The organism is Porticoccus sp. GXU_MW_L64 (assembly GCF_052983295.1).
Window position 1 is genome coordinate 115,343 of record NZ_JBRKJK010000009.1, and the last position, 57,671, is coordinate 173,013.

At 54.5% G+C, this 57,671-nt stretch carries 43 protein-coding genes and 1 pseudogene (2 of these 44 running past the window's edge); 18 read left to right on the plus strand and 26 right to left on the minus strand.

The window, feature by feature from the left end; translation table 11 throughout:
• The 4 genes from ACVBEJ_RS09125 to cmoB form a co-directional block, all read left to right on the plus strand.
• Positions 1-2,423, plus strand: partial view of an insulinase family protein gene (locus ACVBEJ_RS09125; protein WP_447129321.1) — the 3' portion only. It extends 493 nt beyond the left edge of the window; the window shows 2,423 of its 2,916 coding nt (coding positions 494-2,916); its start codon lies beyond the left edge, outside the window; the stop codon is at positions 2,421-2,423.
• A 115-nt stretch (positions 2,424-2,538) separates the two neighbouring features.
• On the plus strand, positions 2,539-2,928 hold the full coding sequence (locus tag ACVBEJ_RS09130; protein ID WP_447129322.1) for an acyl-CoA thioesterase: 390 nt from the start codon (positions 2,539-2,541) through the stop codon (positions 2,926-2,928).
• Between the two features lie 94 nt (positions 2,929-3,022).
• Positions 3,023-3,757: a carboxy-S-adenosyl-L-methionine synthase CmoA gene (gene cmoA, locus ACVBEJ_RS09135; RefSeq protein ID WP_447129323.1), complete on the plus strand. Its 735-nt coding sequence runs from the start codon at positions 3,023-3,025 to the stop codon at positions 3,755-3,757.
• 113 nt (positions 3,758-3,870) lie between these two features.
• Positions 3,871-4,842, plus strand: a complete 972-nt coding sequence (cmoB, locus tag ACVBEJ_RS09140) for a tRNA 5-methoxyuridine(34)/uridine 5-oxyacetic acid(34) synthase CmoB (protein WP_447129324.1) — start codon at positions 3,871-3,873, stop codon at positions 4,840-4,842.
• 165 nt (positions 4,843-5,007) lie between these two features.
• Here cmoB and nudK read toward each other — a convergent pair whose 3' ends face one another.
• Positions 5,008-5,586, minus strand: coding sequence for a GDP-mannose pyrophosphatase NudK (nudK, locus tag ACVBEJ_RS09145; RefSeq protein ID WP_447129325.1), 579 nt, complete (start codon positions 5,584-5,586; stop codon positions 5,008-5,010).
• A 177-nt stretch (positions 5,587-5,763) separates the two neighbouring features.
• Here nudK and ACVBEJ_RS09150 point away from each other — a divergent pair, with 177 nt between their 5' ends.
• Entirely contained in the window at positions 5,764-7,266 is a 1,503-nt protein-coding gene (locus ACVBEJ_RS09150; protein ID WP_447129326.1) for an aminotransferase class III-fold pyridoxal phosphate-dependent enzyme, read from the plus strand.
• Positions 7,267-7,281: 15 nt separating this feature from the next.
• On the opposite strand, the gene ACVBEJ_RS09155 is transcribed toward ACVBEJ_RS09150, so the two are convergent.
• Entirely contained in the window at positions 7,282-8,901 is a 1,620-nt protein-coding gene (locus tag ACVBEJ_RS09155) for a solute:sodium symporter family transporter (protein WP_447129327.1), read from the minus strand.
• Between the two features lie 242 nt (positions 8,902-9,143).
• Between ACVBEJ_RS09155 and ACVBEJ_RS09160 the strand changes: the two genes are divergently transcribed.
• A complete protein-coding gene (locus ACVBEJ_RS09160) occupies positions 9,144-9,986 on the plus strand; it encodes a MurR/RpiR family transcriptional regulator (protein ID WP_447129328.1) in 843 nt (280 codons plus the stop codon).
• 1 nt (position 9,987) lies between these two features.
• Here the strand turns inward: ACVBEJ_RS09160 and iolB are convergent, their stop codons facing one another.
• Positions 9,988-10,791, minus strand: a complete 804-nt coding sequence (gene iolB, locus ACVBEJ_RS09165) for a 5-deoxy-glucuronate isomerase (protein WP_447129329.1) — start codon at positions 10,789-10,791, stop codon at positions 9,988-9,990.
• Positions 10,792-10,806: 15 nt separating this feature from the next.
• Positions 10,807-11,799 carry an inositol 2-dehydrogenase gene (gene iolG, locus ACVBEJ_RS09170; protein ID WP_447129330.1) on the minus strand — a complete coding sequence of 331 codons (993 nt, stop codon included), beginning with the start codon at positions 11,797-11,799 and terminating at the stop codon, positions 10,807-10,809.
• A gap of 132 nt (positions 11,800-11,931) precedes the next feature.
• On the opposite strand from iolG, the gene ACVBEJ_RS09175 reads away from it, so the two are divergent.
• From ACVBEJ_RS09175 to ACVBEJ_RS09210, 8 genes are all read left to right on the plus strand, one after another.
• Entirely contained in the window at positions 11,932-13,869 is a 1,938-nt protein-coding gene (locus ACVBEJ_RS09175) for a bifunctional 5-dehydro-2-deoxygluconokinase/5-dehydro-2-deoxyphosphogluconate aldolase (protein ID WP_447129331.1), read from the plus strand.
• On the plus strand, positions 13,866-15,719 hold the full coding sequence (gene iolD, locus ACVBEJ_RS09180; protein ID WP_447129332.1) for a 3D-(3,5/4)-trihydroxycyclohexane-1,2-dione acylhydrolase (decyclizing): 1,854 nt from the start codon (positions 13,866-13,868) through the stop codon (positions 15,717-15,719). The genes ACVBEJ_RS09175 and iolD overlap by 4 nt, the downstream gene beginning before the upstream one ends.
• 180 nt (positions 15,720-15,899) lie before the next feature.
• A complete protein-coding gene (gene iolE / locus ACVBEJ_RS09185) occupies positions 15,900-16,802 on the plus strand; it encodes a myo-inosose-2 dehydratase (RefSeq protein WP_447129333.1) in 903 nt (300 codons plus the stop codon).
• Positions 16,803-16,973: 171 nt separating this feature from the next.
• Positions 16,974-18,485 (plus strand): CoA-acylating methylmalonate-semialdehyde dehydrogenase, encoded by a 1,512-nt coding sequence (locus tag ACVBEJ_RS09190; RefSeq protein WP_447129334.1) that lies wholly within the window; start codon positions 16,974-16,976, stop codon positions 18,483-18,485.
• Positions 18,486-18,494: 9 nt separating this feature from the next.
• Entirely contained in the window at positions 18,495-19,883 is a 1,389-nt protein-coding gene (locus ACVBEJ_RS09195) for an MFS transporter (RefSeq protein ID WP_447129335.1), read from the plus strand.
• 1 nt (position 19,884) lies between these two features.
• Positions 19,885-20,373, plus strand: coding sequence for a hypothetical protein (locus tag ACVBEJ_RS09200; protein ID WP_447129336.1), 489 nt, complete (start codon positions 19,885-19,887; stop codon positions 20,371-20,373).
• Entirely contained in the window at positions 20,370-21,170 is an 801-nt protein-coding gene (locus tag ACVBEJ_RS09205) for an inositol monophosphatase family protein (RefSeq protein ID WP_447129337.1), read from the plus strand. Before ACVBEJ_RS09200 ends, ACVBEJ_RS09205 begins: the two co-directional genes overlap by 4 nt.
• Positions 21,171-21,223: 53 nt before the next feature.
• Entirely contained in the window at positions 21,224-21,688 is a 465-nt protein-coding gene (locus tag ACVBEJ_RS09210; protein ID WP_447129338.1) for a VOC family protein, read from the plus strand.
• Positions 21,689-21,910: 222 nt separating this feature from the next.
• Here ACVBEJ_RS09210 and ACVBEJ_RS09215 read toward each other — a convergent pair.
• The 17 genes and pseudogenes from ACVBEJ_RS09215 to ACVBEJ_RS09295 all read right to left on the minus strand — a co-directional run bounded on the left by ACVBEJ_RS09215 (position 21,911) and on the right by ACVBEJ_RS09295 (position 48,348).
• Positions 21,911-22,852 (minus strand): annotated as a pseudogene (locus ACVBEJ_RS09215) (ATP-binding protein).
• A gap of 247 nt (positions 22,853-23,099) precedes the next feature.
• Positions 23,100-25,049, minus strand: coding sequence for an alkaline phosphatase D family protein (locus ACVBEJ_RS09220; protein WP_447129339.1), 1,950 nt, complete (start codon positions 25,047-25,049; stop codon positions 23,100-23,102).
• Positions 25,050-25,123: 74 nt separating this feature from the next.
• The gene (locus tag ACVBEJ_RS09225) at positions 25,124-27,160 is read right to left on the minus strand and encodes a PhoX family protein (RefSeq protein WP_447129340.1); all 2,037 of its coding nucleotides are present in this window, start codon (positions 27,158-27,160) and stop codon (positions 25,124-25,126) included.
• A gap of 55 nt (positions 27,161-27,215) precedes the next feature.
• Positions 27,216-28,058 carry a histidinol-phosphatase gene (gene hisN, locus ACVBEJ_RS09230; RefSeq protein ID WP_447129341.1) on the minus strand — a complete coding sequence of 281 codons (843 nt, stop codon included), beginning with the start codon at positions 28,056-28,058 and terminating at the stop codon, positions 27,216-27,218.
• Between the two features lie 88 nt (positions 28,059-28,146).
• Complete coding sequence (locus ACVBEJ_RS09235; protein WP_447129342.1) at positions 28,147-29,598, minus strand: SLC5 family protein; 1,452 nt, start codon at positions 29,596-29,598, stop codon at positions 28,147-28,149.
• Positions 29,598-31,697 carry an alpha-galactosidase gene (locus ACVBEJ_RS09240; RefSeq protein WP_447129343.1) on the minus strand — a complete coding sequence of 700 codons (2,100 nt, stop codon included), beginning with the start codon at positions 31,695-31,697 and terminating at the stop codon, positions 29,598-29,600. Before ACVBEJ_RS09240 ends, ACVBEJ_RS09235 begins: the two co-directional genes overlap by 1 nt.
• A gap of 401 nt (positions 31,698-32,098) precedes the next feature.
• Complete coding sequence (locus ACVBEJ_RS09245) at positions 32,099-35,326, minus strand: TonB-dependent receptor (protein ID WP_447129344.1); 3,228 nt, start codon at positions 35,324-35,326, stop codon at positions 32,099-32,101.
• A 119-nt stretch (positions 35,327-35,445) separates the two neighbouring features.
• Positions 35,446-36,483, minus strand: coding sequence for a FecR family protein (locus ACVBEJ_RS09250; protein ID WP_447129345.1), 1,038 nt, complete (start codon positions 36,481-36,483; stop codon positions 35,446-35,448).
• Entirely contained in the window at positions 36,480-37,055 is a 576-nt protein-coding gene (locus tag ACVBEJ_RS09255) for an RNA polymerase sigma factor (protein WP_447129346.1), read from the minus strand. Before ACVBEJ_RS09255 ends, ACVBEJ_RS09250 begins: the two co-directional genes overlap by 4 nt.
• Positions 37,056-37,285: 230 nt before the next feature.
• Positions 37,286-38,434 (minus strand): Ca2+-dependent phosphoinositide-specific phospholipase C, encoded by a 1,149-nt coding sequence (locus ACVBEJ_RS09260; protein WP_447129347.1) that lies wholly within the window; start codon positions 38,432-38,434, stop codon positions 37,286-37,288.
• 33 nt (positions 38,435-38,467) lie between these two features.
• Complete coding sequence (locus tag ACVBEJ_RS09265; protein ID WP_447129348.1) at positions 38,468-39,181, minus strand: glutamine amidotransferase-related protein; 714 nt, start codon at positions 39,179-39,181, stop codon at positions 38,468-38,470.
• Entirely contained in the window at positions 39,181-40,341 is a 1,161-nt protein-coding gene (locus ACVBEJ_RS09270; RefSeq protein WP_447129349.1) for an iron-containing alcohol dehydrogenase, read from the minus strand. The genes ACVBEJ_RS09265 and ACVBEJ_RS09270 overlap by 1 nt, the downstream gene beginning before the upstream one ends.
• Positions 40,338-41,726: an aldehyde dehydrogenase family protein gene (locus tag ACVBEJ_RS09275; RefSeq protein ID WP_447129350.1), complete on the minus strand. Its 1,389-nt coding sequence runs from the start codon at positions 41,724-41,726 to the stop codon at positions 40,338-40,340. Before ACVBEJ_RS09275 ends, ACVBEJ_RS09270 begins: the two co-directional genes overlap by 4 nt.
• Positions 41,727-41,871: 145 nt before the next feature.
• Positions 41,872-43,260 (minus strand): glutamine synthetase family protein, encoded by a 1,389-nt coding sequence (locus ACVBEJ_RS09280; RefSeq protein ID WP_447129351.1) that lies wholly within the window; start codon positions 43,258-43,260, stop codon positions 41,872-41,874.
• Positions 43,261-43,270: 10 nt separating this feature from the next.
• A complete protein-coding gene (locus ACVBEJ_RS09285) occupies positions 43,271-44,572 on the minus strand; it encodes an MFS transporter (protein WP_447129352.1) in 1,302 nt (433 codons plus the stop codon).
• Between the two features lie 180 nt (positions 44,573-44,752).
• Positions 44,753-45,580: a histidinol-phosphatase gene (gene hisN, locus ACVBEJ_RS09290; RefSeq protein ID WP_447129353.1), complete on the minus strand. Its 828-nt coding sequence runs from the start codon at positions 45,578-45,580 to the stop codon at positions 44,753-44,755.
• 302 nt (positions 45,581-45,882) lie between these two features.
• Positions 45,883-48,348: a TonB-dependent receptor domain-containing protein gene (locus ACVBEJ_RS09295; RefSeq protein WP_447129354.1), complete on the minus strand. Its 2,466-nt coding sequence runs from the start codon at positions 48,346-48,348 to the stop codon at positions 45,883-45,885.
• A 296-nt stretch (positions 48,349-48,644) separates the two neighbouring features.
• On the opposite strand from ACVBEJ_RS09295, the gene ACVBEJ_RS09300 reads away from it, so the two are divergent.
• Positions 48,645-49,406 carry a DeoR/GlpR family DNA-binding transcription regulator gene (locus ACVBEJ_RS09300; protein ID WP_447129355.1) on the plus strand — a complete coding sequence of 254 codons (762 nt, stop codon included), beginning with the start codon at positions 48,645-48,647 and terminating at the stop codon, positions 49,404-49,406.
• A 42-nt stretch (positions 49,407-49,448) separates the two neighbouring features.
• A complete protein-coding gene (locus ACVBEJ_RS09305; RefSeq protein ID WP_447129356.1) occupies positions 49,449-51,125 on the plus strand; it encodes an alkaline phosphatase D family protein in 1,677 nt (558 codons plus the stop codon).
• 235 nt (positions 51,126-51,360) lie between these two features.
• On the opposite strand, the gene ACVBEJ_RS09310 is transcribed toward ACVBEJ_RS09305, so the two are convergent.
• Both ACVBEJ_RS09310 and grxD read right to left on the minus strand, forming a co-directional pair.
• The gene (locus tag ACVBEJ_RS09310; protein ID WP_447129357.1) at positions 51,361-51,963 is read right to left on the minus strand and encodes a peroxiredoxin C; all 603 of its coding nucleotides are present in this window, start codon (positions 51,961-51,963) and stop codon (positions 51,361-51,363) included.
• Positions 51,964-52,315: 352 nt separating this feature from the next.
• On the minus strand, positions 52,316-52,654 hold the full coding sequence (grxD, locus tag ACVBEJ_RS09315) for a Grx4 family monothiol glutaredoxin (RefSeq protein WP_447129358.1): 339 nt from the start codon (positions 52,652-52,654) through the stop codon (positions 52,316-52,318).
• Between the two features lie 255 nt (positions 52,655-52,909).
• On the opposite strand from grxD, the gene ACVBEJ_RS09320 reads away from it, so the two are divergent.
• Entirely contained in the window at positions 52,910-54,085 is a 1,176-nt protein-coding gene (locus ACVBEJ_RS09320) for an acetylornithine transaminase (RefSeq protein WP_447129359.1), read from the plus strand.
• On the plus strand, positions 54,082-55,017 hold the full coding sequence (gene argF / locus ACVBEJ_RS09325; RefSeq protein WP_447129360.1) for an ornithine carbamoyltransferase: 936 nt from the start codon (positions 54,082-54,084) through the stop codon (positions 55,015-55,017). The genes ACVBEJ_RS09320 and argF overlap by 4 nt, the downstream gene beginning before the upstream one ends.
• Before the next feature lie 4 nt (positions 55,018-55,021).
• Here the strand turns inward: argF and ACVBEJ_RS09330 are convergent, their stop codons facing one another.
• The 3 genes in view from ACVBEJ_RS09330 to ACVBEJ_RS09340 are tightly spaced (at most 14 nt apart) and all read right to left on the minus strand, a layout consistent with a single transcriptional unit that may run on beyond the window.
• Complete coding sequence (locus tag ACVBEJ_RS09330) at positions 55,022-55,810, minus strand: heme ABC transporter ATP-binding protein (RefSeq protein ID WP_447129361.1); 789 nt, start codon at positions 55,808-55,810, stop codon at positions 55,022-55,024.
• A gap of 14 nt (positions 55,811-55,824) precedes the next feature.
• A complete protein-coding gene (locus ACVBEJ_RS09335; RefSeq protein ID WP_447129362.1) occupies positions 55,825-56,859 on the minus strand; it encodes a FecCD family ABC transporter permease in 1,035 nt (344 codons plus the stop codon).
• Positions 56,852-57,671: the 3' portion of a heme/hemin ABC transporter substrate-binding protein gene (locus tag ACVBEJ_RS09340; RefSeq protein ID WP_447129363.1), read on the minus strand. The gene runs 47 nt beyond the window's last position; only the last 820 of its 867 coding nucleotides appear in the window; its start codon lies beyond the right edge, outside the window; it ends in the stop codon at positions 56,852-56,854. The genes ACVBEJ_RS09335 and ACVBEJ_RS09340 overlap by 8 nt, the downstream gene beginning before the upstream one ends.

Consider the following 57,671-nt stretch of genomic DNA (forward strand, 5'->3'; position numbering starts at 1 on the left):
TCAACGAAATGAAAGGCGCCATGAGTTCGGTGCCCTCTACCCTGTGGCACAGCCTGTGCAAATATCTGTACCCCACCACTACCTACCACCACAACAGTGGCGGCGAGCCGGAGTGCATTCCCGACCTGACCTACCAGCAGCTGAAAGACTTCTACAAAACCCACTATCACCCGTCCAACGCCATCTTTATGACCTTCGGCGACATTCCCGCGGCAGAGCACCAGCAAAAATTCCAGCAGCAGGCCCTGAGCCGCTTTGAAAAGCTGAACGAACAGATCGCGGTGCCCGACGAAAAACGCTATCAGCAACCCCTGCAAGTGGAGGAGGCCTACGCCCTCACCGAAGAAGGCGCCACCAACAACAAAACCCATGTGGTGCTGGGCTGGCTGCTGGGCAAGGCCACCGACCTGCAAGCCAGTATGGAGGCCAACCTGCTGTGCAGTGTGCTGCTGGACAACAGCGCTTCGCCACTGCAGAAAGCTCTGGAAACCTCCAGCCTGGGCACCGCTCCGTCTCCCCTCTGTGGGCTGGACGATTCCCAGCGGGAACTCTGCTTTGTGTGCGGGTTGGAAGGCAGCGACCCGGACAAACAAGATGCAGTGGAACAGATGATCCTCGAGGTGCTGCAAGACGTGGCGCAAAACGGCGTGCCTTACGAGCAGGTGTCTGCCTCACTGCATCAGCTGGAATTGCAACAGCGGGAAATTGGCGGCGACAGCTATCCCTACGGGCTGCAACTGATACTTACTGCGCTGACCAGCGCCACCCATCGCGGCGACCCCATTGCCCTGCTCAACCTGGATCCGGTACTCAATCACCTGCGCGATGCCATTAAAGACCCGGACTTTATCAAGAACCTGGCGCGCAACCTGCTGCTGGAAAATAGCCACCGGGTACGCCTGACCCTGCGCCCGGATCAAACTCTGGCAGAGCGCAAAGACGCCGCCGAAGCAGCCCGCCTGGAAGCCATCAAAAGCGGCCTCAGTGACGAGCAAAAACAACAGGTTATCGAACAGGCTAAAGCCCTGGTTGAGCGCCAACACCAGGTAGACGACCCGTCCATCCTGCCCAAAGTGGGCCGCGACGACATCCCCCAAGACATGGCCTACGTGGGCGCCGAGTACAGCGACCACGCCATCACCAGTTACGCCGCTGGCACCAACGGCCTGGTGTACCAGCAGATTGTGATGCCCCTGCCCCAGCTGAGCGACGAACAACTGGATTTGCTGCCCATCTACACCACCTGCCTTACCGAGCTGGGTTGTGGCGACCGGGATTACCTGCAAACCCAACTGCATCAATCCCAGGTGTGCGGCTCCATCAGCGCTTACGTGACCGCCCGTGGCACACCGGACGATGTTCAGCAATTAAACGGCTATCTGACCCTCAGTGCCAAAGGACTGGGTAGCAACCAGCAAGCCATTACCGAACTGATGAACACCACTCTTACCCAGGTGCGCTTCGACGAACTGCCGCGCATTCGCGAACTGGTGGCCCAAAGCCGTGCCCGCCGGGAAATGGGCGTAACCGGCAGCGGCCACCAACTGGCCATGACAGCCGCCAGCAGCGGCATTGGCCCCGGCGCATTACTGGCCCACCGCTGGGGCGGTATGCGCGGCATTCAGCTGATCAAACAACTGGACGACAAACTGAATTCCAAGAAAGAATTGCAGGCACTGGCGCAACAGCTGCAGGACATCCACCAGCAGATGCTCAGCGCCGAACGCAAGCTGCTGTTGGTGGCCGATAGCGACCAGCTGCCCGCCAGCCAGCGCCATTTTTCAGTGGCCTCCGCACTGCCGGAAAACCACGACTTCCTGCCCTTTGGCCAACCGGCCCTGCGGGAACAGCGGCGCCAGTGCTGGACCACCAGCACCCAGGTAAACTTTTGCGCCAAAGCTTACCCCACAGTGGCCATGGACCACCCGGACGCCCCCGCGCTGACGGTACTGGGGGGCTTTTTGCGCAACGGTTATCTGCACCGCGCCATTCGCGAACAGGGCGGCGCCTACGGCGGCGGTGCCGGACAGGACAATCACATCGGTGCGTTCCGCTTTTTCTCCTACCGCGACCCGCGCATTGAGGGCACCCTGAACGACTTCGATGGCTCCCTGGCCTGGCTGAGCAACGAACAACACAGTGACGAACAACTGGAAGAAGCTGTGCTGGGAGTGATCTCCGCCATCGACAAACCCGGTTCCCCCGCTGGCGAGGCCAAGCAAACCTACCACGCAGAGCTGTACGGTCGCAGCCGGGAAAAACGCGAGCAATTCCGCAACCGCATTTTGCAGGTCACCCTGGACGACCTGAAACGAGTAGCCGCCACTTACCTGGTGGAGGAACAATCCAGCGTGGCGGTGATTACCAGCCCGGATAAAGCCGCTCAGTTGCGCGAGTTGAATCTGGAGCAGATAGCATTGTAACCCCCGTCATTGCGAGGAGCGAAGCGACGCGGCAATCTCCATCAGTACACTGCCAATGTCACGAGATTGCCGCGTCGCTTCGCTCCTCGCAATGACGACACTTTTGAGAAAAACTATGGACACAACCACCATCACCCCCCGCTTTTCGGAAACCGACATGCTCGGTCATATTGGCAATACCGCACTGCCGATCTGGTTTGAAGGTGCCCGTGAAGGCTACTTCCGCCGCATTCACCCGGCCATGACCATCCACGACTGGCCGCTGATTCTGGCGCGCATCGAACTGGACATAAAAGCCCAACTGCACATTGGCGACGACGTTACCCTGAAAACCGGTGTAGAAAAAATCGGCTCCAAATCCATGACCGTTTACCAGGAAGCCTGGCAAAAAGACCAGCTCGCAGCTGTAGCGCGCACAGTCATGGTTTACTTTGACTACCGTGAACAATGCTCCAAAGTGATACCGGATGACGTGCGCGAACGGCTGGCGGATTTGATGATTTAACTTTTTTCTATGTCATCCTGAGCGCAGCGAAGGACCTCGATGTTTAACGCTACAAAGAGATCCTTCGCTGCGCTCAGGATGACAAAAACGCAATATGACCGACGCAAAAACAGACAACGTATTCGCCAACCCCCTGGCGGAAATCGCCGGCTTCACATTTGATGATCGGGTAGCCAGTGTCTTCCCCGATATGATCAAGCGCTCGGTACCCGGCTACGAATCCATTATCGCCATGATCGGCACGTTGGCAGAGCGCTATGTGCAAGCCAACAGCCGCTGCTACGACCTGGGCTGTTCACTGGGGGCCGCCACCCTGTCCATGCGCCAGCGTATCAGCCAACCGGGATGCGAAGTTATTGCCGTGGACAATTCCCGGGCCATGATCGAGCGCTGCCAGCAACGGATCGACCGCGACCACGGCAGTGTGCCGGTCACACTGCAGCTGGGCAATATTCAGGATACTGTTATTGAAAACGCATCCATGGCCGTGCTGAATTTCACCCTGCAATTTATCCCCCTGGCAGACCGGGAGGCCATGCTGAAAAATATTGCCGAGGGACTGAAACCGGGGGGCATATTAGTGCTGTCGGAAAAACTGGTGTTCGACGACAGGCCCCACGACGAACTGATGATCCAACTGCACCACAACTTTAAAAAAGGCAACGGCTACAGCGACCTGGAAGTAAGCCAAAAACGCACCGCCCTGGAAAACGTACTGCTGCCGGAAACCCTGCAAAGCCATCGGCAACGATTAAAAAAAGTGGGGTTTTCCAGTGTCGACGTGTGGTTCCAGTGTTTTAATTTTGCGTCGATAATTGCCATAAAGTGACGCCGTAAAACAACCACCCTGCCGTAGGGTGGATTAGCGCAGCGTAATCCACCACGTGCATGGTTTTCGGCGGATTACGCTGCGCTAATCCGCCCTACACACCACAGCAAACTATGATTGACTACTCTCTCCTTCTGAACGCGATATCCCAAAGCAAGCTCAAACCCTGGGCGGAACTGCTGCCGCAACAAATTGAGCAGGGTTTAAGTGCATCCCGCTGGGGAGATTTACCCCAGTGGCAGGCAGCACTGAAACAACTGCCCGATATTGACCCCAGCGCCATTGAGCTGAAAACCGGAGTCACCATCGGTAGCCCTGAAGACTGCGACACCAACACCCGGAAGCAACTGCGCAATGCATTGATGGAATTGCACCCCTGGCGCAAAGGTCCATTTGAATTATTCGGCGTTCACATCGACACCGAATGGCGCAGCGACTGGAAATGGGACCGGGTACTGCCTCACCTGTCACCTCTGAAAAACCGCACCATACTGGATGTGGGCTGCGGCAACGGCTACCACTGTCTGCGCATGCTCGGCGAAGGCGCACAGCGGGTGATTGGTATAGACCCATCCCCCCGTTTCGTGCTGCAATTTTACGCCCTGAAAAAATACCTTGGCCCGATAGCCGCAGATATCCTGCCAGTGGGCATTGAACAGGTACCCGGCAACCTGCGCGCCTTCGATACCCTGTTTTCCATGGGCGTGTTCTACCATCGCCGCTCTCCCATGGATCATTTGCGCGAGCTTAAAGCCTGCCTGCGTTCCGGCGGCGAACTGGTACTGGAAACCCTGGTGGTGGAAGGTCCGAATGGCTACGTATTGGTACCCGAAGGCCGCTACGCGAAAATGCCCAATGTCTGGTTTTTGCCATCGCCGGACACACTGGTCAGCTGGCTGGGCAAATGCGGTTTTAAAAATGTGCGAGTGGTTGACCAGTGCCCAACCACCACCGAAGAACAGCGGCCTAGCGAATGGATGCGCTTTGAATCGTTACAGGATTTTCTCGACCCTGATGACCCGCAAAAAACCGTAGAAGGCCACCCCGCTCCACTGCGAGCCCTGTTTGTAGCCGAGGCGCCCTAGTAGATCTTCAATGTAATTTTGTCGAGTATACTGGCGCAGTGCCCACAGGCCTTTTCAGACACGCTGTAAATACATCCTTGTACGCTCGGTGGCCGCTATCCCTGCGGCCAACGGTCTAAAAAGGCCTGCGGACACTGCACCCAGCCAAGTTAACCTGCAGCATTACTAGCAAAGCCGAGAAAGTTGCGCATATTGCAGCAGCATAATGGTTTTGGCGTCTTTGATATCTCCACAGGTCACCATTGCGAGCGCCTCGGAAAATGTGACTTCCAGCACCTCAATATTTTCCTGTTCTTCCGCCAGGCCACCGCCATCGGACACCTTCATGGAGCCATCATACTCACCCACAAAAAAGTGAATAATTTCTGTCACCGCACCTGGTGACATATAGGCTTCAAAAATCTTTTCTACTTTGCCAACCCTGTAACCGGTCTCCTCCTCGGCCTCTTTTTTAATGCACACTTCCGCACTGTCGCCATCCAGTAACCCGGCGCATGCCTCGATCATCATGCCGTCAGCATTGCCGTTGATATAGGTCGGCAAACGAAATTGCCGGGTCAAAATAACCGTACTCTTTTCTCTGTTGTACAGCAGAATGGTGGCACCATTGCCACGATCGTAGGCTTCCCGTTCCTGGCAACCCCATTCGCCTTCAAAATTTTGATACTCAAATGAGTATTTGTTTAACAAATACCAGTTGTCTGATAACAGAGTCTTCTCAATATTTCGGATTTTTTTGTTCACACCAGCCTCACTATTCAACCCGTAGTTTGGTTTTGTCTCACTGATCACCTTACATATCAACCAAATATACCGACATATTGACCATTTTTTATATCAATTTGATTAATATGCCAATTCGTAGTGCTATTCCCGGACACTAGAATAGATGAAACCCCAGCCGCACGCCCGGATAGCCTGATGACCATGATCGAATCGTTTCCCGCTATTGACCGCCTCGCCCCCCTGCGCTGTTTTGCGGGAAAACGCCTTACCAGCGGGCTCAGTGACCAGAAAATACAAGCCTTTGCAACCCGCGATCCCAAATTGTTGCAAGCCATCGATGCAGCAGTGATATACGCCAACACCATTGCCGGGCAATACCCACAGTTAGTGGATTTGGACGAACAACAACAAATTGAACAGATTCAGCAAGGCTACCTGAATTTTTACAACAGCGATGCGGTTAATCCCTATGTTGCTGCCGCCGCCGCTGGCCCCTGGATTGTCACCCTGAAAGGGGCAGTGCTGTATGACACCGGCGGCTACGGCATGCTGGGTTCGGGGCATGCACCAGACGCCATTCTCAAGGCCATGAACCAGCCTCATGTGATGGCCAATATTATGACCCCCAACATCAGCCAGATGAAGCTGATCACTGCCCTGCGCCGGGAAGTGGGCCGCAACCGCGATCACGGCTGCCCATTCCACAGTTTCTTGTGTATGAATTCCGGCAGTGAGTCGGTCTCTGTTGCCGCCCGTATTTCCGACATCAATGCCAAATTAATGACCGAAGCTGGCGCCAGGCATGAAGGCAAACCCATTGTGCGCCTGGCCCTGAAGGGTGCCTTTCACGGCCGTACCGACCGCCCGGCCCAGTACTCGGATTCCAGCATGGCCGCCTATAAAAAGCACCTGGCCAGCTTCCAGCAGGGCAACAATCTGCTGACCATCGCCGCCAATGATTGCACAGCCCTGCAAGCCGCCTTTGAACATGCCGACACGGAAAACCTGTTTATCGAATCCATGTTCTTTGAGCCGGTTATGGGAGAAGGCAACCCCGGCCTGTCTATCACAGCGGAATTTTACACACTGGCTCGGCAGCTGACAGAGCAGCACGGCGCCCTGCTGCTGGCGGACTCCATTCAGGCGGGATTGCGCACCACCGGCAACCTGTCCATCACCGACTACCCCGGTTTTGAAAACCTGCCGGCACCGGATATGGAAACCTGGTCCAAAGCCATTAACGGCGGCCAGTATCCACTGTCGGTGCTGGCCCTGAGCGAAAAAGCCCACCACCTTTACCAGAAGGGTTTGTACGGCAACACCATGACCACCAACCCCCGCGCCATGGATGTAGCGGTAGCGGTGCTGGACAGTATGGATAACGACCTACGCACGAATATTGTCTCCGCTGGCAAGCGTCTGATGTCGAAATTCAAAGAATTGCAGAAAGAACTGAACGGCGCCATTACCGCCGTACAAGGCACAGGCCTGTTAATGAGCGTGGCATTAAGCGACGACTACAAATGCTACGGCGCCAACAGCACCGAGGAATATATGCGCACCCGTGGCGTCAACGTCATTCACGGCGGCACCAACTCCCTGCGCTTTACTCCCTGGTTTGCAATCAGTGACGTGGAAATTGACCTGCTGATCGAGGTAACCCGCGATGCACTACTGAACGGGCCACGTCAATGCTAACAAGACATATTGGCACTACTGAGCCAGAGCCAGATAGCAACCAATAGCCCCCAGGGAAACCAACACTGCTGCCAGTTTGCGATGCCGCCATGGGGTTAGCTCTACACTGGAGCTGCGAGGGTTGTATTGTTTTTGCGCCGGCTTGAAGCAGCTAATAGTCACCATCACTGCTACAGTCAATAAAAATACCAGCGCCAGAAAGTGCAGGAAGTGAATATCTTGCTCGGTACCCAGCAGACCTTTCACCACCTGCTGTACCTCATCGCCAAACGCGAACACCAGAACGTAAAACAGCAGCGGGCCACCGATCAGACCAACCTTTGCAGCCAAAGCCGAGGTGTTGCGGGTCATAAAACCCAGCAAAATAACCGCCAGCATGGGGCCAAAGAAGGTGGCATTGATTTTTTGCAGGTACTGATAGAGGCTGCCGCCGGTATCAATCATCGGCGCAACCAGCATGGCGCCTGTGGCAAGTACGATACTGACAATGCGCCCCGTGCGCACCAGCTGCCGGCCACTGGCCTCTTTGTTAAACAGGGCTTTGTAGATGCCATCGCTGAACAGCGTTGCCGAGCTATTAAGCACGCTGTTAAAGGTACTGAGCACCGCGCCCACCATCACCGCCGCAAAAAATCCCACCAGTGCCGGTGGCAGCACGGTTTTCACCAGCTCCGGGTAGGCCTGTAAATAATCCTGCGGCCCCAGGGTATCCTTGAACATATGGAAGGCAATAACCCCGGGCAGCACAATAATAAAAGGCCCCAACAGTTTGAACCCGGCGGCAATCAACACGCCCTTTTGCCCTTCTGCCAGATTCTTCGCCCCCAGCGCCCGTTGAATAATGGACTGATTGGTACACCAGAAAAAAATCTGGTTGACAATCATGCCGGTGAACAGCACACCAAAAGGCAGGAAGGAGCCCGGCTCGTCACCGGTAATATCAAATTTCTCTGGCTGGCCTTCGTAGACCTCGGTAATACCCTGCAAAGGGTCACCACCACCGATCATCACCAGGGCCAGAATCGGCACCAGCAGGCCAGCAATTAAAAAGCCCACACCGTTCACCGTATCGGAAATGGCCACCGCTTTCAGGCCGCCAAAAATGGCGTACAGCGACCCGAGGGAGCCCACACCCCAAACAATCAGCCAGCGCGCCTGGGTTTCACTGATACCGAGATTTCTTGATACATCAAACAGGCTTTCAATACCGGCGGCGCCAAACAGCAACACCACCGGCAGAATGGCAATCACATAAGAGAATAGAAAGATCAGGGTGGCAATCACCCGGGTTTGCGAATCGTAGCGATCCGCCAAAAATTGCGGAATGGTCACAAAACCGCTTTTCAGGTAACGGGGCAGAAAGTACAACGCGGTCAGCACCATCGCCAGGGCTGCGGTTGTCTCCCAGGCCATCACCGCAATGGTGTGGTTAAAGGCATCGCCATTGAGCCCAATCAGGTGTTCCGTAGACAGATTGGTCAACATCAACGAGCCGGCGATCACCCAGCCAGTCAAACTGCGGCCACCGAGAAAATAGGCGTCGCTGTCGATCATTTTGTCGTTGCGGGTTTTCCAGTAGCTGATCCCTGCTACAAGCAGCGTAAAACCAATAAATGAAACCAGTGTTAATACCATCTGCTTACCCCGTCACCATGATCTGTAACCTGTTTGCTCAATACACAAAGCTCACACGCAATCTATCACAAACGAAATATAAAAAACATAACATAAATAATTGGAATAATTTTTACAAAAAAATTAACACTGATATGTAACAATACCCACTCGCTCTGGCCCAATTGAAATAAACAACAACCCTTAGAATATTTTTTCCAGCCAGACTACAATGGCAGAAAGCTCACTAATGAAGCAGCCCCATGCCCAACACCACCAAACCCGCAACGGATTTTGAAACCCTGCGCCAGGAAATCAATGAACGCCACCTGGAGCTGAGCAAGCGCCTGCGCCAAATCGCCCAGTTCGCCCTGGAACACCCCACGGATATGGCTCTGGAAACAATTGCCGTTATCTCCGAGCGCGCCCAGGTGCAACCCTCGGCATTAATCCGTTTTGCCAAAGCCTTTGGCTACAGTGGTTTCAGTGAAATGCAGCGGGCATTCCAGTCGCGGGTGGTTGAACGCTCCGCCAACTACCGGGAACGGGTGCGAGCGGTAAGCAACACGGAGCTTTCTGACACAGACAGCGTAGAACACGCCCTGCTCAACCAGTTCTGCAAAGCCAATATTGTCGCCCTGGAAGAACTGCTGACAGAAACACCATCCGATAACATCACCAAAGCGGTGGATTTACTCGACAGCGCCAAAACCATCTACATCATGGGCCAGCGCCGCTCCTTCCCGGTTGCGGCTTACTTGGCCTACGCGTTAAACCATGCGGGCTGCAAGGCCGACCTGCTTGACGGTGTGGGGGGGATGCTGTTGGAAAGTGCCCATATGACACCGGACGATGTATTACTGGCTATTTCCTTCGCCTCTTACTCCCAGGAAACCTCCAACCTGGTGGCCAAAGCCTCTCAGAACGCCACTCCGGTAATTGCCATTACCGACAGCACACTCAGCCCCATCGCCAATGCAGCCAGAGTGTGCCTGTTGGCCCACGATGCAGAAGTGCACTCGTTCCGCTCCCTGTCTTCAGCCATGACTCTGGCGCAAAGCCTGGCGACTTCAGTTGCTTTTCGCAGCAAAGACAACGAACGTTGAGTTATTTCGCCAGCATCCACTCATGGTCCGGGTCGTTGTGAAATATCCACTCCCGCTTGGGCCCGGCCATTACGTTCAGGTAATAAAGGTCATAACCGTGGGGAGCGCCCACTGGGTGATAGCCTTCCGGCACCATCACCAGATCGTGATTTTCCACGCTCATGGTTTCGTCCAGTGAGCGATCATCGGTGTAGACCCGCTGAAAAGCAAAGCCCTGGGGTGGATTCAGGCGGTGGTAATAGGTTTCTTCCAGCTGCGTTTCTTCCGGCGCATTGTCGCTGTCGTGCTTGTGTGGCGGGTAGCTGGACCAGTTGCCACCGGGGGTAAACACCTCCACCACCAGCAGGCTTTCCGCCGCCATATTGCCAAACAGAATATTGCAGATACGGCGGGTATTGGTGCCCTCGCCGCGCACTTCCTTATGGCAGGCGTCCGGGGTGATTAACCGGGCCGGGTATTCGCCTGTGGCGGGCGCACGGCATACCGCCAGCTCCAGTTCGGTTTCGGCGGCAACCCTAAAATGGTCGCCCGGTGGCACATAGGCCGCATAGGGTGCCTGATCGTCAAATGGACTGCTGCGCTTACCGATGCTGTCCCAGTGCTCTTTCCCTGTTGTAACCGTGGCTTTGCCCGCCACCAGCACCAGACAGACTTCGCAGCCCAGAGTGTCCTGTTCCAACACCTGCCCCGCAGTCAGCTTGAAGGCTTCAAAACCCACATGGTCCCAATTGGCGGATTCCGGTGTGACCTGTTGAATACGGCCCTGCTCATCCGGTGTGCGGGCTTTGGATAAAAGATGTGACATAAGAAATTCCCAAAATTAGAGTTTCACTGCTCGACCGCTCTCCAACGAGGCGAGTGCCGCTTCTGCTAATACCAGTGCCTGCAAACCATCATCGGCACCAGCTCGCGGCTGAGCCTGGTCGCGAATGCAAGCGACGAAGTTGTCCAGTTCAAGTCGATAGGCGTCGGCATAGCGTTCCAAAAAGAAGTGTTGTGGCTTTTCAGCCAATGAACCTTCAGCGCCTGTAACCACCAGATTGGATTCCAGATTGTTATTGGCCTGCACCATGCCCTCGGAACCAAAGGCTTCGATACGCTGATCGTAACCGTAAACCGCGCGACGACTGTTGCTGATCTGGCACAGTTGCCCCGCCGCGGTTTTCAATGTCACCACGGCGGTATCCACATCGCCCGCCTTGCCGATGGCCGGGTCTACCTGGCAGCTGGCGGCGGCAAATACCTCTACCGGTTCCTCTCCCAACAGCCAGCGGGCCATATCAAAATCGTGAATCATCATGTCTCTGAACAGACCACCGGATACGCCGATATAATCCAACGGCGGCGGCTCCGGATCACGGCTGGTAATGGCCAGCGTTTCCAGCTTGCCGATGGTGCCGTTTTCAATGGCTTCTTTTAGCTGCGCAAACTGCGGGTCAAAGCGGCGGTTAAAACCAATGGCGCAGAGCACCCCCGCTGCCTCAACGGTTGTCAGGCAGTCACGTACCCGTTGAATATCCAGGTCGATGGGCTTTTCACAGAAAATGGCCTTGCCAGCGCGGGCGGCGCGTTCGATCAAATCCGCATGGGTATCGGTGGAGCTGGCAATAATCACCCCGTGCACATCCGGGTCTGCCAATGCCTCATCCACTTCGCCAACCTGCGCGCCCAAGCGCTGTGCCAAGGCAGTTGCCGCCGGTTGATAAAGGTCCACCACATAGCGGATCGATACATCCGGGTGGCGCTCGGCACAACCGGCATGAATCTGGCCAATACGCCCGGCACCAAACAGGCAGAGGTTAATTGTCGTCATAAAGTTTGTCCTGGACACATCAATTTCAGAAAATTTTATTTTATATTTATAAAAAATGGAATATAATTTTCACTCAGATTACAAATATCCTTAATGCAAGGATAATATGCAGACAGGGGAACTGCGATCGTTATGGAACAAAAATCATTGGATCTTATCTGCCTTGGCCGGGTCGCCGTCGACCTCTACGGCCAGCAAATCGGCAGCCGCCTGGAAGATATGGGCAGCTTTGCCAAATACCTGGGCGGCTCCTCCGGCAATATCGCTGCGGGCACCGCTCGCCTGGGTCTGAAGTCCGCCATGTTGAGCCGGGTAGGTGACGAGCATATGGGGCGTTTCCTGCGCGAAGAACTGAATCGCGCCGGGGTGGATACCAGCCATCTGGTCACCGACCCGGAGCGCCTCACCGGCTTGGTGGTTCTGGGTATAAAGGACAGCGACACCTTCCCGCTGATTTTTTACCGCAATGACTGCGCAGACATGGCCATCAGCAGCGACGATTTTGACCCGTCCTTTATTGGCTCGGCCAAAGCACTGCTGATTACCGGCACCCACTTCTCCACCGAGCAGACCTACGAAACCAGTACCACCGCCATATCTTACGCCCGTGCCGCGGGCACAGAAGTGATTCTCGACATCGACTACCGGCCGGTACTCTGGGGTTTGACCGGCCTGGGTGAAGGGGAAAACCGCTTTGTTTCCTCTGAACAAGTCAGCAAACACATTCAGAGCATTTTGCCCCAGTGCGATCTGATTGTCGGCACCGAAGAAGAATTCCATATCGCCGGCGGCAGCACCGACACCATCACCGCACTGAAGCGCGTTCGCGAACTCACCAGCGCCACCCTGGTACTCAAACTCGGTGCCCTGGGCTGCACTGTGCTGGGGGGTGACATTCCCTCCAGCGCCGATCACTTTATTTGTCATCAAGGCGTGCGTGTGGATGTGCTCAACGTACTGGGCGCAGGCGATGCCTTTATGAGTGGTTTTTTGCGCGGCTGGCTGCGCGGCGAAAGCCACGAACAATGCTGCGCCTACGCCAACGCCTGCGGCGCACTGGTGGTATCCCGCCACGGCTGTTATCCGGCCATTCCCTCCGAGGAGGAACTGGACTACTACCTGGCCCACGCCCAGGATATTCCGCGCCCGGATCAGGACGTGCACCTCAATTACCTGCACCGGGTCACCACCCGCAGCCAGCGGGACTGGAACGACCTGATTATTCTGGCCTTTGACCACCGCAAGCAGTTTTACGACATGGCCACTGAAGCCGGTGCCGACCCTGCCCGCATTCCGCAACTGAAGCAATTGATTCTCAGCGCCGCGCAGCAGGCTCAAGGCAGTATCGATGGCCAAAGTCAGCCCGGCGTACTGATCGACGACACCTACGGCCAGGACGCCCTCAACCAGCTCACCGGCCAAAACTGGTGGATTGGCCGCCCGGTGGAACAGCCCTCCTCGCGCCCGCTGGAACTGGAAGGCGGCCGCAATATCAGTGCCCGCCTGCAAAGCTGGCCGCTGGAGCATGTGGTCAAATGTCTGGTGTTCTACCACCCCCAGGACGACACCGAGCTGCGACTCAGTCAGGAGCGGCAGGTGGAAGAGCTCTACCGCGCCTGTCAGGTCAGCGGTCACGAATTCCTGCTGGAAGTTATCCCCCCGGCAGATATGCCCCGGGACGACAACACCGTTATCGACGCCATGACGCGCTTTTACAACCTGGGCATTTACCCGGACTGGTGGAAACTGCCCTCCCCCAGTCGCAATGCCTGGCAGCGGATGAGCGACCTGATCAACGAGCGCGCGCCCCATTGTCGCGGCGTGCTGCTACTGGGTCTGGACGCCCCGGAAGCAGAACTCAAAGCCGGTTTTGACGCCAGCGCCGGTTTTGCCATTTGCAAAGGCTTCGCCGTTGGCCGCACGATTTTTGTCGAGCCATCGCGCTCCTGGATGGCCGGTGATATAAACGACCAGCAATTGATCGACCAGGTCAAAAACAACTACCTGCGTCTGGTACAACACTGGCACCAGCGCAAAGCCCCCTCTGCCTGTGAGGTTCAAGCTCCATGACTACCGAACGCCTTACCGCCGCTCAAGCCCTGGTGCGCTTTCTCAGCGCCCAACAGGTTGATATTGATGGCGATGTCCTGCCGCTGTTTGGCGGCGTATTCGCCATCTTCGGCCACGGCAATGTCGCCGGCCTCGGCGAAGCCCTGCACAGCGCCCGGGATCAGTTGCCCACTTACCGAGGCCACAACGAACAGGGTATGGCCCACGCCGCCATCGCCTACGCCAAGGCGCACAACCGCCAGCGCATGATGGCCTGCACCAGTTCCATCGGCCCCGGTGCCACCAATATGGTCACCGCCGCAGCGCTGGCCCACGTCAATCGCCTGCCGGTGCTGTTTCTGCCCGGGGATACTTTTGCCAACCGCACCCCGGACCCGGTACTGCAACAGGTGGAAGACTTTGGCGACCCCACCATCAGCGCCAATGACTGTTTTCGCCCGGTGAGCCGTTACTTCGACCGTATCACTCGCCCGGAACAATTAATTACCAGCCTGCCAGCGGCCATGGCGGTACTTACCGACCCCGCCAACTGTGGCCCGGCAACGCTGGCTTTTTGTCAGGACGTGCAGGCCGAGGCCTACGACTTCCCGGCCAGTTTGTTTGCCCCAAAAGTGCACCGTTTACGCCGTCAGGGACCAGACGCCCGTGAATTTGAGGCCGCTCTCGATGCCATCAAAAATGCCCGCAAGCCGCTGTTGATCGCCGGCGGCGGCGTGCACTACAGCGGCGCTGTCAAGGCGCTGAAATCACTGGTAGAAGCCACTGGCATTCCGGTAGCGGAAACCCAGGCGGGCAAAGGCGCACTGCCCTGGAATCACCCCAATTACGTGGGCGCCATCGGTGTAACTGGCAGTGAAGTTGCCAATCAGCTTGCCCAGCAAGCGGATGTGGTAATTGCGGTGGGCACCCGCTTGCAGGATTTCACCACCGCGTCACGCACACTGTTTTCCGACAGTATTTTGATTCAGATAAATGTCGCCCCATTCGATGCCCACAAACACAACGCCCTGCCCTTGGTCAGTGACGCCAACATCGCTTTGCGACAGCTGCAAAACACCCTGGGTGACTGGCAGGCCAGCAGCGACTGGCAACAGCGTGGCAATGACGGTATTGCCCGCTGGAATGCCTATTACGACCAGGTCACCGCCGCTACAGATCAACCGCAAACCCAAACCGGCCTGCCCTCCGATGCTCAGGTGCTGGGGGCCGTCAAGCGCGCCAGCAACCCGCAGGATGTGGTGGTCTGTGCCGCCGGTGGCCTGCCGGGTGAACTGCACAAACTGTGGCGCAGTGAGCAACCCGGCAGCTATCACCTGGAATACGGCTTTTCCTGCATGGGTTACGAAATCGCTGGCGGTCTGGGGGTAAAAATGGCCCAGCCGCAGCGCGAGGTCTACGTGGTGGTGGGCGATGGCTCCTACATGATGCTCAATTCGGAACTGGCCACTTCGGTGATGCTGGGCCACAAAATCATTGTGGTGGTATTGGACAACCGTGGCTTCGGCTGTATCAACCGCCTGCAAAACGCCACCGGCAACGAATCGTTTAATAACCTGTTGGACGACTGCGAATCCATCGCCGAGGGCGCTCCGAAACTGGACTTTGCCGCCCACGCTGCTGCCATGGGTGTGCAGGCAGAGCGGGTGGAATCTCTGGCTGAGCTAGAAGCCTCCCTTGAGCGAGCCAAAGCCGCCGACCGCTCCTATGTGATCAGCCTGGACACCGACCCTTTTGCCACCTCCGAAGGTGGTCACTGGTGGGATGTGGCGGTACCGGAAGTTTCGGACAATCGCACGGTGCAAGAGCGCTATGGCGAGTATCAGCAGGCCAAGCGTAAACAACCTTATTAGAAGCAGATGAAAATGTTCGTAGGCCGTAGGAGCCGATCTGTTTTCCAGACCGTCTGCGGCATGGATGCCGCAGCCGAGCTTACAGGGAAGTATTCACAGCGTGTCTGGAAAACAGATCGGCTCCTGCGGCCAGCACAACACCCGAAAAATTAGCCCTCTACTGAAAATTTAAAGAAAACAATGAGCGTAAAAATCGGCATTAACCCACTCACCTGGACCAACGACGACCTGCCCGCACTGGGGGCAGAAACGCCGTTGGAACAGTGTTTGCGCGAAGGCCGTGAAGCGGGCTTCAGCGGTTTTGAGCTGGGCAACAAATTCCCCCGCGAGCCGGATGTGCTCGGCCCCATACTGGCGGAGCATCAACTGGCACTGGTATCCGGCTGGTTCAGCGGCATGCTGCAAACCCGTTCCGTGGAGCAGGAACTGGCCGCCCTGCAGCCCCACCTGGATTTACTCAAGGCCATGCACTGCAAGGTGCTGGTGTACTGCGATGTCAGCGGCAGTATTCAGGGGGAGCGGCAAGTGCCCCTGTCCCGTCGCCCGGTTTTAGCTGAACAAGCCTGGCCCGCCTTTGGCGAGGCGTTGAGTCTGGTAGCTGACGCCTGTCTTGAACAAGGCATTCGCCTGGCCTACCACCACCATATGGGCACCCTGGTGCAATCCGAAGCGGATATTGACGCACTGATGGCCCACACCCGCGACAGCGTTGGCCTGTTGCTGGACAGCGGTCATCTGACCTACGCCGGTTGCGACCCGCTGGCCATACAACAACGCCACGCAGCGCGCATCTGCCATGTGCATTGCAAAGACGTGCGCGCAAGCGTGCTCAAAGACGCCATCAATCGCGACCTGAGTTTTCTGGATGCGGTGCTCAATGGGGTATTTACCGTGCCGGGGGATGGCGGTGTCGATTACCCGCGATTATTCCGGCAACTGAAAAAGTCTGATTATCACGGCTGGCTGGTGGTAGAAGCGGAGCAGGACCCGACCATCGCCCACCCACTGACCTGCGCCAAGCTCGGAGCAAACAACCTGAAAAAGCTGTGCCTGGATGCCGGTTTTGAAATCGTCGACGGATAACACCCGCCTAACGAGGCCGGCCAAATTTATGAAGAAGGTGATGCCCGCCCTTTCCAGACCGTTGTCAGCAGGGATGCTGACAACGAGCCTACATGGACGTATGCACGGCGTGTCTGGAAAGGACGGGCATCACCTTCCTCCAACCCAATAAATAGTAAACGAGAACTCATCATGCAAACCCACGGCAACACTCTAGGCAACTACATCAACGGCCAGCACACCGCCAGCAACAGCGGCCATTACAGTCCGGTATTCAACCCGGCCAGCGGCCAGCAACAAGCGCAAGTGTGCCTGTCCAGCGCCGACGAAACCCGTCAGGCCATCGCTGCGGCACAGGCCGCCTTCCCAGCCTGGCGCGCCACCACACCTCTGAACCGCGCCCGGGTGATGTTCCGCTTTAAAGCATTGATTGAAGAACATCGCGATGAGCTGGCAGAACTGATTACCGCCGAGCACGGCAAAGTGTTGTCTGACGCCAACGGCGAAGTCACCCGTGGCCTGGAAGTGGTGGAATTCGCTTGCGGCATTCCCCATCTGCAAAAAGGCGAGCATTCCCTGAACGTGGGCCGTGGCGTGGACAGCTTCTCACTCATGCAACCCCTCGGCGTATGCGCCGGTATCAGCCCCTTTAACTTCCCGGCCATGGTACCCATGTGGATGTTCCCGGTGGCGCTGGCCTGCGGCAACACCTTTGTGATGAAGCCCTCGGAAAAAGACCCTTCGGCCTGCCTGCGTCTGGCGGAACTGCTGACCGAAGCTGGCTTGCCCGATGGCGTATTTAACGTGGTCAACGGCGACAAAACCGCTGTGGATGTACTGCTTACTGATCCGCAGGTTCAGGCGGTCAGCTTTGTTGGCTCCACCCCCATCGCCGAGTACATCTACAGCACCGCCAGCGCCCACGGCAAGCGTGTACAGGCATTGGGCGGCGCCAAAAACCATATGCTGGTGATGCCGGATGCCGACCCTGGCCAGGTGGTCAATTCCCTGATGGGAGCCGCCTACGGATCTGCCGGTGAACGCTGCATGGCCATCTCTGTGGCCGTGTGTGTGGGCGATGCGGTAGCCGACCGTTTGATCGACGACCTGCAAAAAGAAATCGACACCATGCGCACCGGCCCCGGCACTGCCCAGCCGGAGCCGCACATGGGGCCATTGATCAGCCGCGAGCACGCCGACAAGGTGCGCGCCTACATCGACTCCGGCGTGGAACAGGGCGCCGAGCTGTTAGTGGATGGCCGCGACTTTGTTTGCGCTGGTAACGAGCAGGGCTACTTCGTTGGCCCCACCCTGTTCGATCAGGTCAAGCCTGGTATGCGTATCTATGACGAAGAAATATTCGGCCCTGTGCTCTGTGTGGTACGTGTAGACAGCTACCAGCAAGCCGTTGAGCTGATCAATCAGCATGAATACGGCAACGGCACCGCCATTTTCACCCGGGATGGTGACGCAGCACGGCAGTTCTGCGAGGAAATTCAGGTGGGCATGGTAGGTGTCAATGTTCCCATTCCGGTGCCCATGGCCTTCCACAGCTTTGGTGGCTGGAAGCGTTCCCTGTTCGGCCCACTGCATATGCATGGTCCCGATGGCGTGCGCTTTTATACCCGCATGAAAACCGTCACCGCCCGCTGGCCCAAAGGACAGCGCGAGGGGGCAGAGTTTTCCATGCCAACTATGGAATAAGAAACCACCATGCGAGCGCTATTTAACACACTGAAATCCGGCCCCGAACGGCCACTGCTGGAAAACCCGGCAGAGATCGACCGGCTGTACGCTTACCACCGCCGCAACATCATCGTCATCATTACCCTGTGTTACGGCCTGGGGTACGTCTGCCGCCTGGCCCTGAATGTGGTGAAAAAACCGTTGATGGACGCGGGGGTTTTTACTCCCGAAGAAGTGGGACTGATCGGCTCCACCCTGCTCTACGGCTACGCCTTCAGCAAGTTCACCAACGGCTTTTTGGCGGACCACGCCAATGTGCGCCTGTTTTTCGCCATCGGCATTTTGCTGTCGGCGGTGATGAACTTCGGCATGGGATTGTCGGAAGTGGTTTGGCTGTCGGCGCTGCTGTGGCTGCTCAACGGCTGGTTCCAGGGTTTTGGCGCGCCGTCCAGTGCGGTGGCTTTGGCCAGTTGGTACAGCAACCACGAGCGTGGCCGTTACTACGGCATCTGGAGCACCGCTCACTCCATCGGCGAAGGACTCACCTATCTGGGTGTTGCCTTTCTGATCGCCGCTGCCCCCAAAGGGTTGGGACTGTCCTGGCAATGGGGCTTCTGGACACCGGCATTGATCTGCGTATTCGCCGCTTTTTTGTTGTGGAAATACCTGCAGGACCGCCCCCACACCTTGGGGCTGCCCAATATCGCCGACTGGAAGCAGGACCACGGCGCACCGGTCAGTGAGGAAGTTGCCAAAGAGAGTACCTGGCGCACTCAGCTGCGGGTACTGGCCATTCCCTCCATCTGGGTTCTCGCTCTGGCCAGTTGCAGCATGTACGTGACGCGCTACGCCATCAACAGTTGGGGGAATGTGTATTTGCAGGAAATTCGCGGTTTTGACCTGTTCGACGCCAATCTGTTTATCTTCTTTAACACCGCCGCCGGCATTCTCGGCTGTGTCGCTTACGGCTACGCCTCGGACAAACTGTTTGACGCCCGCCGCCCGCCCACCAACCTGTTATTCGGGTTATTGGAACTCACCGCCCTGTTCGCCATTTTCTTCGGCCCCAACGACCCGCTGCTGCTGGCGGTGGCGCTGGTGGTCTACGGCTTTGGCCTCAGCGGTATTCTGGCTTCCCTCGGTGGCCTGTTTGCCATCGACATCGCGCCGAAAAAAGTGGCCGGTGCGGCCATGGGCTTTATCGGCATTTTCAGCTATCTGGGCGCAGCCACCCAGGATTATTTAAGCGGCAAACTGATTTACGACAGCGAAATTATTTTCAGCTTTGCCACCGGCAGCCAGAACCTGAATGTGTATTTCTACGACTACAGCCAGCCGATTATGCTGTGGGTGGGCGCCTCTGTGGTTTCCATGATACTGGCCGCCAGCCTGTGGCGCGTAAAGGCGAGGGATTAAGATGAAACGGGCACTTTTAATATCGCTAATTTTGCTGTTGACCGGCTGCGGCCAAAAGGATGCCGGAGACACCCTGTGCGACAACTACGCGGCCCACTACGCAGAATACCGCGAGCGCATTCCCCTGCTGACGGTTGACTACCAAAGCAACGGCCAATTAACCGCTAGGTTGGAAATACCTGCCGCCCCGGAAACCGCCCAGGCTGTTCTTGAACAAGCGGATAACCTGTTTGCACTCAACGGCGAAAACGACCAGAACCGCTGTCGCTTGACCGGGCAGAGCGTGAAAAACAGGGGCAACCGCTTGACCGGCGAATACCGGTTTCAATGCCCGGCAGACAGTCAGCTAAAGGGGTTCAAAACCCTGTTACTGGATAAAGTCAACGAACTGGACGAACTGGAAGCCCGCATCAACACCCCAGCCGCCAGCAAGCGCTTTGTCATTCATCGCCAGTGCAGCAAGCCCCTATTTCAACTGGGAACACCATGAGCAACGATCAACTGCAACAAAAATACGCCTTCGCCCAACAGCTCGCCCAGGAAGCCGGAACCCTGGCACTGGGTTATTTCCGGGACCTTTCGTCCCTGACCCTGCAAAGCAAGGGTGTACAGGACATGGCCACAGAAGCAGACATCAACACCGAAAAACTCATTCGCCAACGCCTCGCACAAGCCTACCCGGAGGACGGTTTTTTTGGCGAGGAAACCGGTGCCGAATTAAGCCAGGATGACGCTCAAGGCATCTGGGTAGTGGACCCCATCGACGGCACTCATCCCTTTGTCAGCGGCATGGCGCTGTGGTGTATCTCCATCGCCTATGTGCAAAACGACCGGGTGGAATTGGGCGTCATCTACGACCCCAACCAGGACGAGCTGTTTACGGCCTGTCGCGGTCAGGGGACTTTTCTCAACGGCCAGCCCATACAACCCAGCAAATCACAGGGCATCAACGACGGACTCACCGGCATCGGTTTTTCCAACCGCGTTCCCCACCAGCAGGTACTGGATTTCCTGACCCACTTTCTGCAACGGGGCGGCGCCTACCACCGCCTCGGCAGCGGCGCACTAAGCATCGCCTACGTCGCCTGTGGTCGTCTGATCGGCTATGTGGAACAGCATATGAATGCCTGGGATTGTCTGGCCGGGCTGCTACTGGTCAGCGAAGCAGGAGGACAGTGCGAAGATTTCCCCTGCGACCGTCAGAGCCTGCCTCTGGGCCAGCGGGTGGTGGCGGCTGCGCCTGGGGTCTATCAGCAATTGTTGCAAACGCTTGGCCAGAATAACTAAACTTTTTGATGCCCTTCGAATCTACCTATGCCTAGCTAACAAAGGAATCCGAGATGTCACGCCTTCTTACACTTATTTACTTTTTGTTTTTTTCCTTATCCATTCAGGCGGAGTCAGTTACCGGCGTCACTCAGGTTGATCACGTAGGTCTTGCCGTGAAAGATCTGGAAGCCACCAAAAACCTCTTTACCCAGGTGCTGGGCTTTAAGGTTGGCGGCCATAACCCGGATTACCCCTCTTATTCACTGTCCAACGGTCACGCCAAAATCACCCTCTGGCGGGTCACCGACCCTGCCACCGCCACGCCCTTTAATCGCAAAACCAATGTCGGTTTGCATCACCTGGCACTCAGCGTTGAAAGCGAGGAACAGTTACACGCACTCTATAAAAAGGTGAAAGCCTTTCCAGGCGTGCGTATCGACTTTGCGCCGGAGCTGTTTTATGGCGGGCCCAGCAAGCATATGATGTTTTTTGAACCCAGCGGTAACCGCATCGAACTGCTACACCGAACAAAATAGTAATGGGCACTTTCAAGTGCATAATCTCGTTGTCGCTAGTATGGCTGATCAACGCCCTGCGCCAGTAAGGCGGGAATCATTCTTTAAACACGCCTTCTGTCGCAAAAGCTGCCAGCGGTACAGCTTCGACTTGCTCAGCCAGTTTAAAGCGCTTGGAGCCCGGGTAAACAATCGCCACAGAATGTAAAGGCAAATCGTCAAGCGCACTCCGTATGGAAGGTGTCATTTTAGGTGTATCTGTGCGCTTACATTCAACACCCAGAAGATGACCATTTTTTGGAATACCAGATCAATCTCAGCCCCTTGATGGGTCGCCCAATAGTACGGTTCTTCAACCCGCTCAGCCGCAATAACTTCTTCAAGAACATAGCCTTCCCATGAAGCACCCAACTTTGGATGGGTTAACAAACCGCTTTCGTTGGCGATGCCCAACAACTGATGCAGCAGTCCACTGTCGCGCACATAGACCTTGGGCGACTTGACCTGCCGTTTGCGGATATTGGCATGTCAGGGTTTAAGTTGGCGCACCATAAAGGCATCACTCAACAAATCGAGATAGCGGCGCACCGTCGATTCACCAACTCCCATAGCCCTGGCAAACTCGGCACCATTCCAGGTCTGACCGTGATAATGCGCCAGCATTTTCCAAAAACGCCACAGTAAAGTAGCTGCCACTCGCACACCCCACATGGGAAAATCGCGCTGCAATAAGGTTTCGATAAACCCCTTACGCCAAGCCAAGCTGTTGTTTTCACTGGTTGCCAAATAGGATAAAGGGAAGCCGCCGCGCAACCAGTGCACCGGCATACGCTGCTCGCCCAACTCGGTCAACTCAAAACCGCGCAATAAAATAGTTTCACTACGACCTGCCAGCGATTCAGCCGATTGCCGCAGTAAATCACCAGACGCGCTGCCCAAAATCAAGAATTGCCCATTGAACGAATTTCGGTCTGTCAGAACCCGAAGCACCGGAAACAAGTCAGGTCGCAACTGCACTTCATCAATCACAATTAACCCGGTGAGCATGCTCAAGGCGGTAATCGGTTCTTCCAGCCGAGCGAGGCTAAGGGGATCTTCAAGATCAAAATAATTGGCTGAATCTTCGGCCAAAAAATGACGCGCCAGAGTGGTTTTACCACATTGCCGTGGCCCCGCCAGAACCACTATTTAGCTGCAGGAAAGCGCTTGCTGAATGGTATTTTGCCAGGATTTTCGCTCAATCATTGCCCAATATCACCATGAAATTCCACCAACAGATGATGTATTTTCATGGTACTAAACCGACAACCTTATAGGTTTCGTTTAATAACTCGCTACCTTACTCTCATGCCCCCCGCCGCAGCCTGCCCTGAAAGGTTTAATCGGGGGCGGGGGGATTACCGATCCCCTATCGCGGATTCTAAACATGCAATTATTCATGCGGCATCGGAAATACATCGCCTTCATATTTTGGCTCGGACAATGCCGGGAGTTGGCCTTTCTGCCAATGGGGTAACTCAAATTTTACCCTGGAAACCACTTCCGCTCCGGATGCCTCGTAATCCACCCTGGCGTTTTTGGTATTGGTAAATGTCACACCCATCGCAGACGGGTTGACCGTCCCGGTCAGGTAGCCATTGTGTTCGGTATCAAAATACCTCAGATGAGGGTTGGCAGATGGATTCGCTTTGGCGATTGCGGCGTTAAAGTCGTTGGTTTTTGCCATTTCCAACCCGGATTGTACCCCGTACATGACGGTGGTATTGATATTGGGTTGTGTCTGTCCGGCGTCATCCTGGTAGCTGAATAATGGGTGCAATTCGGGGTTTTCAAGGTTTTTGCCTTTTCGCTCCAACCAGAATATGTCCGGGAATGAACTCAATGCGGTGACCGCAAAATCTGCCATGACTGGCGGTTTCCCGGAATGATTAACCGTGGCAGCCATTTGGATGTGATAGTCCCCTGACAGGGATACGACCCCGTTGATTTTATTGGCCTCTATAAAATCCAGAATTTCCCTTCGCTCTGTTTCGAGCGTTTTCCAGGAGTCTTTGTACACCAGGGTTTTGGGCAAACCTGAGCCTTCTACGTTGTCATAATCGATGTAGGTTTCCATGAAAGGCTCGCTATTAAGCCACAGCTTCCATTTTGCCGGTGAGGTTTTCAGCACATCCAAAAACCATTCCTTCTGCTGCCTGCCAAGCACGGACAGATCGGGGTCCTGATAGCTTTTGGTATCGGTAACGACAATGACAACATCTTTTCCCCATTGTATGGCCCGGTACATACGCATTGAGTTGATGGCTTTGAGGTTGTTTGCTTCGCTGAAAAGGCCGCCGGCTTTATCCGTACCCAATGGCACATTTTCTACTTCGACAGGCTTGAAGTCGTGGGCCTGGTTTTTGACCGTTTCTATGTTGGATGCCTGACCGAGCGTGGATGGCAAATATTCAAACCACGCCTGGTTGGAAGCCACTTTTACGGTTTGCATTCCGGGCATACCCAGAAGGTCTTTTATGTAGGTGCCCGACTGGTAGTTGCCATCGGCAAATTCATGGTCGTCCCAGGTGTAGACAAAGGGCCACCTTGCCCGGGCTTCCTGCATAACCGGATTGGAAATATAAGTTTTGTACAGATGCCGGTAATCGTCCACGGTCACCGGGCTCCAGGAGCCGGACTTCCAGTGGTCGGAATCCGGCCATTGCTTTCCGTCCGGGAACGGGGTGATTTCACGCGGGTTTCCGTTGGCGTCTTTTAACCAATTGGGCGAGTGATTGTCTTGTCTGGGATCGTCGCCCACAACTTCGTAAATAAAATCCCCCACATGGAACATCAGTTGTATCTGCTCGGATTCGGGTTTGGCTTTGTCTTCTTCGATAAGCCGTTTCAAGGTGCCAAAAAAGCCCTGTTCGTAGCTGGAGCAGGCAATGGACGAAAAGTTAAGCGTGGCAGATTCGGACGTGTCCGGGGCAGTGAATGTTCTGCCGATTGTTGAAGTGTCCTTGCCTGCAGTGAACCGATAAAAATACGTGTTGTGCGGCTCCAGCCCCTGGGCGTAAAAACGTAAGGTAAAATCGTCTTTGCGGTGGGCAGTCACATGTTGAGTCTGCTCTATTTTCTTAAACTCCCTGGTTTTGGCTATTTCTACAGTAAGGTTGATGCTGTCTTGTTCTTTTTGCGTACCGACCACCCGTGTCCACAACATCACGGAGGTTGGCTGGGGGTCTGCGGATGCCACGCCTTGGGGGAATTGAAAATCGCCTTGTTTAATTTTATGGCCATTGGTCTCGGCACAGGCGCTTATAAAGAGCGCCGCAATAATTAGCAGGGCTGGACGTAAAAACCGAGTCAATTTAATGAATAAAAGGTTGTTTGCATTCATAAATCCAATCCTTTTCAAGGAGCATTTTTATTGTGCGCTTATGAGCGTTAAGGCGTACCCATTCGGTTTCACCATCAGCCGATTTTGCCGCCACCCTTTTTGGTGATTACAACCACCGAGGGCCGGGGTGGATTGGCTTGATCAAAGTCCGGCCAGCGGGTAGCGGGGTTGCTGTAGTCGCTGTCCGGGGTGTCGCCGGGGTGTTGTACGGATACAAAAAACGTCTCCCCATCCGGGGTAAAACAGGGGCCGGTCATTTCCGCTCCAATGGGGCAACCAAAAAAGTGCCGTGTCAGGGCGCGATTCTCGCCGGTGGTTTCACAGGCCCAGATGCCATCGTGTATGGGGGCATCCAGCCCTGCCGCGGTCTGGTTGGTTGGAAAACCATCGGTGCTGATCCACATGCGGCCCTGAGGATCAAATGCCACGTTGTCCGGGTTGGCAAACCAGCCGTCTTTACTCACGTCTTTGTGATAGCGGCCACGCTTGCCGCCGTCCGGGTGGTTGGGGTCGCCCGCCAGCAGAAACATCTCCCATTGAAAATGATCGGCCAAATGGTCACGGCTACCGTCTATACCCGGCGGCAAAATTTCCACAATTTGCCCCCAAAGGTTATTTGCCCTGGGATTAACCGGATCCGTTGTTTCCCGGGTGCGCTTGCTATTTTTGGTGAGCATCACATAAGTGCGACCGGTCACCGGATTGGTTTCGATATCTTCCGGGCGATCCATGGGTGTCGCACCCAACAAACGAGCAATTAATCGTGCTTCGATCAAGGCTTCTTCAGGGTCTTGCAGTTTGGTAAAGGCAGATGATGCCCAGCCGGTTTCTTGCAACTCAACCACAAGCCATTCGCCAACACCGTTGGGATGGAATTTGGCAGCGTACAGGGTACCATCCGCCAGCAGTTCCATATTGGCTGTTCGGTTGTTTTTGTCGTACTTGTCCTTGGACACAAACTTGTAGATAAACTGGTTTTCGCCATCGTCACCGGAATAGGCCACCACTTGTTTACCATGCTCGGCAACGATGGTAGCCCCTTCATGGGCAAAGCGACCCAGGGCTGTACGTTTCTTGGGAATTGATTGCGGGTCGTAGGGGTCGAACTCCACCATCCAGCCAAAGCGGTTGAACTCTCTGGGTTCTTTTTCAATATGGAAGCGATCGTGGTAGTCCGCCCAGCGGTAGAACGCTCGCTTGCCTTTGAGCTCTGGGGGTTGGTTGGCCTGTTCCTGCTCGGTTAAATCCGGGTCTTTGTCTCGGTATTGGTAGTAGCCGGCGTTATACAGGCCGTAGTTGCGGCGTTCCCCCGGTGCTTTTTTGTCCGCCTCGATCTGGTCGCCGTCAAAATACACCTGAAAGTTTTCTTCGGCAATCAGGATGGTGCCCCAGGGAGTTACTCCTCCAGCGCAATTGCCCAGCGTGCCGTAGACTTTGCGGCCGGTTGGGTCGGCGCTGGTTTGCAAACGGCGGTGCCCGGCTGCGGGGCCGGTGATGTCCATTTCGGTGTGGGCGGTCAGGCGGCGATTGTATTTACTGTCTTTCACCACCTGCCATTGGCCATCCACTTTTTTGATTTCGATCACCGAATGACCGTGGGCAGCCATCTCGATATCTACCTGTTCGCGGCTGGATTCCAGCAGATAGCCCACGTCTTTGATGCCGGGGAACATCAAACGGGAGGTAGTAAATTCGTGGTTGACGCACAGCAGGCCGTGGTCGGAATTATCCGAACCCAGCGGCAGTGACTGAAAACCGATAAAGTCGTTATTGTAGCCAAACTGCACTTTTTGGGATTCTGCGTCTTTGATCCCACCGCTGAAATTATCCGGGGCATCCTCAAACAGGGGGTCACCCCAGCGAATCAGCACATCGGCGTTGTAGCCGGGGGCTACGTGGTGGGTGGTGTCGTAGCCGTGGGGGAGTTCTTCAAAGGTCAGCGGTGATGAGGTTTTTTCAGGTTGACCGGCAGAACAGCCGGCCAGGGCACCAATGCCTGTTGCACCTGCAACAAAGGCCGTTGTACCTGCCATGCCCTTCAAAGCACTGCGGCGGGACAGACGGCGGTTGAGCACGTCGTTAAACGTGTCTGTTTTTGGTTCTTTTTTCATTGATCTGGCCTTATGGAAAGACAGTACGTCAAAATTCTATGAGTGACACTAATATTCAGTTAGCGTGATCAGATTGTAACAACGTCAACGCCTGCTTGTGCAGAGTCGGGTTCGCCGCGGCCAGCACCCGGCCACCATCTATGGCTGGTCTTCCTTCCCAGTTGGTGACCACGCCACCAGCACCTTCTACAATGGGAATCAGCGCATTGATGTCGTAGGGTTGCAACCCGCCTTCCACCACCAGGTCAATGTGACCGGCGGCCAACATGCAATAGGAATAACAGTCGCCGCCAAAACGTCTTAACTGGCAAACATTGGCCACCTGTTTAAAACGCCGGTAATCTTCAGCGCTCTCGAACATGTCCGGATCGGTGCTGTAAATCACCGCTTCTGCCAGGGTTTGTGTATGGCGACACTTAAGGTGGGTGTGACTGTCGGTCAACTGGCAATCGAGCCAGGATGTCTTGCGGTCAGAGACAAAGGTTTCCCCGGTAAACGGCTGATGCATAACTCCGCCAACGCAGCAGTTGTTGACCACCAGACCCAGCAGTATTCCCCAGGTTGGGAAGCCGCTGATAAAAGACCGGGTACCGTCGATGGGATCAATCACCCAGCGGTATTGGTCACCCCCTTGGCAGCCACCGGTAAACCCGTCTTCTTCTCCAACAATGTCGAACCCGGGGGTAGCACTGGACAGCCGCTTGCGAATAAAGGCTTCGACTTCTTTGTCGGCAAGGGTAACCGGATCAAAATCGTTGCCGGTTTCCTTGTTCACCACATTCAGTGGCACTCTGAAATAGCGGATGGCAATTTTTCCGGCTTCTTTAATTATTTTTTCAGCCAGCGCCAGATATTCGGTTATATCTGCCTGGACATGGTTTGTTTGTTGTACTGCCATGGTGATTTCCCATCAGTCTTCAGGGTACATTTAAAATGCACTATTTATTGCTTGGCACGCACAATGCGAGCTAAGACCTGTTGTAACGTCAATCTGTTGCAGCCCCAGACTTGCGACGGAAAAACGACATTTCTTCAAAGGTCAACACAGCTTTCTTTCCGGTTAATAAATTATTCGCCAGCACCCCGATGACGACACAAACAATAAGGTTTATGCCCATAAGGTGAATATAGTGAATTGGGAAACCCACATAGGTAACAGTGCCGTAGCCCACCGAGCCTGCAACGATGGCAATACATACCGCCTTGGCAGACATGTTCTTGAAGAAGATGGACAAGATAAATGCCGAGAGTATGGGCATGGACAAAATGCCATTGAGTTCCTGAACCAGATTAATGATCGATTCGGCTTCTGAATAAACAGGAACCAGTGCGACAGCAAAGACTGTAAACAGGATTGACACCCGCCTGGCGAGTTGTTTTGTCTTGATTTCACCTGAAATGACATGTGGCATAAGGTCACAAACACAGAGCGCAGCCGCAGAGTTCAGCGCGCTATTGAAGGTGGTTAAAACCGCTGCAACGATGACTGCCGCAAAAGCCCCTGACAACCAGGTTGGCAGAAGATCACCAATCAGCATGCCATAGGCCGCATCGTCCACATCACCGTATAGCTGGTAAGCGACCACGCCGGGCACAACCACAATGGCTGGCACAATCAACAGGCGGATAACCGCTGCGGTGACCACACCTTTTTGTGCTTCCGCCAGGCTTTTTGACGCCATCGCCCGCTGGGTAATAACCTGGTTAAAACTCCAGTAGTAAATCTGGATAAAAATCATCCCGGTTAGCAGCGTATGCCAGGGAATGGGCGAGTTGCTATCACCAATAAGTGTCAGGCGCTCGCGGGGAATACCGGAAAAATCGAAATCGATTGCCTTGGCTGCCAGATAAACCACCAGACAGGCAAGGGCCAACAATGCCACACCGCTGTAGGTGTCGGAAACAGCAACTGCTTTCAGGCCACCAAAAACCGCATATGCCGCACCTAAACTGGCAAGCCCCAAGGCGATCACTACCAACGGAATATCCAGCGCAAAGGTTGTTTGTAAAAACAGCGACCCGGAATAGAGCACAACGGGCAAGTAAATAAACAAGCCGGCCAACAGAAACAGTAGCGAGACAATAATGCGCGGCACCGGGCTCGATAACTTGCGCTCCAGCAGTTCCGTTGTGGTGGTGCATTTATGGCGGTAATAAAGTGGCAGAAACACAAAAGCCAGAATGATAAGCCCGACAACGGCGGCAATTTCCCACCAAGCCAGTAACAGCATTTGGTTGCCATTCATCCCTACCAACTGATCCGTTGACAGATTGGTCAGGGTAATGGAACCGGCAACAAACACCCAGCTGAGGCTGCCCCCTGCCAGAAAATATTCCCGGCCTTCATTGGAGGTATCAGAGGGTAACTGCCGACATTTTTTCCAGGTAAAAAAACCGATAATAAAAGTAATAAATACGAATACAGAGATTTGAAGCATCAGTTATCCTTTTCTTGTTCTTGGTGACATTGTTTGAGAACAAAAAGTCGACCGGAGTTGGCGTGTTCTGGAAGCAGTTCAGCGCCGACTTGCCCCAAACCTTCAGATGACATTTCGGTCAACGTTTTTTCACAGTCCTGTTCAAGCAGTATTTCCGATAACGCCCATTTTTGATCTGCAGGAAGGCCGGGAACCCTGACCTTTTTGGGTCGATAGCCCCGAGCTTCATCTATTCGCAGCGCTCGGACCAATGCGGTCTTGCCGTCACGGGACAGTATCATCTGAACATCACAGCCCGGTTCTGTTTCATCAAACCGCAACAGCTGGCCTTGCAGCAGAATATCCCGGTATGTTTTGTATATCTTGATGGTATTGGCGAGGGTGGTTCGATCCTTTTCGTTTAGCCGCGCCGGGTCCAGCTCCACCCCGAAGTGGCCGAAAAAAGCCACCACACAGCGAAACACCATGGTGCTGGTTCTGCCGGTAAAGTGATTGGGGCTGGCACTGACGTGGGCGCCAATCAGTTCCGGCGGGAAGAAAATACTGGCCCGCCTTTGGATACGCACGCGCTCAACCGGGTCTGTACAATCGCTGGCCCAGAAGCGATCAGTGAAGGCCAGAATGCCAAAGTCCATTCGGCCACCACCACTGGCACAAGACTCGATAGACAGCGCAGGAAATGCCTCTCGCAACCGTGTCAGTAATTGATACAAGCCTGCCACCTGACGGGAAGCACAAGGTCGATTATTGGCAAGGGCCGGGAACAGGTCCCTGTTGCAGTCCCACTTGATGTATTGGAACTGATGCTGCTGTAGCACAGTACTAATGGAATCAAAGAGATAATCAATCACTTCCGACTGGCTCAGATCGAGTACCCACTGATTGCGCCCAGTGAGTGCCTGCCCAAAGGCATCGCGCAGAATCCATTGCGGATGTTGCCTGGCCAATTGGCTGTCCGGATTCACCATTTCCGGTTCAAACCAGATTCCGAACGCCATTTTGTGGTTGGCTGCCAGATCATCAAGAAACCCGAAGCCATCGGAAAATTTTTCGCTATCGGGAACCCAGTCACCCAGACCACTGTGGTCATCAGGCCGGCCTTGAAACCAGCCATCGTCGATCACCAGGCGCTCGCAGCCGATGGCCTTCGCCGTTGCCGCCAATTGCGTAACGGTCTGCTGATCGACCTGAAAATAAAATGCCTCCCAGGAATTCAGGCTGACAGGCCGATTCTCACGGGTTGAGGGCACAAGCGCGCGGGTAAATTCATGGAACCGATTACTGATACCGGATAGCCCGGTTTCAGACAGCGCAAAATACGCAGTAGGAGTTTCATAGGATTCCCCTTGCGCCAGAGTGACTTCACCCGGGGCCAGCCACTCTGCTAAAAAGGCTTGAGCACTGCCATCATTATGCCGCTCCACAGCCACATGAAAGTTGCTGCTGTGAGCCAGTGTCGCGGCAATAACCCTGCCGTGACGTTCACTGGCACCCGGAGAGGTCAACAACAAAAAGGGACCGCCGTTATGCCCCGGCTTGCCCGAACGGGTAATTTGTTCAAATTTCCCACAGGGCAGGGTGAAACGCTCTGAATGCCCCTCCCCGGACCACTGGCCAAAAGTAGCGTCAATCTCCGTGCACCAGTTCGGCAAAGGCAAACTCAGGGAGTTGAGTCTGTTTACGTGCAAACTTTTCTCGCCGCTATTCTGCACCCGACAGCGGGCGGCAATAACTCCGCTGGTATGCCACTCAAATTCAATAAAAATTTCTATCTGTTGAACATCATCAACAAATCGTAATTGCATGCCGCTGTGGTCGGCACTGCAATCGGCCAGCATTGGCCTGAAGATATTTGAACCATTTTCACGATGTGCCAGCAATGCCGGCTCACCCATAAAACCAAAACCGTATAACGGGAAAATACTCGGCGGGAGTGGCGCATCAACCGACATGGCCGGCGCTTGCCAAAGGTCTCTTTGAAGATCGCTTTCGGCGACTTTGCAGCCCCAATAAACCAGCTCCGGCATGGCATCCGCTGGTGTTGCCAATACCATTTGCTGGTCATCGTTGCCCAGTACGATCTGTTTTAAATCACTCATTATCGTTTTAGATTACACATGTTTTTTTCGTCATTCCCGCGCAAGCGCACTACTGTCCGGGATAACCACCCAAGCCGTCATTGCCAGCGCGGCGAAGTAATCCAGTGTCTTTTAGGTTACTGATTTACAAACAAAGCCGCTGGATCGCCGCGCTTCGCTCGCGATGACGATTTTTTAAGTCTTGCTGCCAACCATTTAGCGATGTGCCTTGCTTGGCAGGTACCGTGGGGAAAGCCTTTAATTTATCCCGGGCAGCAGTGCGCCTGCACGGGGATGACAAACTTAAGTGGTCTACACTCTGGTGGTTCGACCCAGCGCCTATCCAGCACGCTTTTTATGATAAGAGAAGTGACAGAACACCACGAAAAACCGTGGCGTTCTGTCTGGCTGACAACTGTCAATTAGAATGTGGCGCGAAGGCCCAGAGAGAAACGTCTGCCTGTTCTATCGAAGCTGACAAAGCGGTTACTGAGTACAGAAAACTCTTCAACGTCTTCTCTGAAGATATTAATACCTTCAGCATAGATTTCGACGTTGTCGTTGATTTGGTAACCCATACTGAAATCGGTTTGACCAAAATCTCTGCGGTTTTCTGGCTGACTTCCTGCACCAAAACACAGTTGCAGAAACTCATCGCGCCAGTTGTGGGCGAGTCGAGCTCTCCAGGGGCCACGCTCGTAGAAGCCGCTGACGTTCAGGGAATTCGGAGAAAGACCGTTATAGTCACAACTAGCGGCAGCCGAACCTTCCGCCCGCTCGACACTACTGCTTACACGGGTATAGTTCGCCGAAACCCCTAAACCACTCCAGAAACCAGGCAAGTTGTCGAAGGTGTGTTGACCGGCAAGTTCAAACCCGGTAATCGAGCCTTCTTCCCCGTTCCTGGTTCGGGTATCGTCAAAAACAAGAGACCCACCAGGCCCACCGAAACTAACGGGCAGAGTCTGGGTTTCCAGAAATTCATCGAATTCCTTGTGAAATACGCTGGCACCCACAAAGCCGATATCGGAGTAATACCACTCAACCCCCAAGTCAAAGTTCCAGGACTCAAACGGCTCCAGATTGGGGTTACCTCCGGAGCTTTGTGGCAGCGTAAATTGGTTGTTGAAGCTGTTATTGGTTCCCAGTGATGTCAGTGTTGGCCGGGTGACCGTGTTGGACGCCGCAAAACGAACAACGGTATCGTCACTGACATTCAGTTTGAAATTCAGAGACGGCAGAACGTTGGTGTAGCTATTGCTTACACTGATAAAGCTGGGGTCGGTAAACTCAATATCCAGTGCGTCGTCCCCCGGCACCGGGTTTACTGAGATAACCTCTTGCCCAAAGCCCGTTGAGGTGGTCTCTGTTCTGACAACCCGCAAACCGAGGTTACCGGACCAGGGCATATCACCTATTTGCCCACCCCATGAGCCACCGACATACACGGCAAACACTTCTTCTTCAACATTGGTGGAACTGCTGGGCTCCAGCACTGGTGCAAAACCGTTTCCAGGCAGTGCCAGCAGTCGCTCCACATCCGCCGCGAACTCTTCAGGAGTAAGGCCCGGTTGCCTTATGGGGTTAGAGATATTTTCCGGCTGAGAAAGGAAATTGATGATTTCTCTAGGATTAAAACTGAAGAACTCTCCAGGCGCATTTTCTGCTCCGGAAACTCCACCAAGGAATCCATCAAACGAAAATGGCTGAACGAGATTTGCGGGAATCGGCAGACGATACCCACAAAATGCGCAACGGCCTGGGCTTTGCGCACGATCGGTACTTTTCTCGCGGTTAGAAAACAGCAATCCGGCTTCTATACCTTGCAGCGCACCACCCTCAAAGGTCCAGTCGATATCCCAACGGCCTTCAAAGATTTCATCTTCAATGGGGATTTCTCTAAGCCTTGAAAAGTGTGCTCGCAACAGGCTCGCATCAGTGATAGGACCCAAATTGGAAATACTTGGAATCGTATCGCCCTCATTCAGATCGAAACGCGGCGAGGTTTGCGCCAGGGAGCCGACAACCACAAAGGGGTCGTCAAGAAGCGCTTCAGCCTGAGAATATGAAAGATCAAAGGCCATAGACAAACCGTCTGAAAGCTCCCATTTCAGGTTGCCCCCAACCTGATAGGTGTCTGTGAATCGATCATCAATATCCACAACGTTATCATTTTGTTGCAGTGCCGATTGATCAGCAATATCCGGGTTGGCCGCCAAAAATTCAGAACCCGGGCGATTAAAGCCAACTACCGTGCGGTTTTCATCCAGCTCCACATCCAGAAAACGTCTGGTGAAAAACTCACTGTAAGTGACAGCTTCTGACAACAGGTCAAATTGTGAATAAAGCCCATCTATCGTAATTTCTACCGAGTCGCTGGGCCGAATCTGGAAAGTGGAGGATGCCACCAAACGCTCACGCTCTTCTTCCCGCTGAGTAAACGTCAACTGCCCCGGGAAAAACACATCGCTGAGTGTTTCCAGCGAGGAGGCGTCCAGTCCCGTTGAATCTGGAGTGCCGTTAATAATATCCAGAGAACCGTTTCTGAAATTGGAGGTACCCACCTGCTCTATCCGGGATTTGCGGTCAGAGTAGGCAATCGAGGCCAGGAATCCCACCGTGGAGTCGTCATTGGAAAATGAGTAAAACGCGCTCAGATCAGGGCTGACATCACTTCTCAGGGAGTCAAATATCCCGCCTGCGGATACGGATACGGTGGTACCTGCTCTGTCCAGGGGGCGAGCTGTTTTAATATTGACCGTTGCACCAATACCACCTTCCTGCAAGTGGGCAACAGGGGTTTTGTGAACTTCGGCGGCTGCTACGATATCCGAGGACAACACATCAAAGGAAAATTCCCTGCCTGCGTTATCCGTTGCCATGGTACGGCCATTCACCAACACCGTATTAAATTCAGGGCCCAAGCCACGGACAGTAATAAACTGGCCTTCACCGCCATTGCGCTCAATGGCCACACCGCTGATACGCTGCAGTGCTTCTGCCACATTTTGATCCGGGAATTTGCCAATATCCTCAGAGGAAATAGCATCCACGAAAGAGCCGGACTCACGCTTGATATCCAGCGACCTTTTCAGGCTGCCACGAATGCCTTTAACAACGATTTCTTCGCTGATCTGTCCTGCAGCTTTGGCGTCTTCGGCATTCACAGTCCCTCCAAAAAAGGCACTCAACGCAGCAATAATGCCAACCGACAGTTTATTTTGCTTATGCATATCTTCTCTCCCCTTTACAGGTTGTTTATTCACAAAAGAGAGTTGACCCACATTGCTCACCGCCGCCTGCAAACCAGTTTCGGATAGTAGAAGGTTAATCCCCTCTACAATCGAGTATTCGCCGACCAGTGTTGTTGATAGTTTCCCCTGAATATCATCGAACGGAATAATCAAGGTCAGGTCGGCCTGTTCAGCAAACTGAATGAGCGCTGAGTCAGCTCGTTGCTGGGGAATATTGAAGATGATTTTATCAATTTGGCCTTCATCTCCAGCCCATAAAACCGGAGACAGTAACAGCAGAATAGCTGCCACATAATATCGAATTAAAGGCTGTACACTTCCCCCAGCAGCACCATTATCTGGCGCGTGGAAGGAAGACGAATCAGCCTGAATTTTCCGCCATACTAATAACGACATTGAGTATTTTTTTTCAGAGGTTGTTGCAAAATTATCCTTGATGAATATTTCAGTTTTATGAGAACTGGCAATCGCTGTCCTCCCATTCCCCCGAAGCAAAGCACCAAAATACTGAAAAATCAGGGCGCCCCCAGGACAATTTTTCCATCGTTACGTTCGTAACTGATATCGAAGTTTTCCCTCAACGCCTGCAGCAAGCCATTAACATCACCAGCTTTGAACAGCCCGGCGATACGCACCGCTTTCAGATCTTCATCCCGAAAAACAAATTCAACGGAGGTATAACGGCTGACTTCTGCAACCGCATTCTCCAAAGACTCCCCGCGGAACACCAGATTGCCGTCGCGCCAGGAAAGTTTGACCTCAATATCTGCAGCCTCAATGATTTCAACCGTCTGCTCAGCCGCCCCCAAAACCAACTGTTGCCCTTTAGATACCGGAGTAGCGTTATCCGGCAACACAACAGGATGCGAATAGATGGAGCCCTCAATCGGTTTCTCATTGATGCCAACCAGCACTTTACCGTCAGTCACTACCAGTTCAATTTTCTGCTCACTGGTCAATTCAATATTAAATTGAGTGCCTACTGCCTGGATAATCTGATCGCCCACCACAACGCTCAGTGGCCGCGCCTCATCGTGGGCCACATCCACATTAATTTCTCCGTGTTCAAGAACCAGCAAGCGCTGATTCTGCGTGTAGTTAACTCGAACCGATGTATTGGTGTTTAATGCCAGCAGGGTGCCATCGGGCAGCTCAATGGATGACGACTCGCCTACGGCCGTCTGATAAAGACCCTGCATGTTAGCAGCCACTGTTGGGGGACGGCCTCCTTCAGGTGACCAGGCGCTAAACACCCATAATGCAGCGAAAACCACCGCCACAAAGGATGCGGCCAGAGCCGGTGAAAACCAGGGGGCGCGATCCCGGTGACGGACTGGCTGCGGAAAAAGATAAGTCAGGCGGCCAAGGGCATCCATCTTGTCCCAGACCTCTGCCATTTTCAAAAATACCTCGCGGTTTTGTTCCTCGGCATCCAGCCACTGTTTAAGTGCCTGCTCATCGGCATCGGACAAGCCCTTGTCCAACCTGGATACCCATAGACTGGCTTCATCGAAACGCTTTTCCCGATCGGAAAGCTGATAAATATTGCTCATGATCGACCTCCAGAAAACCTGCCCTGTCGTCCGGGCCGGCACCTGCTGGCCGCACCCCGCTCTTCATGCTGCATCATAAAATAGGTACAGCGTTTTATCCCTTGGGCAATGTGCTTTTCCACAGTGCTTTCACTGATACCCAGCTCCCTGGCTACTTCGCGCTGGGAGTATCCATAAACCTTTTTCAACACAAAAGCCTTGCGGCACTGCACCGGAAGGTAACGAACCGCCTCGCAAAACATCGAAAACTCCTGATCAGAGGCAACCTGATCCAAGGTATTATCCGATAAATCCTGCGCCTCACCAAAGTCCAGATCCCCGCTATCTTCAATACTCACTACCAGACGGGACTCTGCACGCTTGAGGTGGTCCAGCGCCAAATTGCGGGCCGTTCTAAACAAAAAAGAGCGCGGTGCGCGAATATCGTCCTTATTCTCAACTTGACACAATCGAACATAGGTTTCCTGAACAATATCCTCGACATCCTTGGGCGGCACAATGCGCGAAGCAATACGCAGCAGGCCGCTGCGGATCGACATATAAAGACTGTCGTAGTTTTTCTGATCAGACATAGGGTCAAACCCCTTGAAGAACTATTTCTACATTACATTAATGTGACGATTGTGAAAAAGTTTTCCGCCATACGAATCGTTAATGAAAGTTCAGTTTCAGCGGATTTCGTGCATGCGGCAAAATTGTCACAGGTTAATGAATCAGCCGCGAAGCGGCATAATCCAGCTATCCGGGCGCAAGATTAGCAGTCAAATCAGAAAATATTGTGCCCGAACTGATGGCTAAATCTTTACCGAGACCGAACCCGCAGGTAACTACCATCATCAAACACCACCCGATAGCTGGAAAAACGTTCATCAGCAGTGGGGTAATCGGTGGTAATAAAGTGCGCACCGCTGACAAAAGCCTGATCGCGCTGCCGGTTGTCGTTGTTGCGAGCCGGATCGGTGTTGGCATCGGCGCGGGTGCGAATCAGGTATCCCTGCTCCACTAGGCCGGGAATGGCGATATCAAAGGGGTCGTTCTTCACCATAAAGGCCGCTGCCGGATGTCCCGGGTCCACATCAGCAAACAGCAAGCGACCTTGCAGGTTTGCGCTTTCCTGCAAATAGGCATCCCGCGCCGAACCTCGGTTGTCGAGGGTGAAAAATACCTTGCCGCGCACGGTACCCAGTTGCGGCCAGCCGTGCTCGGAAATGGCGGCGTAAAGGGTTGCAGAATCGCCGCGCACATCATCCGGGGTCATCAGCTGCTGCCGGGGAAATACCGTCAGAATTTCCGCTTCCAGCCGTTTCCAGGCGGCGGCATCGTGGGGCAGCACGGCAATATCGGCGTGCTCCGGATTAATAGCCGGATAACTTTTTTCCTTGGGTTCCAGCTGGATCATCAGCGGTACGTGATAAGGATTGGCATCTGACCAGGCTTTGATTTCCGCCAGGCACTCCTTGAACAACAGGCAGGTGCTGCGAAAATCCGTTTCCGGCAGATGGAAGACCTTGATGCCCGGTTCGCTCAAACGGTTATCCGGATCGTGGTGCTCATCCGCAGACAACAACCCGGCGTTGCGCAGCATTGGATACACACCAAAATTGGCAAAGCGCCCGCCTTCGGGATCGTTGTAAATATCAATTTCAAAATGGCGCACCCCCAGTTCCAGTTGCGCCGTCAATGACGGATGCTGGTAATCAAAGCCGTGGGCGTATTCCTCAACCGACATATCACCGGGGCGGTAATTCAGCTCTTTGGCCAAGGCAGCAACTCCGGCGTAGGGAAACAGGTGGTAGGAGTTGTGGGTGCCTATGTTCTGTAATTGGTTGATGGGTATGTTGTCGGGGAGACTGTGTTCATCAACCGTTGGTTGCTCACTGCTACAGGCTTGTAGCAAGAACGCCAGGGCAACGGCTGCCCCAGTGACTTTTCTCATACGATTCCAATTCATAATGCTTATCTCCTGAACAAAATTGATCGACAATTACCGCCGAGATTGATCCTCAAAAAAATTCGCAATCCACCGCGCCATCAGCAAGTCATCCGGATCGCTGTTCAAAGATTCCCAGGCCTGCTCAATTCGCTGGGCAGGAATGCGGTCACGGCGGCATTCCATCAGGTCGCGAATGTAGTTTTTGCTGAATTCCGGGTGGCCCTGCACGCTCATCAGATGGTCGTCTACCTGAATCATGTAGTTGGGGCAGAATTCGCTGCTGGCCAGCACCTGGGCGCGTTCTGACACAACGGCAACCTGGTCTTGATGGCTGACGATTAGATCCAGGGTGGATTGTTGGGGGCTTATCCAGTTTTTGCTTTCCTGTACCTGATTAAAAGACAGGCCCACACCCCAGCCTTTGGTGGATTTTTCTACCTTGCCTCCCAGCGCTTTGGCCAGCACCTGATGGCCAAAGCAGATACCCACGTATTTGATTTTGGCGCGGTCGATATTGCGGACAAAATCCACCAATTGATCCACCCAGACCAGGCCGTCATTAACACCGTGCTGACTGCCGGTGGTGAGGTAGGCATCGCAGGCGTCCACACGCTCGGGAAACTGGCCATCCAAAACCGGGTAAATGACCCACTCCCAATCCAGGTTCAAGGGCGCAAATAACGCTTTGAACATTTCCGGGTAGTCGCCGTGGGTGCCGATCAGTTCATCGCGCACGTGGTCGCATTGCAGCAGGCCGATTTTCATCAGGACAGGTTTCCTTCCACCGCGGCCACAAAAATGGCGCTGTATTGTTCGGCGCTAAAGGCAATGGGATTGCCCCCCGCCGAGGGGTCGACAACCGCCATGGCACCGATTTCTTCAGCACGATCGGCGTGGATATCAATCTCCGCCAGACTGTGTGGAATGGCCAATTGAGTACGCATATCCAACACCCAATCCAACACCGAGTTTTCATCGCAAGGCAGCCCCAGATAGGCCGCCAATCGTTCCATGCGTTCGCCAATAACGCGGGCATTGGCCACCAATACATAGGGCATCAAAATAGCGTTCAACAAACCGTGGTGGGCGTTGTACAAAGCGCCCAAGGGATGCGCCAGTGCGTGCATGGCACCCAACCCTTTCTGAAAAGCAGTCGCCCCCATGGTGGAGGCGGTAAGCATATTCAACCGCGCTTCAAGATCGTTGCCATCGGCCACCGCGCGGGGCAAATACTCTTTCACCAGACGAATGCCTTCCAGGGCAATGCCATCGGCCATGGGGTGAAAACCGGGGGCACAGAGCGCTTCCAGATTGTGAGAGAGCGCATCCATGCCAGTGGCGGCGGTAATGTGCGGCGGCAGACCGGTAGTCAGCTCGGGATCGAGAATCACCTGCCCCGGCAACATGCGCGGGTGAAAAATGATCTTTTTAACGTGTTCGGCGGCGTTGGTAATTACCGAGGCGCGCCCCACTTCGGAGCCGGTACCCGCGGTGGTGGGCACTGCCACTACCGGCGCCACACCATCGGGATTGACCCGGGTCCAGTTGTCGCCCACATCTTCAAAATCCCACAGTGGGCGCTGCTGGCCAGACAGCAGAGCAACGGCCTTGCCTGCATCCAATGCCGAACCGCCGCCAAAGGCAATCACGCCATCGTGGTTGCCGGTGCGAAAAGCCGCCACGCCTGCATCCACATGTTCACCGGTGGGGTTGCCGGCGATGCCTGAAAACAGCGCGACACCCAGCCCGGCGCTTTCGCACAGGGCCAGTGCATCACTGATCATGGGCAACGATGCCAGACCGGGATCGGTCACCAGCAATGGTCGACTGATACCCAGGGTCTGACAAGCCTCCGGCAGCTCAGCGATGCGCCCTGCTCCGGCGCGAATGCTGTTGGGGTAGTTCCAGTTGGCTTGCTGGCTCATAGCGCCTCCTTGATATGAAAGGACTTGGGTCGGGTGAAAGCATCGAAACCCAAACTGGAAAGTGTGCAACCGCGCCCGGAATTTTTTACGCCGGTCCATGCCAAAGCCGGGTCCAGATAATCGCAGCGATTGACAAAGAAGGTGCCGGTATCCACCTGCTCACCCAATGCGGCGGCAGCTTCGGTATCGCGGCTGAAAATGGCGGCGGTAAGACCGAACTCACTGTCGTTCATCAAGCGAATGGCTTCGTCATCGCCACTGACAGCCTGAATGCCCACCACCGGGCCAAAGCTCTCTTCGGTCATTACCCGCATGTGATGGTTCACCTGAGTCAGCACCTGGGGCGCCTGATACGCGGTACCAGGCTGATGCAGAGGGAACTGCGCCGGGTCGATATGGGCCACTGCGCCTTCGGCCACAGCTTCGTCGATCTGCCCTTGAACAAAGGTCGCGGCGGAAGTGCGTACCATGGGCCCCAGAGTGGTGTTCGCATCTGTAGGGTCGCCCAGTTGGTATTGCCGGGTCAGGGCCACCACTTTTTCCACAAAGGCATCGTGCACCTGTTGATCCACGTATATACGCTCGATACCACAGCAGGACTGTCCGGAATTAAAAAAGGCACCATCCACACAGGTTTCCGCCGCGTGATCCAGATCCGCATCGGCGCGCACATAGGCCGGGTCTTTGCCGCCCAGTTCAAGGCCCACACCGATAAAACGCCCGGCGGCGGCGCGCTCTACCATCGCCCCGCCGGGCACCGAACCGGTAAAGGCAACGTAGTGAATGGCCGGGGACTGAATGAGGTTTTCCGTGGCATCGTGAGTCATATGCAGGTACTGAAAAACGCCCTCGGGGAAACCAACTGTTGCAAAGGCTTCGGCAAAACGCTCCGCGCACAGCGGTGTTTGTGAGGAGTGCTTCAACACTACAGTATTACCTGCCAGCAGCGCCGGAACGATAGCATTCACCGCCGTCAGATAGGGGTAATTCCAGGGTGCGACCACCAGCACCACGCCCAGCGGTTCGCGCTGAATGCGGCGCTGAAAGCCGGGTTTTTCAGGTAATTGAATGGGCGCAAGTGCCTGTTCTGCAATGTCGATCATATGGTTGGCGCGTTCCGCCAGGCCATCCACCTCACCGCCCGCATAGGCGATAGGTCGGCCCATTTGCAGGCTCAGTTCCTGGGCGATTTCGTCTTTTTTACTGACAAAGGCCGCGACGAACTGACGGCACAAGGCAGCGCGTTCAGCTACGGACTGTGTGCGCCAGTCCTGCTGCGCGTTTTGTGCTTTTGCCAGAGCCGCATCAATAGCGCTCTGATCGGCATAGGCCCGCTCAACACAGATGCTGCCGTCGATGGGGCTAATGGTTTTTTGTGTGCTCAATGTTCTTTATACCTTAGTTAAGTTACCAGCCAGGCTCGAGGAAAGAATGCCTGCTCTTTTCAGACCGTTGTCAGCAGGGACGCTGACACCGAGCCTACATGGATGTATTTACGGCGTGTCTGAAAAGAGCAGGCATTCTTTTCTGTTAGATTATTTCAAAGTAACGGGCCAGCTCCCAATCCGTAATATGCTGATTAAACTGCCGCTGTTCCCACTCGCGGCTGGCGGCATAATGATCCACAAAAGCATCACCAAACAACGTGCGGGCCACGTCCGATGCTTTCAGCCGCGCCGCCGCCTCACCCAATGATGTTGGCAATGCCAGGTGGTCGCCGTGCTCCTGCTCGTAGGCATTGCCGGTAATTACCGCTTCCGGTTCCAGGCCCTGCTCAATACCCATCAACCCGGCACCCAGGGCCGCTGCCAATGCGATATAGGGGTTGGCATCCGCTGAGCCCAAACGGTACTCCGTACGCTGGGATTTGGCAGAACCGGGAATTACCCGCAGTGCGGTGGTACGGTTTTCCACGCCCCAGGTGGCATGAGTGGGCGCCCAGAAACCGGGCACCAGGCGCGAATAGGCATTCACCGTCTGCGCCAGCATCGCCGCAAGCTCCGGCATGTATTTTTGCTGCCCGGCAACAAACTGACGTTGCAACGGGCTCATATTGTGCTCCCCGTCCGGGTCGTAAAACGCCGAGCCGGAACCATCAGAACGATTCAGGGAAATATGAATATGGCCACTCTGACCGGGATAATCGTTGGACCACTTGGCCATAAAGTTGGCTATCATCTGGTTGCGCTGGGCCCAGATTTTTACAAAAGTTTTAAACAGTGCGGCTTTATCCGCCGCCGCTTCTGCGCCGTCTACGGCAATGGCCGCCTCCAGCACGCCGGGGCCGGTTTCGGTGTGTAACCCTTCCAGCGGAAAGTCCATTTTTTCACAGAGATCCAGCAACTCGTGGTACAACTCGCTGTGCACCGAATTGCGCAGCACTGAATAGCCGAAAAAACCGGGGCTGATGGGTTGCAGATTGCGATAGCCTTTTTCCCGCACCGAGTCCGGGGTTTCGTTAAACATAAAAAATTCGTATTCAAAGGCGGCATTGGCGGTAAGCCCCATACCCTCGGCGCGCTTTAAAATGCGGGTCAGCAGGTTGCGGGGGCAGACGCTTTCCGCCTGGTCGGAAAACTCCGCCAGGAAGAACAACATGCCCGGCTCCATGGGCAGCTCGCGGCAGCTGTGCGGCAAAATGCGCACCGGCGCGTCCGGGTAACCGGTGTGCCAGCCGGTGTATTTTACGTCGACGTTTTCATAGAGCTGATCATTGGAATCCCAGCCCAGCACCACATCGCAAAAGGCAAAGCCTTTTTCCAGAGAGGAGAAAAATTTCTCCCGGCTCATGTATTTGCCGCGCAGAATGCCGTCGTTGTCGAACAGCCCTACTTTCACATGTTTGAGATCGCGGGCGGTGACAATGGCCTTGGCATCGTCGATGCTGGCCACAGCCCGGGGGTCAATTGCAGTTGTCATTTCATTTTCCTCAATTCGATGTGGTGGGCACCCGGTTCCACATGAATGCCAGTATCAATGCGCCCAGCAGGTTAACACCGGCAAAGCCATAAAACAGGGTTGTAGCGTCCAGATAGCCCGGCAACACACCGCCGAATACCGCGCCTACCGAGCCCAGGCCGTTAATCAGCCCCGCCGCTGTGCCCGCACCTTTTGCGGTGCCAAAATCGATAGCGGCTGAACCGGAAATCATGGAGTCCGGGCCGTAAAGTGTCAGGCCTATCAGAAAGAAAACCACCAACACCCCAATTACACCCAGATGTTCCGCCGCCGGAATAAAGCACAGCAACGCCAGGGTACAAAACATCAGGCTGATGGCGCAGGGGGGCATGCGGCGGGCCTGGAAAAACCGGTCAGAAATAAAGCCAATCAATATGGGGCCGGCTACACCCGCCAGCTCAAACGCGATAGGCACTGTGGCAGCAGTGAGTTTGCTGACACCTTCGACCTGCTCCATAACCAGGAACGGTCCCCACAACAAAATGGCGTAGCGGGCGGGCTTTAGCAGAAAGTAAACCGCGCCAAGCAGCAAGACAGTTTTATTGGACAACACTTCAAAAATAACGCTGCCGCTGGACTGGCCCTGAGCTTCACCCTCGCACTTGTCGCCCAGTTTGGTTACCGGGGCTTGTTCGCCGTGATATTCCTCGACAGAACACAGACCAACATCCTGGGGGCGGTTGCGCTGAAAAATCAGCACCAGTAACCAGATAACTGCCAGATAAGTGGCCGGGGCGATAAAAGCGTAGCGCCAGTCATTAAAAAACTCGTAGGCCCACCAAGCCGCAAAGGGGGAAGCCAACAGACCACCCACCGCATAGTTGGTACTCCAGAAACCCATAATTCGCCCCCGCTCGCGGCGGGAGAAAAAATGGGACATGTTTTTGCAGCAGGTTGACCAGCCGGTAGATTGCGCCAACCCCTGCAAGGCGCTGACGGTGACAAATATCAACAGCGAGGGAAATAGCCCCATAACAAAGGCGGCACCGACACTGAGCAACAGCCCGCCCAACAGTACCCGGCGGGTACCCAGCCGATCCGCCAGCATCCCCCAGGCAAACTGACCAATGGCATAGGCCGCCAGGTAAACACCGTCCACATTGGCCAGCATTTCTTTGCTGATACCAAGAGCCGGATCGTCAAAAATACCGATTTTGGCAACGGCAAAGGCTTTGCGGGTGAAATAGAAAGACGCGTAGGCCAGCCAGGTAATAGTAAAAATACGCCAGCGCCAATATTCGTAACGGGGATTTTTTGTGACTGTATTTACCACAGAAAATAAGACTCAAGTAATCAACAATTTTCGTAACTATTCAGCTCACGCGCCAAATCGCGCATGGCGGTGTTAAAAATTGATCATTTACACGTGTAAACTCACAATTTTTGCCTTGCCCTGCACGATTTGGCACGCAATCTGAACAGTTACAAGGCATGCTGAATAGTTACCAATTTTCTACTGCAACGTCGCCAATGCCTGTTTGTGCAACACCGGGTTAGCCGCCGCCAGTATGCGGCCGCCATCTATGGCTGGCTTGCCTTCCCAGTTGGTGACTACGCCACCGGCACCCTCCACAATAGGGATCAGTGCATTGATGTCGTAGGGCTGTAACCCCCCTTCCACCACCAGGTCGATGTGACCGGCGGCCAGCATGCAATAGGAATAGCAATCGCCGCCAAAGCGCCTTAGCTGGCAAACATTGGCCACCTGTTTAAAACGCCGGTAATCGTCATTGCTCTCAAACATGTCCGGGTCGGTACTGTAGATCACCGCCTCAGCCAGCGTTTGCGTGTTGCGACATTCCAGTCGAGTGCGACTGTCGGTTAACCGGCAATCCAGCCAGGTTGATTTGCGATCGGAGATAAAAGTTTCCCCGGTAAACGGCTGATGCATGATTCCGCCAACGCAGCGGTTGTTGACCACCAATCCCAGCAGTATTCCCCAGGTTGGAAAACCGCTGATAAAAGAGCGTGTTCCATCGATAGGGTCAATCACCCAGCGACATTGATCGCCGCCCTGGTCGCCACCGGTAAAACCGTCTTCTTCCCCTACAATTTCGAATCCGGGAGTGGCACTGGACAGACGTTTACGAATAAAGGCTTCGACTTCTTTGTCGGCACGGGTAACCGGATCAAAGTCGCCATCGGTTTCCTTGTTCACCACATTCAATGGCATTCTGAAGTAACGGATGGCAATTTTTCCGGCTTCTTTGATAATTTTTTCAGCCAGTGTCAGATATTCGCTTATATCAGCCTGGACGTGTTTTGTTTGTTGTACAGCCATGCTGATCCCCTGGGAAATTTCAAACACTATTGATGTGCGTAACTTCTATGAACGCCAACAACACACCGGGATAGAGCACAATAAGTCTTGGCAGTAATTTCCCAACATCAAAACAGAAAATCACCACACCTCAAATGGTAAAAAAACGCACCGACCCGGTCAGGAGCCGGTGCGCAAGATCAACATCCAGAGGGAAGGGATGCTATTCACCTTATTAACCCGGCTGCGCCAGCGGCGGCACATCCCTGTGCCGCATTATTAAACGCTACCTATAAGGTTGCCGGTTTAATAACGGGAATGGATCAAAAGTTTGCGCTAAAGGTAAATGATACGGTGCGAGGGGAACCAAGGAAGTAGCTGCCTCCACTGGCACCATCATTACTGGACAAGTAATCTTCGTCCAAAAGGTTGTTGATATTAAGACCGGCGGTAAAGTTTTCGAATCCGATCAGCCCTTCTGAAAATGAATAACGCACACTTAAATGCATCAAATCGTAATCCGGAATACTTTCAGAGTTTGCAAAGTTGCCAGGACGATCTTTGATGGATTCAAAGTCCAGATTGGCGGTAATCGGGTTGCCGTTGTGCTCACCTTTCCACTTCAGGGTAGTACGGAAAATTCCTTCGGGAACACCCACCAGTGGGTTGCCGGCAATCACATCACCATCGGTCTCGGTGTACTCGGTGTCCAGTGAGGAGAACGAGAAATCCACGCTCAGGAAATCCGCAACATCCACATAGCCGCCAACTTCAAAACCATCCGCGTCCACGCCGCCGATATTAATCAGGTTGGAGGTATTACTCAGGAAGCGGTCGGGAACAACTTCACTACCCAGCTCACCAATACGGTTTTCAAATTCTGAGGTAAACGCTGTAGCTGTAACACCAAAGCCGCTACCAAACCAGCGAACACCAATATCGAAGTTATCGGACAATTCCGGATCAAGAGCAGCGGTGGTACCACCATTAAGGGCATCTGCCGGAATCCAGCGCATGTTTTTGGAGTAGCTACCAAACACCTCTACGCCTTCGTCGATGCGATACAGCAGACTCAGCTTGGGCAACAACTCGTCACTTTCGTGGCCACGGGTTGCTCCTGTATCTGAACGATCATTGGGTCCCAGACTGGAGCTGAAATCTGTCTCAATACGGTGCCACACCAGGCCAGCATCCACTTTGAATTGCTCGTCGGCACCAAAGACGATGGAATCACCCACATGCACACGGGTAGTGGTGTTCTGGTAATTACGCTGGAAGTCGATGAAATAGGCATTTCGATCGAACGCAATACTGGTGAAATCACCATTACCACCTTGTGGGCGCAAGATTTCATACCATTCGCGATCGTTGTCACGGTCTTCCTTTTCGATCCACAGGCCAGCACTCAAGGTGTGGTTGCCAAAAGGCTGTTCATAGGCGAACGTGGCACCAAAGCGGTTATTTTTAAACAGCGACAAACGGCGGCTCCACTGGCGGATATTGGCGCCAGTCTCGTCGTGCACGCTGTCAGCCGGGCAAACAAAACCGGGGTCGATGGCCAGTCTTGAGGTACCGCCAGAATAACGACCGGTCAGGCAAGGCAGCGCCGACAAGTCCTGACGGGCATCGCCCAGATCCACAAAACCGCCATTGGCGCCACGCAGGAACTGGTTTTCGAAATACTCGCGAGAATCGCGACCGACGATTGAACCGGTGGGCGTGCCGTCACTGGTAAACAGTTCATAACCGGGGGCAAAGCTGCCGTTGCCGGTTTGGTTGTGCACGTAAGGCGCTACCCGGAAGAAACCGCCGTCTTCAAAGTTTTTGGTAAATTCCACATAGGTCAGGTTATCTTTTCGATCCCCGGCGGAGCTGGGTCGATAGTTGGAATCCACATCCGGGTTGCCGGTGATAATGTCTGTATAGCCATCGTTGTCCGGGTCTTGTGCAAACTGGGCCAGAGATACGGAATCGTAGTCGTCCTCTTTACGGTCGTTCAACGAAACACGGCCCGTCACAGTCCAGCCGGAATCAAAATCCTTGACGATTTTTGCTTCCAGGTGCTGACGAGTAAATTCACCGGATTGTTGGGCAATCCAGGTGTTAAGGAAGGTGTCGGAAAAGCTGATATAAGCCCTGGCGCCATCGGCAAATTCACCGGTATCGTAACGATAAAAACCACGGCGAAGATTAAAATCGCCGGTGGTGAAACTGACATGAGCACCGGAGTCTTCACTGGGGTTGCGGGTCAGATAACGCACTGTGCCACCCAGTGCTTCATTAGAGGCGCTACCCAGGTCCGCCGCATTCTGAGCCACTGCTACACCGCGAACATTCTCTGCCTCGGTAAAGCGGTTGGGCTTGGCTCCACCGCCATAACGGGAGTTGCCGTTGGGGACATTGTCAATCATGTAACCAATCTGGGAATCATTACGCAGGTTGGACATGCCGCGAATATACACCCGGGTTGACCAGTCGTTGCCACCAATGGCATCACCTTGGGAGATATGTACGCCGGGCACCTTCTTCAACAGGTTGAGCACATCACCGGCGGGTATTTCTGTTTCAATCTTGTCCAGGGTTATTTGCGCTACGGCACGGCTTTCCCCCAAGCCGTACTGACGACCGCGAACGGTAATTTCTTCAGAGACATCCGTATTGCTTGCGTCATCACTATCCACTTTGTCTGCATCTGCTGCTTGAACAGCAATCGCCGACACCGCCATACCCGCTGCCAGAATACTTCTGATGCAATGGTTCAAGTAATTGGTTTTCTTTACAAAGTTCATAACTAGCCTCCTCAATAGACATGTATATGCTCGTTTGCCGCACTTAAAAACTCCCCAGCAGTGGGCAGACAGTAGCAACTGGGTTACATCTATACTATTCACAAAATGTGACAAAAATATTTATTTATTTGGACTTATTTTGATATAAACTCAAATCAAAGCCCGAAAACAATAAAACACAACAAAATAACCAAGTCAATAAATTATTATCAAGAATATTATCATTGAAATAATTATTCCATTTTTAAGGAAAACTGCAAGAACTGGAATGACACAGAGCAACAAGGGGAACCGCCATGTCACTGAACATTCGCCAAAAAAGCATTCTGGACCAGTTAACTGCCAGCACTCACTGCTCAATCAGCGAATTGGCGCAGAACTTTCAGGTAACCGAGGAGACTATCCGGCGAGACGTGCGCCAGATGGAAGAAAAAAACCTGGTACAAAAATTCCATGGCGGTGTGCGCCTGCCGGAGCACAACGCCGAAGGCAGCTTTTATCAACGTCTGAAAGACGGTGAAGCCATCAAACACCAGATTGGGCAACAGGTTGCGGCCCTTATTCCCAACGACATCTCCGTCTTTATCGACAGCGGCAGCACCTCGTACTATGCCGCAAAATGGCTTCGCAACCACAAGGGACTTTCTGTTATTACCAACTCTCTTGAAGTCGCCCAGGAATTGAAAGGCCAGGATATGCGCATATTCCTGGCCGGCGGAGAACTGGATGCCAGTTATGGGGCCTTCTTCGGTTCTGCCACATTGGAATTTGTTCGCCAGTTTCGGCCGGACTTCGCCATTATGTCCATTACCTCTATCAGCTCCCAAGGCGATTTCAGTGACACCTATTTGCCGGAAACGGAATTTAAACAAGCCGTTCTCCCGCTGGCGGATAAAGTAATTATGGCCGCCGATGCAGGCAAGTTTGACCAGAGCGGCCTGATGGTAACCGCAACACCCAAACAGGTGGATTACCTGGTAACCAATAAGCGGCCTCGACAAGAACTGGCGAAAACCATTGAAAGCGTGGAGATTATTGTCGCCACGCCAATGAATTGACCGATTTCCATCTTATTAGCCCTTTAGCGCAGGTAACCAACAATGAAACACACCTTCTCCAGACGCCACTTTCTACGTGCCGCAGCAACCACCGGTGTTGCCCTGTCAGGGTGGAGCAGCCAGGTAATGGCAGCACTGGCCGAACCCGATCGGCGAGGCATGTTTACACACGGGGTGGCCAGTGGCGACCCCACTGACAGCAGCGTTATTATCTGGACCAGAGTGTCCGCGCCAGGCAAGCCCGTTGTATCCTGGGAGGTCGCCAGTGACAGCGGATTCCAGCGGGTAATACAGCGAGGCAACCTGGTAACTGACGCCAGCCGCGACCACACCGTAAAAGTCGATGTACAAAAGCTGCAGCCCGGGAGCACCTATTACTACCGCTTTCTCTGTAATGGCGTGATGTCAGAACCCGGCCGTACCCGCACACTGCCAACCGGCTCGCTGGCCAAACTGACCCTGGCTGTGGCATCCTGCTCAAACTTCCCCTACGGTTATTTCAACGCCTATGAAGTGATTGCTGCTGACCCGGATGTGGATTTTGTCCTTCATCTGGGAGATTACATTTACGAGTACGGCCCGGAAAAAACCTCCAGCGCCAAAAGCGGCAAAGAGCTGGGACGGGAGCACATACCGTCTCACGAAATTGTCACGCTGCAAGACTATCGCCTCAGGCATGGCCAATACAAAGCCGACAGTGGCTCGCGCCTGATGCACGCATCCCATCCCTTAATCGCCACATGGGACGACCATGAAAGCGCCAACGACCCATACATGCACGGCGCGCAAAACCACCAACCCGATAGCGAAGGCAGCTGGGCTGACAGACGCGAGGCTTCGGTGCGTGCCTACTACGAGTGGATGCCCATTCGGGAACCGGTTGCGGGAATGCAGCGGGAACAGCTGTGGCGTCACTTTTCCTTTGGCGACCTGGCATCATTAACCACGTTGGAAACCCGTCACACAGGCCGCGACAAGCAAATCAATTACAAAGACCACCTGCCAAATATCCAAAGCCGCCAGCAGCGGGATGAGTTTTTGCAAAATGTTCTCGGCGATCAACAACGCAATATGCTGTCGCCACAAATGGAGCAGTTTTTTACGGACAGCCTGGCTCGCTCTGTGGAGCAACAACAGCCTTGGAAGCTCATCGGCAACCAGATTCCCATGGCCCGTACTCACCTGCCCAAAATGCGCGGCAAAATCCCCGGCACCGAAAAACTGTCGCCCAAAGCATTGAAGAGTCTGAGCTACTATCTGGATGTGGGCGACCACGAATTACCGCTATTTCTGGACACCTGGGACGGCTACCCCGCCGCTCGCGAACGCCTTTATCAGCTGGCGCAACAACAGGGAGTTTCCGACATGCTGGTACTCACCGGCGACAGCCACAGTTTTTGGGCCAACGCTCTTTTTGATGCCCAGGGGCAATCAATGGGCGTGGAACTGGGCGCCCCCGGCATTACCTCAAGGGGCGACTTTGAACCCTTTGGCCCGGAAGCAGCCAGCACAATGGACCGGATGGTGGCGCAGCACAACAAAGAAATACTGTGGACCGACTGCCTGCACCGGGGGTTCGTCAAACTGATGCTGACCAGGGAGCGGGCCCATGTGGATTTTGTTACGGTGGATACCGTAAAAAGCAAAACATTCAGCCCTGGAATTTTGAAATCAACAACCATTGTCCGTAAAGATAATCATCTGCACTACAGCGACTGATGTTGGCGCCCGGCTGGTGGATTACGCTTTCGGCTAATCCACCCTACACGCCGTCTTTGACGGTGGCGGCCTCGTTATTTGATACTGTCGAGCAGTTCTGTGGTAACTGGCTCTACCTGAACATCATCCATTAACCGCCCGAACGCTATTGCATAAATTACTTATATACCTTTTCCAATGAAAAAAAACCGGGCCCTGCAAAAGGCCCGGTTTTTTATACGGAAAGCCGCGTGATTTACAGCTTGTCGGCATTCTCGCTCAGGTAAGCGGCAACGCCTTCGCCGGAGGCGGTCATGCCGGCATCACCTTCGCTCCAACCAGCGGGGCAGACTTCGCCGTGCTCCTGGTGGAAGTTGAGGGCGTCGACCATACGCAGCATTTCGTCCACGTTGCGACCCAGCGGCAGGTCGTTAACTACCTGGTGGCGAACCACGCCGTCTTCGTCGATCAGGAAGGAACCGCGGAAGGCAACACCTGCATCGGCTTCGACATCGTAAGCCTGACAAATTTCGTGTTTTACATCTGCCACCAGTGCGTATTTTACCGGGCCGATACCACCGTCATTTACGGCGGTGTTACGCCAGGCGTTGTGGCTGAACTGGGAGTCGATGGAAACACCGATCACTTCAACGCCGCGCTTCTGGAATTCCTCGTAGCGGTGATCGAAGGCGATCAGCTCGGAGGGGCATACGAAAGTAAAATCCAGTGGGTAAAAGAAGATTACCGCCTTCTTGCCCTTGATGGATTCTGCCAGGTTGTAATCACCAACAATTTCGCCATTGCCCAGTACGGCAGCTGCGGTAAAGTCCGGTGCTTGTTTGCCTACTAAAACGCCCATTTGCTTCTCCTTTGATAAATTGATGAATCAAAAACTAAATATGTGCTGGCCCGACCAGGCCAACGTTATGTTCGGTTTAAGTAATAAATTTTACGCAAACCTTTTATAAAATCTCATTAATTAATGCTATTAGTGCAATAGGCTGCCTGCCGTCATCGCGAGCGCAGCGAAGCAATCTCCACCCGTTTATCGCCGCACTCACAAAGTCCTCTGCCAATTTGGTCGAGATTGCCGCGTCGCCTTCTTTTACAAGAATTCTCCTCGCAATGACGGGCTGTTTTTACCCTCGTCATTGCGAGCGCAGCGAAGCAATCTCCTGAATACGGAGTAGTTGATTGAAGGTCACTGCAGCTTAAGCCTCTACATCACCCTCATTGCTGGCCGTGGCTTCTGTCACCAGTTCCTTCAGCTCACCCTTCTCGTACATCTCGACGACAATATCGCAACCGCCGATCAGCTCCCCTTTTACCCACAGCTGCGGGAACGTCGGCCAGTTGGCGTACTTCGGCAGATTGGCGCGAATCTCCGGGTTGGACAGCACATCCACATAGGCAAAGCGCTGGCCACAGGCCATCAATGCCTGCACCGTGCGCGAAGAAAAACCGCACTGGGGCTGGTTGGGGGAGCCTTTCATATACAGAATCACGTCGTTGCTTTCGACCTGATCGCGGATGGTATCCATAATTTCCATGGGTTTATTTACCTCGGGCTTAGAGCCTCGTATTGAGTGAGCTGGAAGGCCGCCGATTCTACTCCATTAGGCAAGTGCGAAAAACCACAAGTTTTTCAGGAGTATTCCCAATAGTACCGCAAGCTAATTTTACCGGATGCAGTGAACTCAAAAAATATTTCCAGGAGCCCGGAGTATTTCCGCTTCGAATTCGCCATTCCACCCCTTGTCGCACTGTTATATGATGTGCGGTTTTCCCGCCCACAGGAGTACAGCGTGGCGAGCAATGCGTTAATGAACAACTATGGCACCCGCGCCATCACCATCACCAAAGGCAGCGGCAGCTGGCTGTGGGACGACCAGGGCAACAAATATCTGGATGCCATCTCCGGAATTGCCGTGTGCGGCCTGGGCCATGCGCACCCGGCAGTCACCGCCGCGCTGACGGAACAGGCGGCCACCCTGGTGCACGCCTCCAACCTTTACAACCTGCAACCCCAGGAGCAACTGGCGGAAAAACTGCGCGCCCTGTCCGGCATGAACAATATGTTTTTTGCCAACTCCGGTGCCGAAGCCAACGAAGCCGCCATCAAACTGGCGCGGCTGCACGGCAACAACAAAGGCATTGCTGTGCCCACCATTGTGGTAATGGAAAACGCCTTCCACGGCCGTACCATGGCCACCCTCACCGCTACCGGCAACCCCAAAGTGCAACAGGGCTTTGCGCCCTGCCTGGAAGGGTTTGTGCGTGTACCGTTTGGGGATGCCGAGGCAGTGGAGGCGGTGGCCAAAAGCAACCCAAACATCGTTGCGGTACTGATGGAGCCAATTCAGGGGGAAGGCGGCATCCACACCCCTGGTGACGACTACCTGAAGCAATTGCGCGCCATTTGCGACAACCACGATTTACTGCTGATGCTGGATGAAATTCAAACCGGCAACGGTCGTACCGGCAAGTATTTTGCCTACCAGCACACGGGGATTCTGCCGGACGTGCTGACCACCGCCAAAGGCCTGGGCAACGGCGTACCCATCGGCGTTTGCATGGCCTCTGGCAAAGCCTCTGAACTGATGCAGCCGGGCAGCCACGGCTCCACTTTTGGCGGCAATCCGCTGGCCTGTCGGGTGGGGCTGGCGGTTGTAGATACTCTGGAAAAAGACAAACTGACAGAACGCGCCGCCCGGCTGGGGGAGCAGCTGCAACAACAGCTGCGCAGCCGCCTGGTCAACTGCCCCCACTTTGTCGAGGTACGGGGCAAGGGTTTGATGATCGGCATTGAGCTGGCGCACACCTGCTCCCAACTGATGGCCGCTGCCAGTGCCAAAGGACTGCTGATTACCGTCACCGCCGAGCGAGTCGTACGCCTGCTGCCACCACTGAACCTGACCGACAACGAAGCCGGTTTACTGGTGGACACCCTGGTTACCCTGATTGAGGAGTTTTCCCCATGAGCCTCACCGCCAAACCCCGTCATTTCCTGACCCTGCAAGACCTGAGCGGGGATGAGCTGCAACAGATTATCCAGCGCGCCATTGAGCTGAAAGCACAACATCGCGCCGGCATTGCTGACCTTCCATTAAAAGACCTTCCCCTAAAAGGAAAAGTGCTGGCAATGATTTTTGAAAAATCCTCCACCCGCACCCGGGTTTCCTTCGAGGCGGGTATGGCGCAATTGGGAGGCAGTGCACTGTTCCTGTCCCCCAACGACACCCAACTGGGGCGCGGCGAGCCCATTGAGGATTCCGCCCGGGTGATTTCCCGCATGACCGATATCGTGATGATCCGCACCTTTGAGCACGCCAAAGTGGAGCGCTTTGCCCAGTACTCGCAAGTGCCGGTGATCAACGCATTGACCGACGACTACCACCCCTGCCAGCTGCTGGCGGACATCCAGACCTACACCGAGAAACGCGGCTCCCTGCAAGGTAAAACCGTGGCCTGGGTGGGTGACGGCAACAATATGTGTCAGTCTTATATCAACGCCGCCGACCTGCTGGATTTCCAGCTCAATATCGCCTGCCCGGAAGGGTATGAGCCAAGCGGCGAGTTGCTGAAAAAACACGCCACACGCATTCAACTGACCCGCGACCCCAAGCAGGCCGTGGCCGGAGCCGATCTGGTGGTTACCGACACCTGGGCCTCCATGGGCCAGGAAGACGAGAAAAAAGCCCGCGAACAGGCGTTTGCGGGTTATATGGTAAATCACGAGCTGATGTCACTGGCCGCCAGCGACGCCCTGTTTATGCACTGCCTGCCCGCTTACCGGGAATTGGAGGTGTCCAGCGAGCTGCTTGAAGATGAGCGCATTTCTGTGGTGTGGGACGAAGCCGAAAATCGCCTGCACGCCCAAAAAGCGCTGATGGAGTTTTTGCTGGGGCAGTAAACCGTCACCCGGTCAAGGCATAAGCCACCACCACCTGAGTGGCCCGCTGCGGGTGATCGATGGTCACCAGTGGCATGTCGTAGATGTCGCTCAACAGGGGGCCATCAAATACCTCCGCCGTTGGCCCACTGGCGTGCAGGCGGCCCTTTTTCAGCGCCCATACGCAATCGGCAAACAGCGCTGCCAGATTGAGATCGTGCATCACACAGCACACCGTCAAACCATTGCGCGCCAATTTCTGTAACTGCTCCAAAAGCAGATGCTGGTGATGCATATCCATAGCACTGGTGGGCTCATCCAACAACAAGGTCGCGGGCTCCCCTCGCTCAATCGGTTCCCACAATTGCGCCAGTACACGGGCAAAATGCACCCGTTGGCGCTCACCGCCAGACAGAGTGCTAAAAATCCGTCCAGCCAGTTCGCTGGCTCGCGCCCGGGTAAGAGCCTCAGCGACAATTCTTTGCTGCCGGGCCGATGTATCCGCTTGTAGCGCACGCCCCAGGGCCACCACTTCTTCCACCTTGAGCGGGAACGGCAATTCCAGATTTTGCGACAACACCGCGCGGCGCTGGGCCAGTTCAAAGCGGCGCATGTTGGCAAGCCGAAAACCGTCGAAAGCGACACTGCCACTGCTGGTTGCGATGCCCCCAGCCATTACATTGAGCAAGGTACTTTTGCCCGCACCATTGGGGCCAATAATGGCGGTCAAAGATTTTTCCGGCAGTGCCGCCGACACCGAAGCCAGCAACTGTTTGCTGCCAACGGAAACACCCACATCCTGTAATGCAATCATATTATTACTTCCTGTCATAAACGGTTTTTGCGAAATTGGGAAATCAGCAGCCACAGAAAAAATGGCCCACCGAGCAAGCTGGTGACTATTCCCACCGGCAGTTCCGCCGGGGATATCAAGGTGCGGGCACCAGTGTCCGCCAGCGCCAACAATGCGCCTCCCAATAAAAAAGACAGTGGCAACAACGTGCGGTGGTTCGCCCCCCAAACCAGGCGCACAAGGTGGGGCACAATCAAACCCACAAAACCGACAATGCCCGCCGCAGCAACGGCAGCACCCACCAAAACCGCACTCGCCAATATCACCTGACGCTGGATACGGCGCACGTCAAAACCACTGTATTCCGTTTCCCGCTCACCCAGTTGCATCAGATTGAGGGCCGCCCCATAGCGGCGCAGCCAGAACAACGCCGGAACCATCAAGGTGGCACTGGCAATCACCGAGCCCCACTCTGCCCGCCCCAGGCTGCCCATGGTCCAGAAAGTCATGGTACGCAGTTGTTGATCATCGCTGATAAAGGTGAGTAACCCATTTCCAGACATGGTGATGGCATTAAAGGCCAGTCCCACCAGTAGCAACACGGTCACCGACCCGGCGGCCCAGTGGCGCACCACTTTAAGCACCAGAAAACTGGCAATGCAGCCTCCGGCAAAGGCAAACAGATTAAGGCCATAAAGCGCCCAATAGCCGCTCAACACACCATCCAGGAAAACAATATACAGGCCCACGGCCAGTGCACTGCCACTGGCCACACCAATCAACCCCGGTTCTGCCAACGGGTTGCGAAACAATCCCTGGATAGCGGCACCGGCGTAGGCCAGGCTGCCGCCAACCAATATCGCCAACACCACTCTGGGCAAACGAATGTGCCAGAGCACCGCCTGCTCCATGGCAAAACTTTGACGATCGAACAACACCTGCCATGGCAGTGACATGGAGCCATTCAACAACGCCAACAATGCGGCCAACAGCAACAAGCCACTGGCCAGGCCATAAGCAGGCATTCGTTTGAACGCTGCAAACAACTGCATACCGAAGCCGCTATTCACCGGCTGTACTCTCCTCAAAGTCCACTTTTATCTGTCGCAGAACATCCGCTGTGCGCAGGCCAAACCCCAATAGCAGCAGTGCATCGTAATCCAGTACACGGCGGCTTTTACCCGCAGCGGTCAGTTGAATACCTGGGAGTTTTAATACACCTTGCGTACCCCCCAACTGCTTCCGACCCTGGGTTGTCACCACAATAATATCCGGGTTGGCCTGTACCACCGCTTCGGCGGTCATGGCTTTGTAACCGGAAAAGTCAGAAAACAGATTGCGGCCACCGGCCAGCTCAATAATGGTTGCTGCGGAAGTACCCTCGCCCGCCACCATGGGCGTGCCACCCCCATGACCGAGAATAAACAGCACCTGTGGCGCATCCGGTACGGCAGACACAGCCTCCATAACACCGCTTTCCTGCAACCCTTTGCGAAACGACCTTGCCAGCTGTTCACCCCGCCGGGGAATACCAAAGGCAGCGGCTACCTGTTGAATTTTTTGCTCCACCGCCGACAGTGAGGTCTCTGCCGTGACCCGGGTAACCTCAATACCCGCTGCCTGCAACTGGGGCCACAGCGTAGCCGGGCCAGCGCTGTCACTGGCAATCAGCAAATCCGGTTTAAGGCTGGCAATGCCCTCGGCAGACAAGGCGCGCAGGTAACCCACTTTGGGCAGCTTATCTGCCTCGGCGGGATAAACACTGGTGGTATCTGTAGCCACCAGACAATGCTGCCGCCCCAGGGCGTAGATAATTTCAGTGACATCACCGCCCACACTGACCACCCGCCCAGGGCAGTCGGCAAATGCCGGGGGTATCGCA

Coding starts and splice junctions, on each gene's coding strand:
- ACVBEJ_RS09235 (WP_447129342.1), bottom strand. CDS start 29,598: ATGCTTCAAATCTCTGTATTCGTATTTATTACTTTTATTATCGGTTTT.
- hisN (WP_447129341.1), bottom strand. CDS start 28,058: ATGGCAGTACAACAAACAAACCATGTCCAGGCAGATATAACCGAATAT.
- iolG (WP_447129330.1), bottom strand. CDS start 11,799: ATGACGACAATTAACCTCTGCCTGTTTGGTGCCGGGCGTATTGGCCAG.
- hisN (WP_447129353.1), bottom strand. CDS start 45,580: ATGGCTGTACAACAAACAAAACACGTCCAGGCTGATATAAGCGAATAT.
- ACVBEJ_RS09280 (WP_447129351.1), bottom strand. CDS start 43,260: ATGACAACTGCAATTGACCCCCGGGCTGTGGCCAGCATCGACGATGCC.
- ACVBEJ_RS09195 (WP_447129335.1), top strand. CDS start 18,495: ATGCGAGCGCTATTTAACACACTGAAATCCGGCCCCGAACGGCCACTG.
- ACVBEJ_RS09225 (WP_447129340.1), bottom strand. CDS start 27,160: ATGAAAAAAGAACCAAAAACAGACACGTTTAACGACGTGCTCAACCGC.
- cmoA (WP_447129323.1), top strand. CDS start 3,023: ATGACCGACGCAAAAACAGACAACGTATTCGCCAACCCCCTGGCGGAA.
- ACVBEJ_RS09150 (WP_447129326.1), top strand. CDS start 5,764: ATGACCATGATCGAATCGTTTCCCGCTATTGACCGCCTCGCCCCCCTG.
- ACVBEJ_RS09220 (WP_447129339.1), bottom strand. CDS start 25,049: ATGAATGCAAACAACCTTTTATTCATTAAATTGACTCGGTTTTTACGT.
- iolE (WP_447129333.1), top strand. CDS start 15,900: ATGAGCGTAAAAATCGGCATTAACCCACTCACCTGGACCAACGACGAC.
- ACVBEJ_RS09160 (WP_447129328.1), top strand. CDS start 9,144: ATGCCCAACACCACCAAACCCGCAACGGATTTTGAAACCCTGCGCCAG.
- ACVBEJ_RS09155 (WP_447129327.1), bottom strand. CDS start 8,901: ATGGTATTAACACTGGTTTCATTTATTGGTTTTACGCTGCTTGTAGCA.
- ACVBEJ_RS09295 (WP_447129354.1), bottom strand. CDS start 48,348: ATGAACTTTGTAAAGAAAACCAATTACTTGAACCATTGCATCAGAAGT.
- ACVBEJ_RS09300 (WP_447129355.1), top strand. CDS start 48,645: ATGTCACTGAACATTCGCCAAAAAAGCATTCTGGACCAGTTAACTGCC.
- iolD (WP_447129332.1), top strand. CDS start 13,866: ATGACTACCGAACGCCTTACCGCCGCTCAAGCCCTGGTGCGCTTTCTC.
- grxD (WP_447129358.1), bottom strand. CDS start 52,654: ATGGAAATTATGGATACCATCCGCGATCAGGTCGAAAGCAACGACGTG.
- ACVBEJ_RS09250 (WP_447129345.1), bottom strand. CDS start 36,483: ATGAGCAATATTTATCAGCTTTCCGATCGGGAAAAGCGTTTCGATGAA.
- ACVBEJ_RS09200 (WP_447129336.1), top strand. CDS start 19,885: ATGAAACGGGCACTTTTAATATCGCTAATTTTGCTGTTGACCGGCTGC.
- ACVBEJ_RS09130 (WP_447129322.1), top strand. CDS start 2,539: ATGGACACAACCACCATCACCCCCCGCTTTTCGGAAACCGACATGCTC.
- ACVBEJ_RS09205 (WP_447129337.1), top strand. CDS start 20,370: ATGAGCAACGATCAACTGCAACAAAAATACGCCTTCGCCCAACAGCTC.
- ACVBEJ_RS09305 (WP_447129356.1), top strand. CDS start 49,449: ATGAAACACACCTTCTCCAGACGCCACTTTCTACGTGCCGCAGCAACC.
- ACVBEJ_RS09175 (WP_447129331.1), top strand. CDS start 11,932: ATGGAACAAAAATCATTGGATCTTATCTGCCTTGGCCGGGTCGCCGTC.
- ACVBEJ_RS09330 (WP_447129361.1), bottom strand. CDS start 55,810: ATGATTGCATTACAGGATGTGGGTGTTTCCGTTGGCAGCAAACAGTTG.
- ACVBEJ_RS09190 (WP_447129334.1), top strand. CDS start 16,974: ATGCAAACCCACGGCAACACTCTAGGCAACTACATCAACGGCCAGCAC.
- ACVBEJ_RS09245 (WP_447129344.1), bottom strand. CDS start 35,326: ATGTCGTTATTAGTATGGCGGAAAATTCAGGCTGATTCGTCTTCCTTC.
- ACVBEJ_RS09270 (WP_447129349.1), bottom strand. CDS start 40,341: ATGAGCCAGCAAGCCAACTGGAACTACCCCAACAGCATTCGCGCCGGA.
- cmoB (WP_447129324.1), top strand. CDS start 3,871: ATGATTGACTACTCTCTCCTTCTGAACGCGATATCCCAAAGCAAGCTC.
- ACVBEJ_RS09265 (WP_447129348.1), bottom strand. CDS start 39,181: ATGAAAATCGGCCTGCTGCAATGCGACCACGTGCGCGATGAACTGATC.
- iolB (WP_447129329.1), bottom strand. CDS start 10,791: ATGTCACATCTTTTATCCAAAGCCCGCACACCGGATGAGCAGGGCCGT.
- argF (WP_447129360.1), top strand. CDS start 54,082: ATGAGCCTCACCGCCAAACCCCGTCATTTCCTGACCCTGCAAGACCTG.
- ACVBEJ_RS09255 (WP_447129346.1), bottom strand. CDS start 37,055: ATGTCTGATCAGAAAAACTACGACAGTCTTTATATGTCGATCCGCAGC.
- ACVBEJ_RS09260 (WP_447129347.1), bottom strand. CDS start 38,434: ATGAATTGGAATCGTATGAGAAAAGTCACTGGGGCAGCCGTTGCCCTG.
- ACVBEJ_RS09310 (WP_447129357.1), bottom strand. CDS start 51,963: ATGGGCGTTTTAGTAGGCAAACAAGCACCGGACTTTACCGCAGCTGCC.
- ACVBEJ_RS09240 (WP_447129343.1), bottom strand. CDS start 31,697: ATGAGTGATTTAAAACAGATCGTACTGGGCAACGATGACCAGCAAATG.
- ACVBEJ_RS09210 (WP_447129338.1), top strand. CDS start 21,224: ATGTCACGCCTTCTTACACTTATTTACTTTTTGTTTTTTTCCTTATCC.